Below are 57,671 nucleotides of genomic sequence, written 5' to 3'. Positions count from 1 at the left end.
CTGCTGAAAAATATTTATTTTCTCTAACAATGCTTTGGATTTTCTTTTTATATCTAATTAATATACAAGATTCAGATAATATAGTGATTAGCAAAACCTTAGACCAAATTGAACTTTTCATTAGCTTTATATTCATTTGAGCTTTTCTAGTTATTATATCTAGCAATGATTTTGGCCCCTTTTCAATTATCAATAAAAGAGTACCACCTAAATGTGTAGGGTTGTCATTTGCATATATATCGATTAAACCTAAAATTATAAAAAATAATATAAATATAGTACCAACAATAATTATCTTTTTCAAATCTATTCTTATTTTATATAAATATACTATGTAAATTACGGCTGTAGCAAGTATAGAAATAGTACCTCCTAAATTTGCACCCATCTTAGGATTAGATACTATAAAGATTGTAATTGGTAATATGGATAAAAATATTTTACAACCTTTTGATTTTTCCATATAAATTGCCGTCATTAAAACCATAACTCCTAGTATAACGCCTGCATATTCATTTCCAATTCCAAAATATCTAGCTCCAATAATTGGGTCATAGCTTAATATGGAATATTTTAAGAGCTTTCCTCCTAATAATAAATCTATAACTAAGCTAGAATAAATAATGGAAAATAACACTAGAAGCCGATGTTTAGAATTAATAAAACATATAATTGCCATTATAATCATTAATAGTATAAATGTAAATATAAAATAAATAAAATAATCTTTTATGTAAATAAAAGCAGATAATAAAAAAACTAATGGTAAAGACATAATTAATAATAGAGAAAATTTTATAATCATTTTCATTCTATTGCTATGAATCCCTTTTGTATATACGGTAATTGTCCCTAATATAATAATGAGTATGATTAATATACTATATAATTTCAAATATGGAGACCTAAGCTTTGAGGTAATATTAGTTCTGTTATTAAGTTCATTTATAAAGCTAAAATTATCCTTCTCATTTATTGCTTTGATTACATGACCTATAAAATTATTTTTTTCTGCTTTTAAAAAATTTGTAATAGTTGGAGCCACATCTAAATTGGTGACTATTCCTTGTCTTCTTGTTGTGTCTGATGTCAAAATGCCTTTGTATTCTTTACCGCCCCATATTATCAACGGAGAAAGTAAACTCGTATCTAATCTTTCCTCAGGTGAATTTGGACTAATGATAATTAGCATAGAATTTTTATTTTTTATTTCTTGAAATAGTTCACCTATAAATCCGTCGATATTTTTTAATATTTGCCCTCTAAGCTCTAAAAACATATTATCAGAAAGCTCATTATTGTACATATTGAGCCTATTTAAATCACCAGTTTCAATTACAAATAATGCTGCTTCTGATTGAACATCCTTTATTTCTGCTAAAATTTTATTAAAGTCTGTCCTTAAACCAAAGGGATAGCTACTATCATTTATTAGAATATTATCAACATTTCCAAAATCAATTAAACCTTTGCTATCTATAGGAATAAGACAATTGGTTCTAACAAAACTATCAGCAGTATCTGAATTCCCAAATACTGCTGTTTTTTGACCACTATTATGTAAGTTATCTCCTAAAGCACCTATTATAGGATTATAAGCGTTATTGATATTTAAGCTTTTAAGTCTATTCAGTTCAATATTTGCAATATTATATTTACCTTGAATTTTTCCTACTCTTCTTTCGTAAATAGGTAGGGTATCTTTGTCCAAATTAAAAGAGTTTGCAGTATCATAAGTTGAATAGGCCTTTGCTGAAGTGTTTACAGTTATATATCCTTCCGCACCCCTATAGCCCGTAACTCCTCTTGTATTCATTAAACCAATGCTTCCATTATCTATTATAGATTTAAGATTATGCATGCTTTCAATATCATAAAAAGATAGTCTATTCGCTATAACTAAATAGACTTTATTCTGTTCATCCATTTCTTCAGCATATACTAACAATGATGATAATGGCAAACATACTAATATTGCTAAAATAATGCTTATCTTTTGTAAATTGCTTCTCAATTAGAACTCTCCTAATTTATTTATCTAAATATTTCATTAGTAATTCTTCTAAAAGTTCATCTCTCTCCAGTTTTCTTATTAGTGTTCTAGCATTATTATGACTAGTTATGTAGGTTGGATCTCCAGATAATATGTAGCCTATTATTTGATTTATTGGATTATAGCCTTTCTCTTCTAATGCTTCATAAACGGAAAACAATATTTCTTCAGCCTGACTTTTGTTATCCTTTGTAACACTGAATTTCATTGTTTGATTAATGTTGTTCATGAAAACACCCCCTTAATATATTTATATCATATATTTTCATTTGTATACACCTATTTATTATTATTCTACCTAGTAGATCGTATAAATCTACTAGGTAGAATATGTTCAGTAATTTACTTAATCTGTGATATGATAATATCCTTTACTATACTTAAGGCTTCGTCTACTTTTGATGGGTCCTTACCTCCAGCTTGAGCCATATCAGGTCTTCCACCGCCTCCACCACCTGCTATTTTAGCTACTTCTTTTATAATATTACCCGCGTGTATGCCTTTATTAACTAAATCTTTAGTAGCCATAGATACGAATGAAACTTTTTCATCTGCAACAGAGGCGAAGACAACTACAACTGAATTCATTGAATCTCTTATCCTGTCTCCTAATTGTCTAAGACTATTCATATCCATTCCATCTATTCTTTTATAGACTACACTTACTCCATTTATATCCACACTTTCCTTAATTATATCATCTAATTTTGATATAGCCAAATCAGACTTCATTTTTTCAACTTCTTTTTCTAAATGCCTTGTCTCTTCTGTTACTTGCTGTACTCTAATTACTATGTCTCTTTTATTTGTTTTAAGAATATCTGCCATTTTAGATATTTGTGTATCCATATCAACAAGGTATTCATAGGCTTTTTTACCAGTAATAGCTTCTATCCTTCTAACTCCTGAAGCAATTCCTGATTCACTGATTATCTTGAACATACCTATCTGACTAGAATTTGAAACATGAGTACCACCACATAACTCCTTGCTATAATCACCTATTTTAATTAATCTGACTACATCTCCATATTTTTCATCAAATAATGCAGCTGCACCCTGTTTTCTAGCATCCTCTAGTGTTGTCTCTATTGCTTCTATTTCTAAACCTTCAAATATCTTGTCATTTACTATTTCTTCAATTCTATCTAATTCTTCTTTCTTCACAGCTTCAAAATGAGTAAAGTCAAATCTTAATCTATCTGACATCACTAGTGAACCTGCTTGGTTTACATGCTCTCCTAGTACTTCCCTTAGGGCTTTATGAAGCAAATGAGTTACTGAATGGTTTCTAGCTGTAGATAATCTTAAGTTTTTATCAACCTCTGCGCAAACTTCTGCTCCAGCAACTACAGTACCTTCAATTACTTCTGCAAAGTGTAAAATTTGTTCATGACTATTTTTTTGTGTATCATTTATTCTTAAAACAAAATTTTTCCCCCTCAAGAAGCCCGTATCTCCAACCTGTCCTCCGCCTTCAGGATAGAATGGAGTTTTATCTAAAAGCACTATGCCTTTCTCATTTAAATCTAGTTGTTCTACTTGTATTCCATCTTTTAAAACTCCAATAATATTCCCTTTAAAATCAATATTAGTATATCCAACAAACTCAGTTTTTAATGTACTATCTATTTCTAATGTGCTGTCTTTACTCCACGCTTGATTGTCTCCTTCTTCTCTTGCTTTTCTAGCTCTCTCTCTTTGCTTTTCCATTTCATTATTAAACGCTATTTCATCTACTCTTAGGTTATTTTCTTCTAATATTTCTTTAGTCAAATCAAGGGGAAAACCGTAAGTGTCATATAGCTTAAATGCTATTTCACCACTTAGTATATTTCCTTTTTCTTCAATGATTTTTTGAATATATTCGTTTAATATTGTAATCCCTTGATCTATTGTTTCTTGAAATTTATCTTCTTCAACTTTTATTACCTTTTGAATCTGAGATAACCTTTCAATAATTTCAGGGTATGCTTCTCCCCATAGTTCAGAAACTGTAAGGGCTAAAGTATTTAAGAAATCATTCTCTATACCTAAAAGCTTTCCATGTCTAGATGCTCTTCTAATTAGTCTTCTTAATACATATCCTCTGCCTTCATTGCTTGGCAGCACTCCATCTGCAACTAAAAAAGTTACTGCTCTAATGTGGTCAGTTACTACTCTTATAGACATATCTTTCTTTTCATTTTCACCATAAGTAATGCCACTTTTTTCTTCAACTTTTTTCAATAGTCTTCCTATTACATCAGTATCAAATATACTATCTGCATTTTGCATTACTGCAGCAATTCTTTCGAGGCCCATTCCAGTATCTATATTAGGATGTGGCACAGGATTATAGTTACCCTTTTCATCTTTATCGAATTGAGAAAATACTAGATTCCAAACTTCAACATATCTATCACAATCACAGCCTGGCTTACAGCTTTCACTTCCACAGCCATATTTTTCGCCTCTATCTACATAGATTTCAGAGCAGGGCCCACAAGGTCCTACCTCAAGCTCCCAAAAATTATCTTCTTTTCCTAATCTAACAATCTTATCATGGCTAATTCCAATATGCTTGTTCCATATGTCGTATGCTTCATCATCTTCTTCATATACCGAAACCCAAAGTTCTTTCTCAGATATTCCCATTCTTTCAGTCATGAATTCCCATGCCCACTCGATAGCTTCTCTCTTAAAGTAATCTCCAAAAGAAAAATTGCCTAACATTTCAAAAAACGTAGCATGCCTTGCAGTTTTTCCTACATTTTCTATATCGCCCGTTCTAACGCATTTTTGACATGTTGCCATTCTCCTGTTCGGAGGTTCTTGGGCTCCTGTAAAATACGGTTTTAATGGGGCCATTCCTGCATTTATTAACAATAAGCTTTTGTCGTTTTTAGGTAATAGAGAAAAGCTTGGAACTACTAAATGTTCTTTTTCTTTAAAAAAATCTAGAAATTCTTTTCTAATCTCATTTAACCCAGTTTTTTTCATAGTTTCATCTCCCCTTTAAGTCTTTTTTAAATATAAAAAAACCCGCCCCAATATTATATAACTTAGGGACGAGTTTACCCGCGGTACCACCCTATTTACTAAAAATAGTCTCTTTAAAGAAGATAACGGTTAAACCGAAAGCCTCTACTATTGTTTCAAGGCTTCAACTCAGGGGCTGCTTCAATATACTTTCCTAAATGCCTTCCAGCCTTGGGCATTCTCTCTTTAAGGTTAGAGATATTTACTATTCCCCATCAAAGTTATTAAAATTATTAAGTTAACTATTAGGATTTATAAAATAAAATATGTTTATCTTTATAGATAGGATTATAATTAAAAAGCCGTATTTTGTCAATATTAGTTATAGTCCAGATTTTCTATCTATTATAAAGCTAGATACTATTTTGATTATTAATGTAGCAGGTATAGCAAACAACATTCCTATAATTCCAAAATAACTACCACTTATTATTAAGGAAAAAATTATTACCACAGGATGAAGTCCAACGCTATTGCCAATTATTTTAGGCTCTATAACATTACATTCTAACTGCTGAATAAAAACAAATGATACTATAACCCATAATGCTTTTACAGGACTTTCTAATAATGCAAATGTTACTGCAGGTAATATTCCTATGATTGGTCCAAAATATGGTATTATATCTGCTATTCCTGCAATCAATCCAATAATAATTGCAAAATCAATACCAATAATCAGCAGTACCACAGATGTGGCTGCTCCAACGTAAGCAGCAACCAAAAGTTGTCCTTTAATAAATTTGCCTAACACATTATCTATTTCTCTGCTAATCTTTAAAGCATCATGCCTATAATCTTTTGGGATAAACAAAATTATTTTTTTCCTAAAAAAGTCTTTATCCTTTAAAAAATAAAAAGTTAAAATTGGAACAATAAAAAAACTAATAAGTTTTGAAAATTTTCTGATAGATGAGTTAATTAGGCTTTTAATCCAATTTATAATGTGTAGTTGAAAGGAGTTTAGGTTTTCTAAAAACACTTCCTTAATTGCTTGAAACTCTGGTGGTAAGTTGTCTATATGTTTAAAATATTTTATATGCAAATAATCAAAATAGTCATATATTTTGTTAAAATAACTAGGAAGTACTATTATAAGGTTTTCAAATTCATTCATTAATTTAGGAACAATAGATACAGCCACTATAATTAAGAATCCTATTAAAAGTAAAAATACTAATAATATACTCAGAGTTCTTTTTATACCCAGCTTTTCAATTAAACTAACTAAAGGATTTAATAAATATGCTAGAACAGCAGAATAGAAAACTAATAATAACACTTGGCCAATTTTGCTAGAGCCTTTAAAAATATAGTATATAGCTATTATAAAAACAATAATTAAAAACATAAAACTTATTTTTTTCTTTGAAAGTTTAATTTTTTTATCTGATTGCACATAATTATTCCCAATATTTATTAAAAAATAAATACATAGCCCCCAAAATGCTGTTAAAAACAATGTCTTCAAATAACTACTTATTTTTAGGATGCTTTCCATAATGTGGCTCCCCCAAACTGAATTAAAGGCAGCTAAGCTGCCTTACTAAAATAAACTTATGTTATCAATAATGTTGGACATAACTTTCTTACTAACTCTCATCATTCTTCTTCTTTGTCTTGGACTCATTCTTGTTATTGCATACATTCCTGCTGTTGCTCCAACTAGGCTACCAGCCACAATACCAGATACAAATCTACTCTTCACATCCTCACCTCTTTTTATAGATTCTTTATTATTAGTTTGATACAAATCTTTAAAGTAATTCTAGTAATTTTTTGTAATCATTCTTATATTTGTAAAACAGCTCTCTGTCTTTGTTGCTTATGATAATTGAGCTTTCACCAAAGAAAATTTCTCTACTATAAAGCAGCACATTTCTTCCTTCTTTTAAATCTTGAAATAAGCCATCAGTGAGTATAAAACCTATTATTTTCCCTTTATGTCTATCTATTAATATGTCCTTAACATGACCTATGCTTTCTCCACTCTCTGTTAAAACTTCTTCTTCGGTCAGCTTCTTATCTTTAAGTAACTCTTTTATTTCAGGCAACGAGTTAGCCTTTTCAATTACAGCCTCATTTTTTATTATTACTGCATCTTTCCCAATTGAATCTATATTTTGAAATTGTATGATTTTTATATCTTTAAATATTCTTCCTTCCTTTATTATAAAGCCTAACACTCTATATTTTTTTCTTGAATATATTATTTCTTTAATAGTCCCTAGTTTACTTCCGTTTTTTTTGCACACAACAGGAAGTCCTATTAGTTCGCTTTCCTTCTTCAATTTTATTACCTCTTTTCAAAAATTATATGATTAGTATTCCATATCTTTATAACTAATATTTTTAATAAATTTCCCATAGTCTCGCTACACAAATTTATTTACTTGCTGTCTCTCACATAAATTTGGTTCTCATTGCGTTTGACCTACCATCGATTTCCTGATAAAAGCATTCAGGAAATCGGGTTAGGTCATTTCCCGCAGTTTCGAAATACAAATTTGTTCACTCCCTTCGGTCGTGCAAATTTGGTTCTCATTGCGTTTGACCTACCATCGATTTCCTGATAAAAGCATTCAGGAAATCGGGTTAGGTCATAAAAAAAGCTACTGAATTAACAGTAGCTTTAGTTTTAATGCTCTTCTGCATGATCATGGTCATGCGCATCATCATCTGGATTGAAATCTTCTAATCCTTCTATAGTCTTATTATATTTTTTTGAATAATCATATAAAGCTGCTTTAATAGCTTGTTCGGCTAATACTGAACAATGCATTTTAACTGGAGGCAAACCATCTAAAGCTTGTGCTACTGCTTTGTTAGAAAGATTCATAGCTTCACTAATGGTTTTCCCTTTTATCATTTCTGTAGCCATGCTTGAAGAAGCTATAGCAGAACCGCAGCCAAAAGTTTTAAACTTTACATCTACAATAGTTTCATCTTCTATTTTAAGATACATTTTCATAATATCTCCACATTTGGCATTACCTACTTGACCTACGCCATCAGCATTTTCAATTTCTCCTACATTTCTTGGATTCATAAAGTGTTCCATTACTTTATCTGAATACATAATTTATTTACCCCCTTACTTTTTCTTAACGTTTTCGTATAATGGTGACATCTGTCTTAATCTATCTACAACTTTTATTAAACTCTCTACTACATAGTCTACATCTTCTTCAGTGTTAAAGTCTCCTAAAGTCAATCTTAAAGAGCCGTGGGCAATTTCATGTGGAAGCCCTATTGCAAGTAGCACATGGGATGGATCTAGAGAGCCTGAAGTACATGCAGATCCACTTGATGCACATATACCTAGCATATCTAAGCTAAGTAATAATGATTCGCCTTCAATAAACTCAAATGAAAAATTAACGTTTCCTGGTAGTCTCTTATCTGGATGTCCATTTAATCTAACATACTCAATATTTTCTTTTATATCTCTTATTAATTTATCCCTTAATTTCGTTAATCTTTCATTATGTTCATCCAGTGTTTCATAAGCCAACTCTATAGCTTTGCCAAAGCCTATAATACCTGGTATATTTTCTGTTCCAGCTCTTCTATTTCTCTCTTGAGCACCTCCGTGCATATATGGGTGAATTTTTACTCCTTGTTTAATATAAAGCGCTCCTACACCCTTTGGACCGTATAGTTTATGTGCAGACATAGATAATAAGTCTATATTTAGCTTCTCAACATCAATATTAATATTACCTATTGCCTGTACAGCATCTGTGTGAAAATAAACCTTATTATCACGAGCTATTTTACCTATTTCTTCTATTGGTTGTATTGTTCCAATCTCATTATTTGCGAACATTATAGAAATCAATATTGTTTTGTCTGTTATTGAATCCTTTAATTGCTCCATATTTACTATCCCATTTTCGTCAACATCTAAGTAGGTAACTTCAAAACCATTTTTTTCTAAATATTCACATGTATGTAAAACTCCATGGTGTTCTATTTTAGAAGTAATAATATGATTTCCTTTATCTTTATTTGCAAAGGCAATACCCTTTATTGCCCAGTTATCAGCTTCAGAGCCACCAGCTGTAAAATAAATTTCTCTTGGCTTAGCATTTATTACATTTGCTACCTTTTCTCTAACCTCATCAATAGCATTTCTAGTTTCTTGTCCAAGTCTATATATGCTTGATGGATTCCCGTATTTTTCCTTAAAAAATGGTAGCATCTCATCAAGAACCTGTTTTTTTACAGGAGTAGTAGCTGCATTATCTAAATACACTTGTCTAATCATTTTTCACCCTCCTAAGGACTGCATATCAAAAATTTTATTAGATATAGTACATATATTCTTTTTCTTCGTTTATTTTTTCAAAATCATCAACCATATCTTTTAGAGTGATTGAATCAATTACGTCATTGATGCTATCTCTAATCTTAATCCATACATTTTTGGTAACACAGAACTCTTCTTTAAAACATTTATTTAAATTTTCATCTAGTACACAATCTGAGGGTGCAATATCTCCTTCTAATGCTCTAATAATATCACCAACAGTTATGTTATTAGGACTTTCGTTGAGCATATATCCTCCTTGAGCCCCTCTTACACTAGTAGCTAAACCATTTCTTCTTAACACTGCTATCAATTGCTCTAAATAATTCTCAGAAATATCTTGGCTCTCGGCAATATTTTTTAAAGGTATAGGACCTTCTCCATAATGGAGAGCTAATTCAAACATAGCCTTTAGCCCATATCTTCCTTTAGTTGAAAGTTTCATTTAACCACCTCTTTTTAATTCCAAGTATACTACTAGGTATTCTTTATTAAGTATATTATACCCTACCATTTCTGTCAACATTCATTTGTTTGTATTATTTTTTTGTTATATCCAAAAATTACATACAAACTTTTTGTCGTTTTTTGTAAAACCTTGTGTTAAAATGTTTAACAAGGAGTTAAGCATAGACTAAAAAATTACAAGGGAGTTGATATTTTATGAAGCACAATAAAAAAATCTTAGGAATGGTGGTTGGAACTCTAGTATTTTTAGGCTCTAGTTCAACAGTAAAGGCTGATGTGTTAATTGATAACCTTAATGCTAATAACTCCTATGGCTATAGTATTAAAAATTGTAAAACATACACAGATAATCAGTCTACCAACTGCAGTATTATAAAAGGAACTGGAATATCAAATAAATATTCTAATATTGTATTTAGATATTACGGTAGTAAAGGAAATTCAAACCTAGTTACTATCCCTAATAGCCAAAGCAATACTGGAAATGATAACACTGGTTCTAATACACCAAGTAGTAATGGCAACACTAACACTGAGTCTAATACACCAAGTAATAATAGTGGTGCTAAAGACGAAACTACCACACCAAGCAACAATGGGAACACTAGCACTGAATCTACACAACAAGAATATAAAGGAATTAGTGCTGAGGAAAGAAAATTATTTGATTTAATAAATCAAGAGAGAAAGAAAGCAGGAGTAAGCCCTCTTCAAATAGACGAAAAGACCTTTAAGGCAGCAAAAATAAAATCTCAAGACATGAATGACAACTCATATTTCTCTCATACTTCTCCTACCTTTGGTAGTTCCACAACCCTTTTGAAAAACGAAGGTGTTTCCTATAGATATTTCGGTGAAAATATAGCTAAAAATTATAGTGTTGAAAATGCTCACAATAGCTTAATGAACTCTGAAGGTCATAGAAAAAACATCCTAAATCCTAATTATACTCATGTGGGAATTGGAATTGTAAATGGATACTATACAGAAATTTTCATTGGAAAATAAATAAAAAAAAGCTACTAACTTAGTTAGCAGCCCAAGAGGAGCAAATGCTCCTCTTTTTTATGCATCTGGGAACAAATCTTCAAATTGTGGAGGGAAAAAATCAGGGAATGGCTCATAATCGAAATTGTCGCAAATATCTGTCGGGCTAAACTCTACGCACTCTGGTGGCTCAGGGCAGAAACCGAATGCTGGAATAAGTAACTGTACTCTACCCACAACTTTTACGATTATGAAAACTCCAACAGCAAATGAAAGCACACATCCACTTAGAGTAGGTTCCCCTAGTACTCTTGATGCTGTTTCAACTACTATTCTAAAATCAAATTCATCCCTTGCATTTGGAATAAATAGTATTATGTCCTTAAAAATATCTGGAAGAAATCCTTTGATAATACTACCGTCATTAGCTACTACTTCAAATGGTACTCTTAATGTGAATCTTACTCTTCTAAAGTTTGGTCTGTTTTGTATGTCTGTTACAATTAATGTGTTCTCAACAATAAAACCTGGTCTGAATCTAATACTTGAAAATGTCTTCTCTCCTAAATCAACATCTACTCTTGGGAAACATTCTCTTTGCTGACAATGAGCATATACCTTATCAGTAATTATACATACTGTTTCAGTAATATAACTTAGATCATCTGGCATGAATTCTTCACCAGGACTTGGATCGAATCCGTTTACCATAGCTTTTCACTCCTTTACCAAATATTATTTAATAAATTCATCTTTACTTTCATATTATGAATTATAGGTAGAATTGTGATTGATTTTTAATTAATTTAAAGGAGCGATGCTCGATGAATGGTTATTGCACTAGCAATTATATTGTTATGAATTCCACAAATGAAGCTTTTAGGTTTTATATGGATAAAGATAAAAAAATTAAGTATGAATTTTATGATAGTAACCAATTTTTAACTGATGAGTACTTAGTATCTGATGATAAAATCATTAGTTTTTCAGTAGATATTGATAGCAACGACAGAATCCATTTAATTTATTTAAATAATGAAGGAAAAATTAACTATTATCTTTACTCAAGTAATAAATGGGCAAAAAAAACACTAACTCAACTAGATATTAAATCAAACTATTATAATTATTTGACGTTAAAGCTCAATAAAGAAAGTGTACATATATTCTTCTCCTTTTCTAATCTTGTAAATAAAAAAGTATGGACTATTCAGCATTTAATCGGAACAAAAGGAAATTGGGAAAAAATAAATGCTATTAGCTTCACATCGAGTAAAATGATGCCTTTATATTCATTTGATTTTGATAGATTTGATAACATTCATATGTTATATACTTCAAACTTAGAAGGTTCTCAGGCAATTCAATATGTTTATTTCAACTCATCTTCAAAAAAATGGTGCCAAGTCCCTCAATTAATTGCAAAAACAGAATTAATAAATACAAACCCACAAATTTTAGTTGACTTAAAGGATAATATCCATGCCCTTTGGTTAGTTCATGATGGCAATCTTTTTAAAGCAAAATATAAGCATTATTCTGGACTAGGCATTAACAAAAACACATGGAGAGAAGAAACTCTCTATGAGCTTTATAGCGACAGTCTACATCCTGTTATTTTTCAATACAAGGATTCTTTAAATATATTATCCATATTCAAAAACGAAATTACATGTTTAACTTCTAATGACTATGGATTTCATTGGAGCCAAAATGACACCTATTATATAAATAAAGAGTCCAAAATCTGTTCTGCAAAATATATAATAAGCAGCACTTCAGATAGAAATATGCAAAAGTTTAATCATGTTTATCTACTATTAGATAGTATCCCTTGTTTACTTAAATCTGGTCCCATAAAGCATTTACAAGACTATTCTTCACAGAATTATGACTACAATTTAAACAGTAATATATCCAATAAAGATATAATTGATGAAGAAGATAGTATTGAACAAAAAAGCTTTCAAAATGAAAATGAAGAAAAAGCAGTAGATCAAACTAGTAAATTCATAGACATCAAACATGAGATAGAATCCGTTTATCAATTAATATCCACTGTTTCAAACGAAATTATTGAACTAAAAAAAATGATGACTCTTTTGACATCTCAATTTGAAACCATAGAAGATACTCTCCAAATTTTCAACGAGTCTATTGATTTAAATAATCAATGCTTTTTGGATATAGATAAAAAATTATATGACTTAACTATTAAAAGATCAAAAAGAGGATTTTGGTCAAGACTTTTTAATAGATATTAGATGTTGCTTATTATTTTATAAACTTTTGCTCCATCTTTTTTTTCTGCATAATAAATTCCTGATATGTCTTCATCAAAATCAGTAGAATACTTTTTAAGATAATTTACATCGCTAAGCTTATAGAATTTAATTGAGTAACTGCATCCTCCTTTTAATTGACAGGGTGTAGATACTAATTGAAATATGCCATAACCAGCTTTTTCTAATTTGTAATAAAGTTGAACAGCATAGTTTTTTGATTTAAACACAGCTAGGTAATAACCCCCACTACTAGCTAACTTTATATCCATACTTTCACTTCCTTTAAGTTTATATAATATCAATATGTAATTAATGTTTATTGTTGTTACAAAAACTTTTATTTTGGAGAGCATAATTATGAAAAACGAACAGGTTTCTAAAGTCCATACCGTGAATTACAATATCTCTGTCATTACATGTACAAACAGGCCTAGATATATGCAAAATGTTTTTGAAAACTACAATCAACAATCCTTTAAGGATAAAGAACTAATTCTAGTTCTCAACAATAATAAAATGAACATGCAGGAATGGACTAGAGAAGCAAAAAAACATGATAATATATCTGTTTTTCAAGTTGATGAGAAAAAAACTTTAGGTTACTGTTTAAACTTTGGTATTGAAAAAGCAAAATATAATATCATTGCAAAATTTGACGATGATGACTATTATGGACCTGAATATCTATCGCAATCAATTAAAGGGTTTAAATATGCAGATGTCATTGGCAAATATACTACATTTGTATATTTTCAAAACACTCAAACTTTAGCCATAAGAAATCCGAAAAGAGATAATAGATATGTTTATCGAATTGAAGGCCCTACCCTCATGTTTAAAAGGGAAATTTTTAATAAAATAAGGTTTGTTGAAAAATCCTTAGGTGAGGATATTCAATTTTGCAAGGATTGTACTAAAAATGGAATCAAAATGTATGCCATTGACAAGTATAACTATGTTTATGTAAGACATGGTCTAATAGATAAGCATGCTTGGAATATTAAAGATGAGCTTTTTATGAAATTGTGTTTGATAATTGGTAAGGTAGATGACTATAAAAAATATATAAATAAAAAGTAATTTTTTATTGCCTTTGTTCAAATTTCACAAGTATGCATATACTGCATAAGATAAATTAGACTCACATATATACAATTATGCTAGGGGGTAAAAAATTGAATAATAAACCTGTAAATAAAATAATAACTAAATTCATAAAAATCAAAACAAAGTTTGCAGGGAAAAAAAATAAGGATATATTTAAAGTAAAATCAAAAGATGATTATCCCGCTATATCAGTTATAGTATGCACAATGAGAGAAAATTCCTTAGATAATGTATTTGAAAATTATAATAGGCAAATACACAAAAATAAAGAAATGATAATAATTCTAAATAATAATAATATAAATAAAAGTATATGGGATGAACAAGTAAAATCTTATAAAAATATAAGTGTATTTCAGCTTGATGAGAATGTAACTTTAGGAAGTTGCCTTAATTTTGGTGTATCTAAAGCGAGGGCTAATATTATAGCTAAATTTGATGATGACGATTATTATGGACCAAAATACCTGTCAAATTCTATTGAAGCTTTAAAATATGCTGATATAATCGGTAAAGCCTCTTCTTTTGTTTATTTTAAAAAAAGTAAAATTCTTGCAATTCGTTCTCCTAAAAATGAAAATAAGTATGTAAAGCACATGGATGGACCTACATTAATAATAAAAAAACACGTTTTCAACAGTGTTAAATTTGCCGATATACCAAGAGGCGTTGATACCAGATTTTCTAAAGACTGCGTTGAAAAGGGCTTTAAAATATATTCTACAAATAGATTCCATCATGTTTATATTAGAAGTGAATTCCCTGACTCTCATACTTGGAAAATTTCTGAGAATGATTTATTGAGAATGTGTAAAAAAGTAAAACAGGATATAGTGGATTTTACTCCTTATGTCGATATATAAAACAGCCAAAAACCGCTAAAAGAATATAATTTATTTTTTAGCGGTTTTTTTATAACCATTCTTATGGATATTAATTTAATCTCCCTATAGAATAGTACTCTATTTCACTTTCTTTAACCTTTTCTAAATCCAAAATATTTCTCCCATCGATTATCATAGGATAGTTCATCCTTTCTTTTACTATGCTTAAATCCATAGAATATATTTCATCCCATTCAGTACATATAATGGCACAATCGCTTTTATCTACAGCATCATATAAATTTTTATAACATAAAATATCCCATTGCATATTTTTCACCTTATCTGTTGCTATAGGATCATAGCATTTTATCCTGGCTTTATTTTTTATCAATTCCTCTATAATAGTTAAAGATGGTGCATTTCTAATGTCATCTGTTTTTGGCTTAAATGCTAATCCTAAAATAGTTATAGTTTTATTTTCAAGCTTTCCGTATTTATTTAATAATATTTTAATTGGAATTAATCTTTGTTTTTCATTTACTCTAATTGCACTTCTAATTATTTTTAAATCGATTCCATGATTTTCACCAATTTTAACTAATGCTTTAGTATCTTTAGGAAAGCAAGATCCTCCAAACCCTATACCTGCTCTTAGAAATTCTGGAGCTATTCTTTTATCTAGTCCCATAGCATAGGCTACAGTTTCTATATTTGCTCCCACCTTAGTACACAAATTCGCTATCTCATTAATAAAGGAAATCTTTGTAGCTAAAAAAGCATTTGATGCATATTTAATAATTTCAGCAGTTTCAGGTAAAGTATAAATAATTTCGCTATTAAAATGCTCATATACTTTTCTCATTATAATTTTACCTTTAGATGAATCACAACCTATTACTATTCTATCACCATTTAAGAAATCATTTAAGGCTCTTCCTTCACTTAAAAATTCAGGATTAGAAACAATATCAAAGTTTTCTTCTGGAACACCTTTCTCACGTAAATGCTTCTTGGTTTCTCTTTGAGTTCCAACAGGAACTGTACTCTTGATTACAATGATTTTATAGCTGGATATTATATTTGAAATTTGATTTACTACTTCATGGACTTGTGTCATATCAATGTTCCAATCGTCTTTTTCAGGTGTGCCTACAGCTATAAAAATTATTTCAGAGTTATTTATACCTTCCGATAAGTCATTAGTAAAAGCAATTCTTTTTTTTTCTAAGCACTCCCTTAGGATCTCTTCTATCCCTTCTTCGTATATACTAGGTATTCCCTTATTTAAATTACCTATTTTATCATCGTCTTTATCTACACATATTACTCTATTACCTAGCTTTGCAAATCCCAATGCAGTTACTAGCCCTACATATCCTGTACCAACAACACATATGTTCATCTATTCACCTTCTCATTTCATATATTAATAACTAATATTTAGTAGTGCGCTAGTTTTAATATATTCTATGAAATAGCTAAGTTTTGTGATAACTTTTGTACACCATAAATCACAAATCCACTTATTATTCATATATTAAAGTAGGATTAAGTAGACGTTTTCATATTCAGCTATTAGAAAATAAATTATTATCCATTTATGTGAAATGTGCAATTTTTTTGTATGTGAGTCTCTTTAATATCTTGTTATTTAGGGGTGTAAAAATGAAAGATAAAAAAAATCCTGTTAATTATATCAAAAAATTAAAGGCTGTTAACAAAGAATATAGTTGTGAGAAAACAATATCTAATAAGAAGAAAAGTAGTCTCAACTTAAATACAAAAAATAAAAAAAAGAAACATATTCCGGGTTCTAAAGTCATTATTATTTGGAGTGATTTTAATACCTTACCTTTTAGCAATAAAAGGCTTACTAAGAGTTGGATAGAAAAAAGAATAGATATTTTTATGAAATTCACTTTGCAAAGTTTAAAAGCTCAAACAAATCAAAATTTTCTAGCTCTAATAAAATATGAAGATAAAACTAATGACATCATCGCAAATATCTTAGATAAGTATCCAAAGCTTCCAGACAATATTAAGTTTATCTCAAAAAGTGAATATGAAAATAAGGTACTCCAAACTATAAAAGGATTTAAATATTTATATCTAGTAAGACTTGATTCAGATGATATGTATCATAAAAGCTTTATACAGCAACTATATGATTTTAATCATCATATATCAACTGAAGCAATTGTTAACCAAAATGGCTATATATATGATTCTATAAAGAAGCTTCTTGCAAAATTCCCTCAAAAATCTCCGAATTACTATACTTTAGTTTATAAAGTAGTTGACTATATAGATGGTAAAAGATACAAAATACCAGGAGGCCATCCAAATGTTATTAAGCTGTTAAAATATGAAACCATCAAAAAACCTAATTATATTAGGCTTGTTCATTCTGTAAACGATTCGTCTACTTTTAGGCTTGCTAATAGAAAAAATATTATAGCTGATAATAAAAAAGCAAAAAAAATACTAAAGGATTTTATGTAGTGCTTAAACATTAAGTAGATATAACTATTAGGCTTTGAAAGGATGTCAAGTATGAAAATTAAGAAAAAAACTAGCTTTACAAAACCAGTAAATAAAAAGATAGCCTCCAAAAACGTCTCTATAATAATAAAAAAAGAGACAAAAAAAGACTTGGAGAAAACTATAAAATCGACTTCTAGTTTAAGTATTTCAATTATAGCCTCTACAAACAAGCCAAAATATATGAATAACATATTTAAAAATTATCAAAGACAAGATTATAACAATAAAGAATTAATAATTATTTTAAATAATAATATAATGGATATAAAACTCTGGAGAAAGGAAGCCGAACAACATGAAAATGTAAAAGTCTTTCAAGTTGATGAAAAAAAGGATCTGTCTGATTGTATAAATTTTGGAGTATCTCAATCATCTGCAGATTTAATAGCAAAATTTGACGATGATGACTATTATGGTCCAAATTATTTAAATGAAGCTATAGAAGCTATTACCTCTACAAAAGCGAGTGTTGTGGGCAAGTCTAAATACTATGCATATTTTGAAGATATTAAAAAGACAGGCCTAAGAAAGAGTGGTGCCGAAAATAAATACACAAATTATATTCATGGTCCAACTCTTGTTATGAAACGAAGTATAATTAAAAAATATAAATTTAAAAACATGAGTCATGGAGCAGATCAGCATTTTTTGAAAGATTGTTTAAAGAATGGCATAAAAATTTACTCAACTAGCAAAAAAAATTTCGTTTATATTAGACATTTATCACTAGAAAACCATACTTGGAAAATTGATAATACCAAATTTATGAAGGGGTTCACACTTCTATCATCAGCTAAAGGATACAAATCATATGCAGACATTTAAATTTTTATCTATATAGTCAATACATTGGAGGAATATAAATGAAATGGATAATTAAAAATCCTTCTCCTACAGATTATAGACAAAATAAATGGGGTGACTATCATATAGGTAGGTGTCTCACAAAATATTTAACTAGACTTGGAGAAAAAGTAGAAACTGATTATTACACTGATTGGTATAATAAAAAAAAGTCTGATGTAGTGCTGGTTCTTAGGGGTAAATACCCTTATAAGCCGAATAAGAACTCTAGTATCAATATAATGTGGAACTTTGGCCATCCTGAGGACGTAACAAAAAAAGAATATGAAGCATACGATATAATTTTAATTGCATCAAAACATTATTCTAGTATTTTAAAAAAACAGTTAAACAAGCCAGTATTTCCATTCTTGCTTTGCACTGATCATGAGGAATTTTATAATAAAAATACAGACTTAGAAAGAAAGGGTTTTATCTTTGTAGGTAATACTCGTGGAGTAAAAAGAGACTGTGTCCTTTGGGCAATAGAGTACAAATTACCACTTAAGGTATGGGGAAGAGGTTGGGAAAAGTTCATAGATAAAAAATATATCGTGGATGAATATATAGCTAATGAAAAGCTTGTAAATTTATATTCTAAAGCTAAAGTCACTCTAAATAATCACTGGCCCGATATGTTAGAGTATGGATTTATTAATAATAGAGTTTTTGATGCTCTAGCTTGTGGATTGCCAGTAATATCTGATTATAGTGAAGAACTGTATAACTTATTTCCAAAAGAGATTTTGTATTATAACAACAAAAAGGAATTTAAAAAATGTATTGATGAAATAAATCTTAATTATCCATCTGTAATAGAAAAAGTCAATAGGGCATCTGAGATAATTATAAATGAATACACCTACGAAAAAAGAGCTACAAAATTAATCCAATTAGTAAAGAATTTTAAAATAAATAATTAAAGACTTTAGAAGTGTGGGGAGAGGATTATATGGTAGCTGGAGCATCTAGCATATTAAGTATTTTGTTCATAATAACCGTAGGTTTTATACTTTCAAAAATTGGGTGGCTAGACAATAAAATTGGAGAAGCTTTTTCTAAAATTGTCATTAATATCTCCCTACCATCACTTATGATAATAAATATTTCTAAAGAGTTTAGCATTAACACTTTTTCACAATATAAATTTGGAATTATAATCGCCTTTACTTGTATAATTATTTCTTACTTTATTAGCTATATTATTGGAAAAATCACTAAAATCAATAAAACTAAGCTAGGAATTTTTTGTGCTTTATTTACCTTCTCAAATACTATCTTCATAGGTTTACCTGTTAATATAGCCATACTTGGAGAGGAAAGTATACCTTTTGTACTACTATATTACTTTGCTAACACAACCTTATTTTGGACACTAGGCTTGTATAATATCAAAAAAGCAACAAACAACCATATTTCTGAGGTTAGAGAATTTCATATTATAAAAAAGGTGTTTTCTCCTCCTTTACTTGGTTTCTTAATTGGTATAGGAATAGTACTATTAAATATAAAATTACCTATTTTTCTTGCCGACGGATTAAAATATATAGGTAATTTAACTACACCTATGTCAATGCTTTTTATAGGAATGATAATTAGCTCGTTAAATCTTAAAAACATTAAATTTGATTTATACAGCTATCTTATAGTAATAGGAAAGTTTTTTATTAATCCACTTATGATTTTTTTGCTCTTGAAAATTTATGATTTCCCAGCTTTAATGCAGAATGTTTTCATCCTTGAATCTGCTATGCCTATTATGGCACAAATAGCTGTTGTGGCTAAGCATTATGATAATGAGTCTGAATATGCTTCATGGCTTATTACCTTTACCACTATAGCTAGTATTATTATTATTCCTTTTTACACCTTAATGCTTATTTAGTAAAGCACATTACTTTCTAATATGCTTTTAGAAGGTAATGTGCTTTTATTTATAAAATCTCCCCATTCCTTAAAATCTGTTTTGTTTTAAGGTTCCAATTAATCAGAGTATCATACCAATTTACTGTTCTTGTAGTTGGATCATCCCAATCCAATGATTTTTCTTCTAATTTTTCCCATATTTCTTTTGCAGCATCTTCAACATTATATTTAGTCTTGAATCCTAAAGCTTTATTAATTTTATCAAAATTTACTCTATAGGACCTTTTGTCAGTATCTCCATACCAGATAAATTTAAATGGCTTTTCAATACCCTTACAAATTCTTTCTCCTAACTCCAATATTTGAATATTTAAATCGTTTGAGCCAATATTGAATATCTCCTTGTTAACTTTAGCCTTATCTCCTTCCATTACTGCAATGAATGCTCTGGCTGTGTCCTTTACATATATATGAGGTCTCCACTGTGTTCCATCTCTTAGAAGATTAAAATGACCATACTTATAATAAGCACCTACCATCCCATTTACAACTAAATCAAACCTCATTCTGTGGGAATATCCAAAAACCGTAGCCTGCCTTAAGGCTGTAACACAGAAGTTTTCATCACCTAATGGTAAAATTCCCTTCTCAGCTAAATAATTAGCTTCTGCATATGTTGTCAAAGGATTTACATTAGAACTTTCTGTCAGTATTCCATCTTGAAATCCATATACACTACAGGAACTAGCTAATATATATCTTTTGACTCCTGATAATTTTGCTAAATGTGCCACTCTACATCTACCAAGATAGTTTATATCTAAAGTCTTTTGCTTATCTAGCTCACCTGAAGGATCATTAGATATTGCTGCTAAATCCATTACAGTATCCACATCCTCAAAAATTTCTTTTCTTACGTCTCTAATATCTTCTTTAATAAGTTCTATTTTATTCTCAATTTCTGAAAGTGGTTTCTCACCAAAAAATAATCTATCTACAACCTTAACCTCATATCCTTTTTCTAGTAATAATCTAACTAAGGTAGAGCCTATATACCCTGCCCCTCCTGTTACAAGCACCTTGCTCAAAATCATCACTCCCTTTGGACTCTCAATACAGTATTAGGTTGCTATCCATACCTAAAACAAAGCTGTTTGCCTTTTTCTGAGAATTGTTGGAAGTAATAGTACTATTACTTCCAACAATACTAGAATCAACTACATGGCTAACTTTTGATATTAGGCATTTATCTAAAATAATACTACTCTCAATTTGAGAATCTATAATCTTTACACTATTCATAATAGAAGTGTAGGGGCCAATATAGGAATTTTCGATAATTGTGTTATTTCCAATGATTGCAGGACCTCTTACTATACTATTATAAATTTTTGAATTTTCTCCTACAAAAATATTGCCCCAGGTTTTGCTTTTTTCATCAATTAGTCCATTAATATTAGATTTTATTTTGCTTAATTTATAATTATTAGCATAAAGTATATCTCCTGGAGTACCAAGGTCTATCCATAAGGATTTTAAAATTTTATAAGTCACTTTATAGCCATTGTATAAAAGCCAATTTATGCTATCGGTAATCTCAAATTCTCCTCTCCAAGAAGGACCTATTTCTTTGCAGCCTTTAAAAATATTGCTATCAAAAATATAAATTCCCGTAATAGCTAAATTTGTTTTGGGATTCTTAGGTTTCTCCTCAAGGTTTAAAACCTGATCTTCCTTTACTTCTGCAACTCCATATTTATGAGGTTCTTCTACCTCATAAAGAAGAATACTACAGCTACTGGATGTATGGTAAAAGTCTTTTATTAGACTTGTTAAATTAACCTCATAGAAATTATCTCCTAAGATTACAATGAAGTCATCATCCTTAACAAACCTTTCAGATGCAAGGACTGCATCTGCCAATCCTAATGGCTCATTTTGATAGATAAACTCATAGCTTATATCCTTATTCTCATATTCCTTAAGGACATTCTTAAATATATCTTCCTTGCCGTTAATAACTATACCTATTTCTGTTATGTTTGCCTTTACTAAAGAATCTATAATATGAAAAATAATAGGTCTATTTGCAATTGGTATAAGCTGTTTAGGCATGGAATAGGTTATAGGCCTTAGTCTAGTTCCTAATCCTCCACACAATATAACACCCTTCATTTACATCCCTCCAAAATCAATTTTAAATCATATTATTGTACTGCTGTCTAAGTTCCCATAAAATAGTTGTAGTATCAATTTCTATATCATTAAAAGAAATAGGTGTATCCATTTTAACTGGCTTTACAATTTTAGCTCCTTTAGCTAAACCTATAGGAAGAATATTTTCTCTCTTTATTATGTCAGCCTTGTCAATGAGTCCATAATAGCTATATCCTCCTATGCTATCCAGAGTATCTCCTGGAAATAAATCTTTTTTAGCTACAGTTATTACATCAGCTACTGGTTTTCCTATAGGCTTTATGGTAGAATCTCCGTCTATGACAGCTCTTATTATTCCTATTGCCATTTCAAAGGAACATAAATGATAAGGTCGATAAAATAAATAATTAGGTCCCTCTCCCATTTTATAATATTGTAAATCTTTTATTATTCTAGGGTGTGAGGTAGTAGCAACAATATAAACTCCTCCGCTAGGCTCTACATCAAAAACAATATCTACGATTCCCTTGGATGACAGTATGCCTCCTGTTTCTTTTGTTGTCAAGACATTAGCCGCTGTATTCAAAGTAGAACTTGGCAAGTGCATCCCTCTAACATCGGGTACTAAGCCCGTTGCATTTGAAACTATTGCCATCTCTATGCTCATTTTGCTACCATCAGTAAAAGAGCTTATCTTATAGGGACTCTGCTCTGCCTTATCAGCCCATTTTTTAACTGTTGTAGGATTAGCATGCCTATCATAAAATTTCTTGAATTTTCCTGCAGCAATAACATCTAATCCAAGGAGTTTAACATAACGATAAAGTCCCATTATTACTCCAGGTTCATCCCCTTCTTGATCACTATATATTACCCCTTTAGTTTCTGCGATTTTATTAAGAACCGGACCTATTGTCACATCCATTTCGGGATTTGATATAAAATGCTTATTATTGTTTAGTGTTGCAAAGCCTAAGCTCGCTCCAGTCATTACATCTCCTGTGCAATCAACTATTATATCTGCTTCTGTTTCAGCTAGGAGTAAGGGATTAGACACTATACCAATTTTCCCTTCTTTTACTGAGTTATTCAATTCCAAGCTATGGTTACAAATCTTACCTGTTATATTTATTCCTATTTGATTAACTACTTCTTCAGCTTTTCTTACATTTCTATTACCGATAGCAATTACTTTGATTCCTTTCATTAAGCTAATTTGATTTATTAACCCTCTTCCAATGAATCCTGTTCCTGCTATTGCAACTTTTATAGGATTCTTTTCCTTATCTCTTTCATTAAGCTTATCTATAATATGTTGAGATACCATTGATTTAACCTCCCATTATAGGTTCAAATTTAAAAATTATCTATATGCATTAAAAGCTAAATACATTTTTGAAAGTCTTTGACTGTTCCCCATTTTTTATCTTGCTCCGATAATATAATATCTGTTGATGTGTCTATGGGCCATTCTATTCCTAGTTCAGAATCGTTCCAAATTATTCCCTGTTGATCTGATGGAACATAATAATCAGTACATTTATATTCAAAAATAGCAAAATCAGAAAGAACATAAAATCCATGTGCAAATCCTTCTGGTATATATAGCATTTTTTTATTATTTTCTGATAATACTATTCCATACCATTTCCCATAAGTCTTTGAACCTACCCTTAAGTCTACTGCAACATCGTAGACTTGACCATTTACTACTCTAGTCAACTTTCCTTGAGGCCTTTTGTGTTGGAAGTGCAATCCTCTTAGTACTCCCTTCTTAGAATAAGATATGTTGTCTTGAAGAAAACTTTTATAGATACCAATATTCTTAAACTCAGCTTCATTATATATTTCAGAAAAATAACCTCTATTATCAATAAATACTTTTGGTTCAATAATATAAAGTCCCTCTATATCAGTATTTATTATATTGAACTTAGCCATTCCAAACCTCCTAATTCATTTAAAATACTTCTAACCCTTTTGTAATTCATTATATGAATTAGCCTATTATCTGATACTTTTAATTGCTCTATTGCCTGGGTAATAGTCAAATAGCGACATACGCTCTTTTTGTTCTTACTTTTTTTGATTTTTTGTATTAATATGTAAATAGATATGCAGAATCTTGTAGTTATTAGGCTTTTCTAGACAATCATATTGCCGAAATATTTGATTTTCTGCAAGTAGCTTATGTGGTGGCTCAATAAAAAAACCTTAACTCTTAGTGAGTCAAGGTTTCATTAACTTCTTATATAATCTTTTATTCTATTTCCCTAATTTAATCTTTAATTTTTCTAGCATATCAACAGTCATTGATGATAAGTTATATTTTGGATTCCAGCCCCACTCTTCACGTGCCGCACTATCATCTAATGAATTTGGCCATGAATCTGCAATGCTTTGTCTTATTGGGTCAACATCATAATCCATTACAAAGTTTGGAATATGCTTTTGAATTTCAGCACATACATGCTCTGGAGCAAAACTCATAGCAGAAACATTGAAAGCATTTCTATGAACCAGCTTAGATGGATCTGCTTCTGCAAGCTGAACAATAGCATCTATAGCATCTGGCATATACATCATGTCCATATATGTCCCTTCTGCTATAAAGCTAGTATATTTTCCTTTTTCAATTGCATCATAATATATATGTACAGCATAATCTGTAGTTCCTCCACCTGGAAGAGCTTCATAAGAGATAAGTCCGGGAAATCTAACTCCCCTAGTATCAACACCATATTTTTGGAAATAATAATCACACAATAATTCTCCTGATACCTTTGTAACTCCATACATAGTAGTTGGTCTTTGTATTGTATCTTGTGGTGTGTTATCTGCAGGCGTAGATGGTCCAAATGCTGCAATAGAGCTAGGTGTGAATACTGATATACCTGTTTCTCTTGCAACTTCTAAAATATTGAACAATCCACCCATGTTTATTTCCCAAGTAAGAGTTGGATTTTTCTCTCCAACTGCAGAAAGTACAGCTGCAAGGTTAATTACTGTGTCGACATTATGTTTTTTTACTACATCTGCGATTTGCTGTGCATTAGTTACATCAACAAGCTCAAATTTACCAGATTCAATAAGCTTTTCAGCTCCAGCTTTTCTACTTCTGCTACTAGCAATTACATTATCCTCTCCATAATGCTTTCTTAAATACATAACTAATTCCGTACCTATTTGACCTAAAGCACCAGTAACTAAAATTTTTTTCATGCTTGCACCTCCGTTATTTGGCTAACAATCATTATTATTACATGTTTTACTCATAATATTTGGTTTAATTAATGGAAATAGTGATAATACCTAATAATTATGAGCTCTTCGATAATTATATCACAAAAGTATTTAAACTTTAATATTATTAATTATTACACTTTTTTTATATTATAGTAATTTCACATAGATAATAGTTAATACATGTATATAAATAAAATATGAGCAGAAAAATTTCTGCTCGTATTTTATTTATTATATATTTACTTAATTAAATCTTTTATTCTATTGAGTACTGCAGCCATTTGTGCCCTAGACATTTTCTCACTTGGTCTAAAGGTTTTATCCTCAAATCCCTTAAAAATACCTAAGCTATTCATCTCAATTATTGAATTGTATGACCATCCGTTTTTAACATCAATAAATGGATTTTTATTATCTATAATAGTGTTTTCATCTTTCTCGATGATTCTGCTTAATAAAGTTGCCATTTGCTCTCTGGTTATATGTTGCTCAGGATCAAATTTATTACCACCCATACCTTTAAAAATATCCTTATTTGCAGCTATTTGAACTTCTCTATATGCCCAATGATTTTTAGAAACATCATCAAACTTTATTTCCTCAGGCACATTTATTTCTTCCAATTCTAATGCTCTAACTAAAGTAACTGCCGCTTGTGCTCTTGTTATAATTGAATTAGGAGAAAAATTTACATTTGATGTTCCTTTCATCCATCCTATACCAACTATTGAAATTATATCATCCTTTGCCCAGCTCTCTTGTATATCTGAAAAATACTTACTATTAAGCCATAATTTATAATAATCCCATGTGCTAGGCAGCTCCTGGCCTAAGGACCAGCTACCTGTGCCTTTTAAATTATATTTATGAACTAATTGCAGCTTGTCCTTAATAGAATCCTCATTTTCATACCATATAGTATAACTTCCAGCAGACAATATTTTCCCATTAACAAGTATTTTCTCATCATTTTCATTAATTGTAAAAGTTGCATATGGTGACATAGTTGTTTTATCAAAATATTTCTTCCCATTGTAAGCTTTAATTACCGAATCAACTCTTGCTAAACTTATACCTGTACCGCCTATGGCTTCACTTTCGGACCAATATCTACCAAAAAAAGGTATGCCTAACACTATCTTTTCAGGACTCACTTGGCCTAGTGCATATTTTATTGAGTTTTCCACAAAGGCTTTGCTTGCCACAGGACCAGGTTTACTTCCATAGTAGCTTTCATCATAGGCCATTATCATTAGATAATCACAATGTTTTGCCAGTGATTTATAGTCATATGAACCGTGCCAGCCAGTAGTAAATCCTCTAGGATTCGCAGCTACTGCCACAGAAACCTCTTTTCCTAGAGGTAGCTTACTTTTAATAAGCCTAACAAAGTCAGTATAATTCTCCTTATCAGCTTCAGTTACGTTTTCAATATCTATGTTGACCCCATCTAGATTATATTTTTTTACTGCCTCAACTACTTCCTGGGCTAGTTTTTCTCTATTTAATAATGCAATTCTACCTAATTCTCTATTCCAATGGTTGCTTATAAAGGGAACTACCTTAATATTTTGATTATGCATGCTTTTTATAAATTTAGTATCTATTAAACTAGTAATCTTTAAACTCCCATCCTGGTTTATATCAAAATAACTAGGAGAGACTACATTTAATGAACTATTAGTATTTTCAACAAGTTTTATTTGGCTATTTACATCTCCAAAATATAAATAACTCATATTAAATCTATTAATTTCGGCTTGTCCCTCTTCTGGTTTAATAAAAATAACAGATACAATCATTATTATAACTAATGATACAATTGCGAACAATAATTTTTTTCCTTTCATATAACCCCTCCTTACTATACCTTAAAGGAACAGCTAGAGGAATTCAATGAACAAATTATGTCAACTAAATTCGCATGTATATTATCAACTTTTTGCAATAAATCAAAAAACTCATCCTTGAAGCAATAGATGAGTTTTTATATTATAGGAAGTGAACATATATGGTTAATCTCAATAAATATTAGTAAAAGTCTTTACTACATTTGTTTCAATATACGTTGTAAAAACTCCTTGGTACGTTCTTGGGTTGGATTATTAAAAATTTGCTCTGGAGTTCCTTCTTCTGCAATAACTCCATTATCCATAAATACAACACGGTCAGACACTTCCTTAGCAAATCCCATTTCATGAGTAACTATTAACATAGTAAGTCCTGTTTCAGCAAGTTCTTTCATGACCTTAAGAACTTCACCTACCATCTCTGGATCAAGAGCTGACGTAGGTTCATCAAATAGCATAACATCCGGTTCCATTGCAAGTGCTCTAGCAATAGCAACACGCTGTTTTTGACCACCAGATAACTGCTTTGGATTTGCATTTATAAATCCTTCCATTCCAACAGTTTTTAAATACTTCATGGCTATCTGCTCTGCTTCTTCTTTTGAACGTTTAAGCACCTTCATCTGACCAACTATACAGTTATTTAAAACATTGTGATTATTGAACAGATTAAACTGCTGAAATACCATACCTAATTTTGTCCTATATCCATATATATCGTGCTTATCATCTAATATATTTTCACCATTATATATTATTTCCCCACTACTTGGCTTTTCTAATAGATTGATACAACGAAGTAATGTTGATTTGCCAGAACCAGATGAACCAATAATGCAAACCACTTCTCCTTTATTTACTGAAAAATTAATATCCTTTAACACTTCATGGGTTCCGAAGGATTTGCTTAAATGTTGTATGTTAATTACCTTTTCCATATTTACCCTCCTGTCCCTAATATTTAGTCCTGTCTTTATTTTGTACCTTGCGAACTATGTCCTCGGGTCTTTCTACTTGCATTTGATTTCCTGCCATGATGTAATTAGCTGGACCATCCATTTTTTTCTCAATCAAACGTAATATTCTAGTGACGGTAAAGGTCATTACTAAATATATAATACTTGCCACAAAGAAGGGTTCGAAAAACTTAAAGGTACTACCTGCAATTGATTTTGTTTGGAAAAATAACTCTGTTACAGTTATTACATTTAGTACTGAGGTATCTTTAATATTGATTACAAACTCGTTACCGGTTGCTGGTAAAATGTTTCGGATTACTTGTGGCAATACTACATTAGTCATTGTTTGAACATGATTCATGCCTAGAGCATGAGCAGCTTCAAACTGTCCTCTATCTATTGAAATAATGCCTCCTCGAACTATTTCTGACATATAGGCACCTGTATTAATAGATACGATGAATATTGCTGCAGCTATTGGGTCCATACGTATCCCAAATGCTTGAGCAGAACCATAATATATTACCATTGCCTGCACTATCATAGGTGTACCTCTGAAAAATTCTATATAAATAGATAGAACAGTATTTATAACTTTAAGATATCTTCTTTTTATTCCTTTCTCGGGTATTGGTATAGTTCTTATAATACCAACTAATAATCCTATAATAAGACCTGCAATAGTACCTATAATAGAAATTAGAAGCGTCATACCAGCTCCACGAACAAACATTGGCCAATTGTTTACAGCGATTTTTACTACGGATTCAAAGCTCATATTTTTACCTCCTCAAATAAAATTATGAAACTGACTATCTTATAGTGAAGTCAGTTTCAAAACATGATTATTGAGCTGCTGGTTGATTTTTTATAGCATTATCCATAATGCTCTGACGTTCTTCCTCTGATATACCTGCTAATATCTCATTTATCTTTTCAGTTAATTCACTACCTTTTACAAGGCCTACAGCAATTGCTGTATCTTCATCTGATGTAACAAAACCATCACTAAATTCTACGAATGTAAAGTTTTCGTTTGCAGATGAAGCGCTAACCCCCTCTGGGCGCTCTGAAACATATCCATCTATAATGCCAGATTCAAGAGCGACTCTCATTGCTGGAAAATTGTCCATTGCAGTTTCTTTTATTACTCCTTGAATTTGATCTATTACTGTATAATGGAAAGTATTTAATTGAGCTGTTATTCTTGCACCATTAAAATCTTGAATAGAAGTAGCTCCTTCATAGCTTCCACCTTTTTTAACAACCATAACTAAATCTGATTTATAATAATTATCTGAAAAATCTATAGACTCTGCTCTTTCTGCTGTTGGAGACATTCCAGCTATTATTGCATCTATTGTACCAGAAGTTAATGCTGGTAAAAGTCCATCCCATTCGGTTTTAACAATAACTAATTCTTTGCCCAATCCTTCAGCAATTCTTTTAGCTATTTCCACATCATATCCACCTGCATATTCTGGATTACCTTCAATTTTAACACCACCATTTGAATCATCCATTTGAGTCCAGTTAAATGGTGCATATCCTGCTTCAAGACCTACCTTAAATGTTCCTGCATCAGTTGTTGATGGATTTTTACTATTTGATCCACATCCTGTCAATAGCACTACAGCTAATAAAGCTAATGCCATTAATATTGAAACTTTTTTCCTAATAACTACACCATAATTAAAACTAAATCCTTTCATAATATCTCCTCCTGTTTTAAGTTAAATTAAGTGAAGTGGTAAAAGAGAAGAGTTCATCAAAATAAAAAAGACTCTGGGCCTTCACTCAGAGTCTTACACACAAAAATAAAAAATAATATGTGTACTAATTTGAATGATAGCTCTCCACAAATAACTTTGTGACAGTTCCGCACATATTCTATGCAAAACCAACTATACAACCTTAAAGCATCAGTTGTATGTTTCGGCAATATTTCCTTTCATATAGCTTCACAGTGCTTACCTCCACTATATTACTATTAAACATTGCACCTCTACCTACAAAATATTCACTTTTTTACTATTATGGACTATATCTATATATATGTCAAGCTGTTTTTGCAATAATTATTATGTTTTAGACATTTTTCTACAAAACAAATGACAACTTGCAGCAATTTTGTTTCTTATAATTAATACAGCTTGCTTAGTTCAACAGATAATTTTGCTGCTAGTCTAGCATTGTTGTATACTAACTGAATGTTTGAATCTAAGCTTTTTCCAGCAGTTATTTCTTTTACCTTAGAAAGTAGGAAAGGCGTAGCTTCTTTGCCTTTTATTCCATTGTTATCTGCTTCCATTAAGGCATTCTCTATAGCTTTGTTTATCTCTTCATAGCTCATTTCATATTCATATGGTATTGGATTTCCTATTACTAAACCACCCTTTAGCTGTAAGTCCCATTTTGCTTTTATTGCCTTTGCCAGCTCTATTTCAGAGTCTACTTTATAATCTACCTTATAACCGCTCTTTCTAGTATAAAAAGCAGGAAATTCATCTGTTCCAAAGCCAACTACTGGAACGCCTTGGGTTTCAAGATACTCTAATGTAAGACCAATGTCTAATATGGACTTTGCTCCTGCACACACTACAGCCACATTTGTATTTGATAGCTCTTGCAAATCGGCAGAAATATCAAAGGTTTCTTGTGCCTGCCTATGAACACCACCAATACCTCCAGTAGCAAATACCTTTATACCAGCCATAGCTGCTATTATCATAGTTGCAGCTACAGTAGTAGCGCCATTCATTTCTTTAGCTATAATAAAAGGTAAATCTCTCCTACTAGCTTTTACTATATTTTTTCCTTTTCCTAAAAGCTCTAGCTCATCTTCATCTAGCCCAACTACTAGCTTCCCATTTATTATTGCTATAGTTGCTGGAATTGCTCCATTATCCCTTACTATCCTTTCAACTTCTCTAGCAGTTTTTATATTTTCCGGATAAGGCATTCCATGAGATATAATTGTTGATTCTAAAGCTACTACAGGGTCACCATTTTTTAATGCAGATTCTATTTCTGGTTTTATGGATAAATATTTATTTAACATTTCTATCACTCCTCACTTTTTCTAATAATTTTTCAGCAGATATATTAGGGTTAATTGTATTTTCATGACTTAAGGCCATTTCAGCTGCTGACATGGAAAAAACTATTGTTTCATCAATATCCATATTGTTAATATAGCAATATAATAGGCCTGCCATAAAAGCATCTCCTGCTCCTGTAGCATTTACTACTTTAATAGCTGTAGCATCTACATGTTTTTCTATATGCTGGTCTTTGTAGAATACGCCCTTACTTCCTAAGCTAATAAATACTCGCTTTACTCCTTTATTTATCAACACTTCAGCAGCTTTTCTTAATTCATTGTCTCCACTAATTTTAATACCTGTCAATTCCTCTGTTTCATAAATATTAGGCTTAATAGTGTGAAAGTAACCAATTAACTCACTTACTTTTCTTGCCTTGGTTATAGACACAGTATCCATAAAAAAAGTCTTATGTCTAAAATTGTTTAAAAGATATTCAATCACACCTTGGGATAAATTTGTATCTATAACTATAGCAGATGAGTTCTCAATAATATGAGATTTTGATTTAATAAAGTCAATATTTAACTCGTTAATAATATCCATATCTGAAATGGCCACTTTCATATCACCATTTCCGTCTAATATTGATAAATAAGATGAAGAAGGAGAATTTTTTAAAACTAAGCAGTTTTCAATGTCTACCCCAGCAGTTCTACATTCAATTGTTATTTTTTCACCATATAAATCGTCTCCAAATGCTGATATCAATTTAGTTTGAATTCCTAGTCTAGATAGGTTTTCTGCAATATTTCTCCCTACTCCCCCAGCAGATACCTTGACTTTCCCAGGATTAGAATCCTTAAATCTAAGCTCCTCAAATGAAAATCCTTGGATGTCTACATTAGCCCCACCAATCACTGTTACATATTTATTGTCACCTAGTACATATCCCTTGCCTTTTATATAGCCTTTTTTAACCAAATTAGCAATATGCACTGCAACTGATGATCTTGCAATTCCTAATGTATCAGCAATCTCCTGCTGAGATATCATTGAATTTTGCTTTATCATTGAAAGAATTTCTTTTTCCCTTGAGGTCATCACGTCACCAACCTTTGTTTATATACTAAACTTTTGTTTATTATATGTTATCAGAACACAATAAAAAAAGCAACAAAAAAAATAGTAGTAAATACTTAAATCTAGTATTTACTACTATTTTTATAATAATATATAAAAATCACAAAATTTATGATAGCTATGAAAGTTTTGCTTGATCATAAAACTAAGCTTAAATAGTTTTAGGATATTGATTCCATGAAATTATTGTCCACAGCATTTCTTATACTTTTTACCGCTGCCACATGGACAAGGTTCATTCCTTCCTATCTTCTTTTCTTTTACGATTACTTTAGATGCTCTATATTCCTTTGTTATTTCCTTCCTCTTTTCCTTGCTTAAGATTTCTTCCCACTCTGGAAGCTCGTAAAGCCAAGGTGCCTTAGCATTTAGCATATTGAAATATAGTTTTTCAAAATCTATCTCTAATTTAACATCACTATTTTCTTCAAGTTTTTCTATTTCAACGGGGTTTATTAAGCTTGTATTTATTCCATCTATAAAGCCTACAAATGTAGTAGAATCCAGATTGTATTTGTCTGAAAGCTCTTCAATGCTACCAGTTAAAATATTTTCTTTACTTTCTAGTATGCTCTTATATACATTTTTTTCTTTATCTAAATAAATGCTCCAAAATTCATTATATTCTTTTTGGTCTCTTTCTTCATATGCTATATTTGTCCATTCTTTATATAAACTCATGTTTTAGTCCTCCTCTATTTAGCTGCTTACTAAGCTAATTAGTATCAACTCTAAGATTAAATCAAATCAACCTTAAACAGCCTTAGTTTAATTAGCCTAGTAAGCTTATGTTATTATATTTAATTAGAATTCAGCTGAATTTACTGTTCTAGGAAAAGGAATAACATCTCTAATATTACTCATTCCTGTTAGATACATAATAGCCCTTTCAAAGCCTAAGCCAAAACCTGCATGCTTAGTTCCACCATATTTTCTTAATTCTAAATACCACCAGTATTCTCTTTTATCAAGATCCATTTCTTCCATTCTTTTTTCTAGAATTTCCAATCTCTCTTCTCTTTGGCTTCCACCAATTATTTCGCCTATTCCTGGTACTAATAAATCCATTGCTGCAACTGTTTTGTTATCATCATTTAATCTCATATAAAAAGCCTTTATATCCTTTGGATAATTAATTACAAATACAGGCTTTTTAAATACTTCTTCAGTCAAATATCTTTCATGCTCTGTTTGAAGATCGCATCCCCATTCTACAGGATACTCGAATCTATCTTTAACTTTTTCTAGCAACTCAATTGCCTCAGTATAGGTAATGCTGCCAAAATCTGAATTTACTATATTAGTTAATCTTTCAATTAAGCCTTTATCAATAAAGGAGTTGAAAAACTCCATTTCTTCAGGAGCATTTTCTAAAACATATTCAATTATATATTTTAGCATATCCTCAGCTAATTCCATATCATCCTTTAAATCTGCAAAAGCTATTTCTGGCTCTATCATCCAAAACTCTGCAGCATGTCTTGCAGTATTTGAGTTCTCTGCTCTAAATGTAGGACCAAAAGTATAAACATTTCTAAAAGCTAATGCATAGCTTTCTGCTTCTAGCTGACCGCTTACAGTTAAATTTGTTTCTTTTCCAAAAAAATCCTCAGTGAAATCCACTTTTCCACCTTCAGTTTTAGGCACATTTAAAAGATCAAGAGTAGATACTCTAAACATTTCTCCTGCACCTTCTGCATCACTTCCTGTTATTATAGGTGTGTGTACATAAACAAATCCTCTTTCTTGGAAAAATTTATGAATAGCATATGCTGCCAATGATCTAACCCTAAATACAGCTGAAAATGTATTGCTTCTAGGTCTTAAATGAGCAATAGTCCTCAAGTATTCCATACTATGTCTTTTCTTTTGTAATGGATAATCTTGGCTAGAGACACCTTCTAGTTCAATTTTTTCAGCTTTAATCTCGAAAGGTTGCTTGGCATTAGGAGTTTCTACTAATGTTCCCTCTATTGATAAAGCTGAGCTAATCGGATATTTTGATACTTCCTCAAAATTTGATAAGCTTTCGTCAAATACGATTTGAATGTTCTTGAAAAAGCTTCCGTCATTAATTTCTATAAACCCAAATGATTTAGAACTTCTGATAGTTCTTACCCACCCAGATATTTTAACAGTTTTATCTAGGTAATCATGTTGCTGTCTGTAAATGTCTTTTAATAAAGTATAATCCATACTACTTCCTCCTTTTCATTAACTCATAAGAATTTATATTTATAGTTTTGAAGCAATAAAAAAAGCCTATTCTCCCATAAAGGGACGAAAGGCTATATTTCGCGGTACCACCCTAATTGTCACATAACATGACCAACTCTTTAACAGTACTTATTTAAATACTGCTCGCTAATAACGGTTCGATTCCGTCTAAGCCTACTCTTTTACAATTTCGGTTAGAAACTCTGAGATGTTCTTCAATATAGATTTCGTGTCGAACTCCCACCATCGTCGACTCTCTTTGACTACCTTCTATATCTACTCTTCTCTTCATTGCTTTTGATTTGTTTTATTTACCAGTATTATAATATTTATGCCCTATTTTGTCAAATATTATTTTGGAAAATATTTATTAGTAGTGTCCTATTATAATACTTCTGAATAAAATTTAATAAGTATTTATTTTTTAAACTTTTCTATGTAACTCAGTATTATTCAAATTCTAATTGATAAAGGAGATATTTAAATGGAAGTATCGAAGAATAATAAATTGCTACACAAAAATAAGATAGCTTTAAGCCTAAAGGATTATGATGGTAGATCATGCAATCCAGTAAACAAAAAAATTAGAGATAAGTATTACAAATCCGAAAATATAAAAAGAAGAAACAAAAAATCCATAGCCTCAAAAAATAATGAGAGGGAGAATAATGCTATTTCAATAATTATTGTAATAGATAGCGATAATATGTTAGATAAAGTATTTGAATATTATTATCATCAACTGTATAAATATAAAGAAATGATCCTAGCATTAATAAGTACTTCTTGTAATGCTGATAAGTGGCTTGATAAATCAAGACAACACTCTATGATAAGAATTTATATACTTAATTATTTGAACTCTGACGAATGCATTGATTATTGCATTGAACGTGCAATATATAAAAATAAACAAATACTACAAGAAGGTATCAATTTTATCTAATATATTTCTATCAACTTCTTCTTCAAATTTCCTTGCAAATAAATGCCTTGATTTAATTAATAAATTATAATCTGAGGCAGTAAGGATCTTGGGATGTGGGGGATTGTCTATCCAATGTAATGTTTTTTTGTTTATATTTGACCAATCAATATATCTTAAGTTATTGTTAATTACATTCTTAGAAAAGCCAGAGTTCATTATAACAGTCTGAAATATCTGCTCATCTGAAAATCTTGTGTATCTATAGAAATTAATTATCTCTTTATTATTATCTATATAATCCAAAACATATTCTAAGCATTGTCTAGTTAATGACCACCACTGAGAACCATGATACGGTTTTAAACCTTTTATGAACTTTCTTTTTACTCCCATTGCTTTCATTTCAAGTTCATATTTGTCTTTCCTCATAATATTATTATCATAATCGTAATAGTATTCAATCCTATCCATACCTCCATCTTGTAGTTCTTTAGTAGGGAACGGATCAAAGTGAATAAACTCTTTTCCCCTTCTTTTTTTAAAGTAATCTGCAATATATCTGTTGCTTTTAATTGGATAATCTAGCCCGCTCAGCAATGATATATATTCAATATCTTTATGATTTTTTAACATTTCTCTAAGTCCAATCAGAGTAGCTTCTACAAGGCTAAAACCTCCCCAATTAGCTACAATATTATTCTTAATGAACTTTACATCTTTTTTATCTGCTAAAGCTTCATAAAAATCCAATTCTTTAGTCTTTTTATCTAAGTGTATATATATGACAGAGTCACTTACATATAGCCTATTAACAAGTCTTTTTAGCTGATTAGGGCTTTTATGTGCCAATATTAAATAGCCAATCTTCATCAGATCACCTCGATTGTTTATTTTGGTTTCTTTTAATATTGTATGCAACTACTCATTTTATTCTATTAGACTTAGATGATTTTTTTAACATACTTAATATTAAGTACGTATTATGTTAATACGAATACATTGTTTTAATAAATATTACTAGGCGAGGTGAAAGTTTGAAAAATACTAGTAAAATATTGTCTAAGTCCATAAAATATAAACTAGCGAATGCAAAAAAAAACAATCCTGTAAACAAAAAAATTAATGCTTCTAAAACCGACAAAAATATTGGAGATAATAAACTCTCTCCTAAAAATGCTAATACTACTGGTAATAATGGTGTATCAGTTATAACTTGTACTCACATGTACTGCTATATGAACAATATAATAAACAATTTTTTAAGACAAAACTACAAAAAAAAAGAACTAATTATTATTCTAAACAATAACAGTCTAAATCTTAAGGAATGGAAACTGAAAGTAAAAGCTTATAAAAATATAAAAATTTTTAAAATTGATGAAAAAATAACTGTAGGCTCTTGTATGAACTTTGCTGTAAAGAAAAGTAAATATAATTTTATAGCAAATTTTGACCACGATGACTATTATGGGCAAAATTATTTGAACGATTTTATGAAGGTTGTAAAGAATGTAGATGCAGGCTTGTTCGGTAAAAAAACACAATTTGTTTTTTTTGAAAAGTCAAATACTCTTGCCATCAGAAATCCAAATAGCGAAAACAAATATGTTGACTTTATTGACGGTCCTACAGTATTTTTTAAAAAGAGTATATTCAAAAAGGTAAAATATATAGACTCAGATATGGCAGATTTACAGCTATCATATGATTGTACTAAGGCTAATATAAAAATTTACTCCATAAATAAAGAAAATTTTTGCTATATTAGAAAAGCATCCAAGGATATGCATACATGGAAAATAGAAGATGAAAATTTTCTATCTCTACCTTTTTTTGTCTTAGGTAAAACAAAGAACTTTATAAAGCATGTCGATATTAACCAACAAACAAGTCACTATCTTTAAAGAGTGACTTGTTTACTTCTATACCTTCCAGTCTAATAAAGCTTCTACTGCATTTATATCAAAGGTTGGTATGTTAAGCTCTTTATTTACTTTGTATCTTTCATCAAATGAATCATCAATAAATATTGATGCAGAAGTTTTAATATAGTTTAACTTTTCTTTACTTTTTTCAATCTGAATAATACCATCAAATAATTCACGTATTCTAAACAATTTAAGGTGCTCTAATAAGTCGCCACTATGTTTTGTTAATAGAAATATTTTTTTACCATTATTTATGCACTGAAACAGGAATCCTATTATTAATGGATTAACTTTACCATTTTGTATTAGACAATCATCTAAATCCACATATATATTTTCATAATAATAGTTTATATTAAACTTACAGCTTAATGCTCTATCCATCTCTATATGAAATGAATTAGGTATAAGTTTTGTATTAACCTCAAGTCTGTCATAAAGACTTAATAAAGGAAGATTAACTCCAAGACTTCTGTATAAGCCCATAGAACCAGCAACTCTAGGGCCTATTTCTAATAAAACAAATTCTCCATCCTTATTTTCTTTAACTTGAAAAAACCATACACCTCTCATATCTAGAGTATTATTTATCTTTTCTGCCATTTCTTTGAACCGACTATCTTCAATTGGACAGGTATCTACACTAATGCCATTATATATTCTTTTTCTTTCCCTTCCTCCAAAAAATACTAGCTTTGAAAATCTATCTGTAAAGCAATCTACTGTATATTCTCTACCTGGTAAATATTCTAAAATTAAAAGAGTATTATCTAGCTTTCGATAAAACTCTATTTCTTCTATTGATTTAGCTAAGTAAGTTCCTTTAGACCCCTGACCTACATTTGGCTTTAAAAAAACAGGAAATTCTATACTAGCATGAATATTTCTATATATGATTGGAGTTTTGACTATATTTTTAAATAACTCATAGGTCCTACTTTTTTCTCTGCAGACTCTGCATGTTTCGTAAGATGGGCATATGACTGTAGCTTCTATCTTATTTCTGCATTCAGAAAGCTTCAGTACTACACTGTCATGAGCAGGGAAAATAAAATCTATTTTATATTTATTTACAAGCCAGTTTAGCTCTTCAATAAAATTCACATCATCTATATAAGATTTTATTTTTATATAATTCTTATATACATATCTTCCATGATTTGAATCCTGACTTGAAGCACCAACTAACTCAAAATCCTTAGAATATGCAAGAGCTCTATTAATTTCTAAGCCAGTTTCTGATCCACAGGGAAGTACTAAAATTCTTTTTTTCATATTCAACCTCCATAAATTTTAACACTACCGATTTTACAAAATAGTCTTTTGTTTTTTCTTTATTTTAAAGAGCTAAGGATTATTTTACATATATTTTCTATATCTCCATCTTCTAAGCTATAAAATAAGGGTAAACATAAGATTCTTTTTGAAATACTTTCTGCTACAGGCAATCTTTCTATGTCTACACCAAACATTTTAAGCTTATTTAAGGATGGATAAAAATATCTTCTTGGAAATATATTATTTTTGTTAAGATTCTCTAAAGCCCGTAAAAGAGTTTTTTCACATTGAAAAAGCACTGGCATATAGCTGTAATTATATTGTTCTGAATCTATTTTTTGAAAATTAATTTTCTCATGTTCTGAAAGTATTTTTTTATATAGATCATGCTTTTCTTTTCTATATATTTTAATTTTATCTATATATTTTAATGATGCTAATCCCATTGCTGCATGTAACTCAGACATTTTGGCATTGATGCCTATATCTGATATGTTTCCAGTTTTGTCAAAACCAAAATTCCTTAATTGTTTAATCCTTTCTTCTAACTCCTTTGATTTAGTTATACATCCACCTCCTTCAACAGTATTAAAAAGCTTAACTGCATGAAAGCTAGTTACAGAAATATGTCCATATTCTAATATGGATTTCCCTTTATAGTTAACAAACAATGAATGTGCAGCGTCATATATAACCTTAAGATTGTATTTTTTTGATATTGCTTCTATAGATTCTACATCACAGGGATTACTAAAAACATGTACTCCTAAAATAGCAGAGGTTTTTTCTGTAATTTTAGCTTCTATTTTTTTCGAATCTATATTTAAGGTTTCTGAATCTATGTCTACAAATACTGGAGTGCAGTTCTGCCAATCTATAGCTCTAAGAGTTGCAATAAAAGTAAATGGTGTAGTAATTATTTCTCCTGTTAAATCCAATGCTTTTATTGCAATTTGAAGTCCTAGTGTTCCGTTGGCTACAGCTATTAAATTTTCTATCCCTAGAGCATTTGATAGCTCTTTTTCTAGCCTTTTTACCATTTCACCATCGTTAGTTAATATTCCACTTTCCCATATTTGTTCTATGTACGGAATATACTCTTCTAGAGGTGGAAGAAAAGGACGTGTTACATATATTTTTTTATTCATTGCACCACCTGCTTTTTAGTGTTTTCATTTTCCAAATAATACATCTTTATTTATAATATTTTTATCAAAGGTTTATGTTACAAAATCCTGTTTTTCTACTTTCAATATGCACACTATTTTTTCTTACGCATATGATAGTATTGAAAATCTTTTTACTAAGATGCTTATATAATTAAACATCTGGGTAAAAACCCAGATGTTTAATTCTCAAGCTTATTGTTTTTGTTTTTATTGGTTTAGCATCCGCCAATAGCAACCTGACGTTTTTGAAGTATCTTTAATGTGATGAAAACAACCATTTTTTCTTCAATGTTTTTAAATACTCTTTCTTCAAATGGTACTGTAGTTTTATGAGGTTTAGTTGGATTTAGATACTCATCAAATTCTACAATTCTACTGCTAATTAGTTCACAGAAAGGTAGTTCATTGAAGTATTCAGTTGTTGTTTGATTAAACTCTGATAGGTCGCCAGACAGAAGCTTATCTTTATCTGCAAACTCTGGTCCAAATAGCTCTCTTTCTCTAAAGTATTGGAATTCTGATTCGGTTCTATTTACTATTGGGGCTGGTTCTATTCCGTTAAACTCAACTGGTGTAGTAAACTTAAATGGTACATCTATAGTGCAATGCTTGATATCTCCACATATACCTTTAGAATTTGAGCATCCAAGTGTACTATAATCAATGTTCTTTCTTACAAAGCCTTTTACAAATAGCATGTTGGTGTTTTGTAATAATAAGCATTGAGTAATCTTTAGATGCTTTCTAATGTTTTTGATTTCAATAGCTGGCTCAGGTAGCTCAATAATTGAATCAACATTTACTTGCACTGTAAGCTCTGCTAATACAACTGGTACCTTTGCTACTACTCCAGTTACAATAGGTGCTAAGTCCACAGGATAATTTTCAGCACTTATTAAGGTTGAGGATGTGACATCAGTACATATAGATTTTCCAGGTTTGCAGATACTATTAGCTTCTGTTTTAACAACAGAGTTTGTCGCAGCCTTTCCATAGCTTATTTTTGAACCATATTGGTAATTGTCTGTATAAGACATTAGTTTTCCCTCCTTAAGACTATTTCTGGATATGAAACTTTCCTAGTCCCATATCCTAGTATATAGTATTCAGGCCTTCTATATTAGTTACACTTGTTTTAAAGTTAAATTTTTAACAATCCTTTCCTTAATTTAATGGGATAAAAGCTTTTCTCATAATTTTGGTAATATAGTGAGTTCTTGACCTGAGGATATGGCAGGAATAGTAATCAGTCTGTTTTGTAAAATTCTTATTGTAATATATAAAATACCATCACACTTTATTCCGTGAATTCTTTGTTCTTGATTGATTACTTCTGTATTTACTATTAAGCTTTCATTTTCTATAATCTTACTACTAACAATTTCACAATATATTGGTTCATTATAATATTCATTCGTATCTTGATTTATAGAGACAAGGTCCTCATAAACTATTTTTACACTTTCGGATATATCCTCATCTAGAATATTTTTATCCTTAATACACACAAATTCCTTGATTGTGCTTTTCACAGTTTTATCTGGCTCCATAATATTGTACTTAACAAGAGTTGTACATTTAAAAGGAATATTGATGGTTAATGTTTGTACTTCTCCAAATGCTCCAGTATAGCCAGAGTTAACCTTTGTGTAATATGATATATCTTTTCTTATAAAACCTCTAATAAATAGTACTTCTGTGTCCTGCATTAATATACATTGAGAAATATTTACTTTTTTCTTTATCTCTTTTATATGAAATATAGGCTCCGAAAGCTCAATTAAAGATTCTAAATTTATTTGAACTTTTAATACTGCAAGTAAAGCTGGAATTTTTACTACTGCACCTGAAGCTAGTGCTACTATTTCAACCTGTTTATTTGGGCAGCTTTCCATAAAAATCTCTTCACTTTCCAATTTTTCTTCTGGATATTCTTTATTTTCCTTCTTTTCCTGTGACATTATATGTATAATATTTGGATCTATGTATATTTCTTTATAATCTTCCGGGTATTCTGCCCTTACGTTTACCATCATATTTCACCTCTCTTTACAATTAAATTAAATCATTAAAAATACTTTCTATTATTTATATTATTCAATTAGTTGTATTAGGTTCCATTTGGTGTCATAAAAACAACGTACCAAGTAGGGCTTTTTCATGGGGATTGAATACAAACTTGGAAAAGCAGCCTTAAGAGGTAGCAAGAAAGACCACATTAGAGAATGAGAATTCTTTAGTGTGGTTTTTTCTTAAAAATATATTAAATGCTAATTTTAAGCATAGCATCATAATTTCTTATTTCTACGCTATCTTCAGTAAAAGGAATGTTTAATTTTTTTAATTTATCACCTAAACATTTTTTTGCAAAAAATGGTGAATTAGTTGTATTTTTAGCTTCTAGGAATATAACCTGATTATTTTTACGATTTAGATATATAATCATCCCATCGAATTCGCATAATTTTTTTCCTTGTCTGTCTTTTTCAATTACTAAAATACTTGATGGAACTGTAATACTTATATCATTTTTATCATCATCAACTAAACGACTAATAAGAAATTCTACTTCATGCCGCTCATCATCAGTACCTAAATCTTGTTCAAGAATATTTTTTAATTCGTTTATACGATTGCTTTTCCAACGTGTACAAAAAACACAGACCTTTTCATCAACAGAGGCTTTAAGTACAACACTATTTTCAGGAAACAAATAATATAAGAAGAATTTAGTAACCAATAAGAAACGAGGGTCACTAGAAGAGTAATTTTCTAATATTCTCATATACTTTATTACTATTTTTAAGACTCTTAAAGCTATTTCTATTTTATTAAAAGTATTCTTTTTGATTAAAACTAAAATAGTTTTTTCTCCAGAATATCTATCGTAGTACCCTACTCTGACATTATTTGTTCTCTCAAGATTATCTAAGAGTTCTTGTGCAATATGTTTATCGTTTGAATCAAAAGTTAATTTTAAAATTGAATGATTTGAATAGTCTTTTCTTTAGCTATATTTACAATTTAATACACTGTTTTTATCAATCCATAAATCCGTATAATAATCGCAACATTGCTCATTATCTAGATTTCTGACTATTCTTCTTGAGATTTGATAATAGCATATTGCATTTGAATTTTCATTATATATGGTATCATCTAAAAGTTTGCCTATAGATTTAAATAAGTCTTCTGTAGGCTGCTGGTTATTATAAAAGGATAATAATTTTTTTAAAATTAAAACTAAAGATTCTTTATTGCAAAGATCTATAGTGAATGGGGTATTTGAAATTTGTAAATCATATGCAATATAAGAAACATCTCGTACTTTCTTATAAATATTAAATATGTAATACATTTTACTTTCTATATTTAGATTTTCTTTATTCATATAATTATATAAGATTTTTTGTGCAATTTTAACTGAATTTAGTTCCTGGTTTCATTTTTCTAATATCAGTATAGAATTTAGTAAATGAAGTCTGTGATAGCTTTACCCTTAATATATTTTTGCGCTATTTCTTATAATCTCTCATCTTGAGAGCTCTTATTCAATTTATCTGCAAATTTTTTATTTTCATTTGCACAAATTATAACAGCTCTAGAAGATATGAAAGTATTATAAAAATGTCCAATATTATATATTATGGTTAATTGCTGTAGTAAATCCCCAATAGTAGGTCTGTTATCTTTGTCTATTTTGATCTTGTCTTGCATAAATTCTACAGGATTAATTTTATTATTATAAGTTCTTTCAAGTTCGCCTTGCAAATTCTGTCTAATCAATTTGTGGAGGTAAAGTTGTAAAACAATATAATTATATCTAGATTTTGATAGATTTCTTTTAACTCTGATAAGTCCAAGTTGTGGTATTTCTTTCACTCGACCTATTATGTTTAGAGAGGTGAGCTCATTAAACAATTCATTTGTATAATGATATAAATCAATTCTCACATTTAGATTTCTTTTTGTGGTTTTTGCTTTGGAAGCAAATCATGTTCTATTGGATTCACTACGCCTTACCCCTTAATTCCATACTAAATTTATATACATAAATCATCTAATCCATCGCTTTTATTTTACCTTCAATATACTCAATTTCTTCTTGGTTCAATCCATACTTTGCATAAAGCTGCTGATCAATTTCTGCAATACTTTTACTCCAATCAACATCAGAGCTAGTAGTAAAGTTTTGCAATGGCACAAAACAATATGTTTTTGCTGTAGCATGTTGACTACTTTTTGCTAAGCTAAGTAAATATCTAGCAAATTTAGTTCTTAAATAATTGGATAAATATTCAGACGATACCTTGTTCAATTTCAAGTCTGAACCCGCAACCAAGAAAGTTTCAGTGCATATTGAATATGGCTCTCCAACAAAAGTATTTTGATTATCATCGTTTAATTCCGTACCAATATTATTAGCATATGGCAAATATACCTTCCATAAATTTATCCATTCAGAGCGTGTCTTTATTATATCTCTTTCAACATAACCAATAGTTTTTGCCCTTCCATAACATTTTATTGGATCCTTAAGCCCATCAATTGTTTCATGAAAATCAGTTGAATTAATAAAATTACCTTCTAATCCAAATGGCTTACGAACAGAAATATGGTCTGACATTACAGGCATTTCACTGTTGAAAAATACTTTTCTGAGTATATTAACAGCTTTCCCATCTCTAATAAAAATATCTGTGCCATCTATCTTCATGGGTCTAATAACATCAGCAATTATTTTTTTATTTTCATAAGTAACAACACGTGTAAAATCCTTACTATTATCATAATTTTTATCCCACAAGAAATAGCAAACTCCTCCACGAATATTTGTATTAGGAAAGATATCTTCTGGGGTTAAGCAGTCGTACAATTCTTTTAAATGAACATCATTTAGCATTTCATCACGAAAAGAATCTAGCCCCTTACCTCCTACATACCATCTTGTTGGCATGATAAACGAAAAGAATTTTGGATTTAGACTCTTAGCAGTCATTACAAAATGATGATATAGCGGACTTGCACTAGCTTGAGCTCCGCCATCCATTTCTTGATATGGAGGATTACCCACCACAGCATCAAATTTCATCTTTCCACTTCCTTTCTTTTTCCAGTAGTTTGGTCTTGTTATTCTATTTATGAATTGCTTTGACTTATTTTTCATCATATTGTTTAAGTCATCAAAGTAAGTAGCATTAGGTGAGATATCTTTAAGTCCTACTAATGTTCTTTTTGTGATAGATTTTGCCATTGGTGTTTTACAAATTATAAATATATTTTCCTTAATTGTTTCTTCCCAAAGTTTATCCTCTAATTCTTTTGTTAAATCTGATTCTGAATATTTTTCACATCTTTTTCTAAATATACTATAGGTTACATATAAAGGGTAAAGACCTGTCTTAGAATTAATCTCTAGTATTTTAGAATTCTTATTACTTAAAGTATCTTCTGTCACTTGTCCTTGGCCAATATATCTAGGTTCTTCTAAAATCTCATTATAATTTTCATCATAAAAGTTATACCCTCCTAAGCAATCCCCCAGGTGCATATTCACAACTCTCCATGGTGTAAGAACAGTTTCTTTATCTGGATTTTTGAAATTTAAAAACAACTCTGCAATTTGCTTTACTCTTTCTGTCGGAGGCAATTCATCTGCCCCTTTAGCAATGTCACGAATTTTACGACCAGCAACCACAAATATTTCAGGGTCATAGTATTTTATAAACTGTTTAAATATTTCCTTTGTAACACCTGCTGGCATGAATTCTTCCCAAGAGGAGTCATCAACTATTTCTACTAGTTTCTCCATAGTAATATCTTCATTAATATCAATGTCTGCACCATATATTAAAAGAGGCATTCTAATAGATATTCCTCGCAGAATTGAACGGGCATCTCTAGCTTGTTTTCTCTTTTCATTCGCTTCTTTTAATTTAGCTTCCTCCTCAGGAGTACGCTCTTTTTTAGACTTCTTCTTTAATCTTTCTATTTCTTCATATTCTTCATATGTAAAACCTTGTCTATTAATATCTATTTCATTAGATTTGTGTGAGGACTTGGAGCTACCTATAATTCCTTTTAGTTTTTTAAAGTTTTCTAAATCTATATTGTCTAATTTTAATAATTCATCATTATATAGGTTGTTATCATCAAATCCATTCTTTACTGCTCGTTCAGCATAAGCACGTTTTAACTGTTGTAAAAGCCTGTTAGTATCGTATTCTTTCATTCTAGTGCCTTCGACAGCTATAACAGGACAGTAATTTAAAAACTCACCTAGAATTAGTCTATCAGAGCTATCTGTTTTTCCTGCTTTTGTTGAAATGGCCACTGATTCTGCAACCATTTTTAAAGTTCTATCAGGAGCAAAATCAAAGACATAGGCTGTTGTTTTTATCTTACCATCTTTATTACAAGGAGATTGTACTCTAAATATTGTTTGTAGATAGTTAGCTGCAGATGTGGAAAAAGAACCTGCCAAATAGAATACAGCAGTCCATTCTGGCACAGTGACTCCAGTGGTGAGTTTACCACAAGAAAGAGTTATAGTGTAGCCTTCATTACCAGCACTTTTTATAGCATTTTTCACTTTCTCTAATGCATCTTCTGATTTTTCTTCCTCATCGCCATCACCAGCTACATTAACTATATTAAAGGCACCATTGCCAAATATGGGGTGCGTCTTCATCATTTGACTTAATGCTTTTGCTTCATTAACACCCGGCACCATCCATAATGAATGTCTAAATAACGAGCGATATTCCTCTGTGGAGTATGGATATTGGCTCTCCTCATCTTTTTTTGTTATTAAATTTAAAAAACTCCAAACATCATTTTTATGAAAAAACTCTCCAGCTTTTACTCCAGTGAACATGCCCCTGTCAAGTGGACAGTGGAAATAATAAAAAAATTGGTACGCCAATCATTGAATTATGATTGGCGTAGTTTTATTCTACGTGGCTAACTCTGAAAGATAATACCTGTATTCTATTGGTAAGATTTTAGAAGAATGTTTTATAAAGATGTCTAGGGATTATGAAAAAGAGCAAAAGCTACTAATGGGCAAAGTATCTTCTCTAAAAGAAAAATTAAGCAAAGCCAAAGAAGAAGCATTAAATACTGATAGATTTTTGAAATTGGTAAAAAGGTATAGTGAAATAAAAGAGTTAGATGCTGAAATTATTAGAGAATTTGGAACAAAATAATCGTCTTTAAAGCCGAGAAAGCAAATGACAAAAGACAGCAGAAAATTCGTATCTATTATAACTGTATTGGAGCAGTTGATATTCCAAAAAGGGATGAAAAACGGCATCGCCGTGAATCCGACTATGCCAATTTTTTTAGACTATTAAATCCCTATGGAAAGGGGCAAATGTTTCATTTATTATTTTTCAATATGTATGCTATAATTATGTAGCATAGCATTTTTAGAGATGAGCATAATTAATAAAATTTGACTAGAGAAACTTTAAAATTAAATATCAAATATATATTCATCTGGAACAGACATAAAATATAAGGGTTCGTATCAAGGAAACTAAGTAATTCAGTAACCTTAGCTAGCTTTTCAGTTTTCATAACGATAAAGGATCTTAAAAGAGCATGAAGACAATAACCAGTAGGTCCACTTTAGATGGATGATATTTTGGGAAGCTAGACAAATAAATAACATCGAAGATCTTTTCATAAAATTTTGTTTTGCTATTAGATGTAAATAAATCAATGTTATTAAAGATTAATTGACGTTCAAACAAGGGCTTCGCCTCCTTAATATAATATTTGGTGGTACTTATATTATTTGACATAAAGAGGCGAAAAGCCTTTTTGAAAATAGAAATATTTTTGAGTGATAAGAAAAAATTACTGTATAGAACACAGTGATTTCAAGCGTTGCAAGTTATGAAAAACGCTATAGTATTTTTGAAAAGAAGGTGATTAAGTGAAACCCCTTGCTGATTTAGTAAGACCAGCAAAAATAGATGATGTAATAGGTCAAGATCATATTTTAGGAAAAGAAAGATTGTTAAGAAAATTAATAGAGTCGAAGCATATACCAAATATGATTTTTTATGGTCCACCAGGTACTGGTAAAACAACTGTCGCTAATATAATTGCAAATGAAACAGATAAAAGAATATATAAGCTTAATGCTACAGAGGCTTCTACCAAGGATATTAAGGATATCATTAACGATTTGGATAGCCTTTTTGCCCATAAAGGAGTGCTTCTATATCTTGATGAAATCCAAAACTTTAATAAAAAGCAACAGCAATCCTTGCTTAAATATATTGAAAGTGGAGAAATTACCCTTATTTCAAGCACAACAGAAAATCCTTACTTTACTATTTTCAATGCTATCATAAGCCGCTCTACAATCTTTGAGTTTAAGAAATTAAATGAAGAAGACATTTTAGATGGAATAAAAAGAGCTTTGAAAATAGCAGAAGAGCAAATATTTAATGTACATATTAATTATGATGAAGAAGCATTGCTTTACATTGCACAGGTTTCAGGTGGTGATCTTAGGAGGGCTATTACAAATTTAGAATTAGCTTTATACTCTAGCAGTTCTATTCTAGGTTCAGATAACTTTAAAATAGACATATCCATAGCTAAGGAGTGTACACAGACATCTGGTTTTGCTTATGATAAATTTGGTGATAATCACTATGACATTTTGAGTGCATTTCAAAAATCCATTAGAGGTAGTGACCCTGATGCTTCAATTCATTATTTAGCTAAGCTAATAAAAGCTGGTGACTTGTTGAGTATATGTAGAAGACTACTGGTTATTGCATCTGAGGATATTGGTTTAGCTTACCCAAATGCAATAAGTATAGTTAATAGTTGTGTAGATGCGGCTTTAAAGCTTGGTTTTCCAGAAGCAAGGATACCTTTAGCTCAAGCAGTTATTCTATTAGCCACCTCTCCTAAATCAAATTCGGCTATATCTGCAATAGATAGTGCGTTAAAAGATTTAGACAGTAAAAACATAGGAGATATACCTTTTTATCTAAAAGATGGACATTACAAGAATTCTAGTAACTTAGGAAGAGGAATTGGATACAAATATCCTCACAATTATCCAAACAATTATGTTAAACAAGACTATTTGCCTGAAAACTTAAAAGATACAGTCTATTATAAGTCTTCAAGTAACAAAGTAGAGACTAAAATAAAAGAATATCTTGAAAAACTAAAAAGTGGTGATTAGATAAAAAGTGTGTCTAGTTTTTTGAATAAGACACACTTTTCATCTCTTTATTTTATTATTTAAAAATTTATTTTTAAACTCGATTAACTAAAATGTTTTCTTACAATAGGTCCTGAAATAGGATAAGAATAATCCCTTCCATCTACCACTTTTATGAATGCAATAATAGGTATAACTACAGTTGCTATTCCAATCATTATTAAAAGTGGTATTCCGATAATCACAAAAATTAGTATTGCTGATATGATACTAGCTATAATTAGCATTATTTGAAAGCCTAATGCTTCTTTTGCCTGCATCTTAACAAAATTATCTCCTGAAACTAAAAGAGCTATTATAGGAGCTAATATAGGTATTCCAACAAAGGTGCCAAGATGTGCTAGTGCACATAAAAGTTTTTGTTCAGTAGTAAGCATAATCTCCCTCCCTTTTATTAATATAATTATAATATAATACTATTCAAAATAAAAGGGATTGTTATTGAAACCATGCTTGTGTGATTAAAATTTAAATCCTCTACTTATTCAACAATTACCTTTTTAACATATTCAGAGGTTGATGTACTTAGTATGCCTCCATAGGTTAGTTTAAAGCTAACTTTGTCTCCTACCTTATAGCTATTTAGGCTATTAGTCACATCTATTATTAGATGGTCACTGCTTCCACCTAGAATAATTATTTTATCGTCCTCTGGAACTATGTCCCCTATACTTACATCCTGTTTGCCTATGGCACATATTGCTCTTCTTCTGATTCCCCTATCTTCAAAAACAGGCACATTACCAAATGCATCCATACCTATTTCGCCAATAGGCAAAGAAGGCTTTTCTTTTAGCTCTATGATTTCAGCTATTAGCTTAAAGCAATCATCATAGGTATCCTTAATTCTATTACCATATGCTGTTTCTCTCCCTAGAACTATGGATTCTCCTAGTCTAAAATAATTAATTCCCTTGGGGATGCCTTCACCCTCAAGAAGGTATAAGCTACTAGAATTGCCTCCAGAAATAATATCTAGCTTAATAGAAAATTTGTTTTCTAAAGCTTCTTTTATGTGTACCAATCTGCTTAGATTCTCCTGATTTGGTATAACTCCTCCATAGCAAGTAAGATTAGTGCCTATTCCTATTAATTCAATCCCTTTTAGATTTAGTATTTCTTCTACTGTTTCAAATACTTCTGCTTCTTCTATGATACCTTCTCTTAAATCGCCTAAATCTACCATTAATATAATTTTATGAACCTTACCTTTTTCAAGAGCTTTAGTAGATAATTCTCTTATAGTGGCTAGTTCTGAATTCAATGATATATCGGTAGCTTCAACAACCTCTTCTGCTTGACTTATCATAGGAAGTCTTAACAATATCTTAGGTACCTTTATATCCTTCATATCTTTTATATTTTCTATTCTAGAATCTGCAATCATTGTGGCTCCTGATTCTACTAAGACCTTCGCAATTTCAGGTATACCACAAAATACCTTTGTCACAGCAGCTACATTGATGTCTTCTTTGTTGCAAAGTGATATTATATTTTCCGCATTATGTCTTATTTTACCTAATGATATCTCTACTCTTGGATACATGCTCTTCTCCTTTCTTTAGATATTTAGACTTTGTTTCAAAAGCTTTATTGCAGCCTCTGGATATTCTTTAGATAACACTCCTAGAGAAGCCATTATATAATTGCTGTCTACTAATATCTGTGCTTCTTTATTTGGTAACAGCTCATTACCTTTATTTGAAAGAGCTATTTTCTTCATAACATCTATACTATTAGGCAATCTAGTTAGTGCCCCCCCAGTACCAACTATATGCCTAATATTAGTTAAGTCCTTACCTTCTGCTATTGTTTTTTTACCGCTAGGTCCGTACATATGTCTATATTTGCCAGCATGTCTTTTTACAGCTGCTATTACGGCTTCAAGAGTCAGCTCTTCAACAAATCTCTTTTCTATATTAGAATCTGGAATAGGCTTGTGATTTTTAACTAATAAACTTAACTCTTCTATATTGATACTTAGTCTATTAGCTAGATTGTCTAAGCCTATTCTCTCAACTATATTTCCCAAGTTCACATATACGCCTAAGTCTCCTTCTACTGTTCTTTTTGAAACTGGTTCCGGGCTTATTAGTATTCTGTTTACCTCTTCGCTACCGTCTGTAACAGAATGAACATCAGTTGTAGCTCCACCAACATCCAAAACAAGAATATCTCCTATTTCTTCTTTAAGTAGTTGTGCAGCTAGCATTACAGCCCCTGGTGTTGGAATAATGGGACCTCTCACCATTTCTCTTATTTTAGCCATGCCTGGCCCGTGAATAATATGTTCTTCAAACACCCGTTGAATTATTTTCCTAGTTGGTTCTATATTTAATTCATCTATTTTAGGATAAACATTTTCTGTAATATATAGCTTAGCCTTAGTCTCCTTAAATATTTCTCTGATTTCTTCTCCGTTTTCTACATTCCCAGCATATATAACAGGTATATTAAAATCTAGCTTACTGATCAATTCAGCATTATGAATAGCAGTGTCCCGTTCACCATAATCTACACCGCCGGCAATTAGAATGATATTAGGCTTTATGTCTTCTATTTTCAGTAAATCCGTTCTTCTCAGCTTTCCTGCTGTAATCATATGAAGATTGGCACCTGCGCCTAGGGCTGCTTCCTTTGCCGCTCTTACTGTCATATCATATACAAGACCATGGACAGTCATTCTCAGCCCTCCTGCAGCGCTGCTAGTGGCCATTAAATCATCATATTCTAAGCTGTCTATATTAAGGCTTTTTTTAAAATCTTCTATGGCTGCCTTAAGCCCTATATTTACATCCCCCTCTAAAACAGTTGTAGGAGCCTGACCTTGCCCTATAAAAGTAGGACAAGGTTCATTTACTCCATTAAAGGCATTTATTACTGTTGTAGTGCTGCCTATTTCAGCTACTAAAACATTAATTTTCATTTAACAATTCCCTTCTTCGCTTTACAAGGAAAGTAGCTACATGTATTCCTTTGGTCCCCCTACCAAAACCTGCATCTACTCCTTGCTCTACTGCTAGCTCATTAGATACCTGCGTTCCACCACAGGCAATAATTATCCTATCTCTTACTCCCTTTTCTATACATAATTGATGTAAACGCTTCATGCTCTTGTAATGAATATCGTCATGGCTAATTATGGTTGAGGCAAGTATTGCATCTGCATTTAGTTCTATAGCTGCATCTACAAGCTTTTCTACTGGCACTGAAGTGCCTAGATAATAGCATTCTATACCATAGCCTTCAATACCACCATGTTTAATATCTATTATTTCTCTCAAGCCCACAGAGTGCTCATCTTCCCCAACTGTACCAGCTACTATTTTCATTGGATGATTATTTATTTCTTTTCTTATTTCATCCTCTGACATTATTTCTGGCTTTGGTGGAATTATAAGTGTACTAGTATCAATTGTAAATGGTACTCTACCCTTTAGTTCAATTCTAGTACCTTCTGCTGCTTGCATTATTTCCTTGTGTATTACCTCTACATCTTCTAGTCCAAGCTTTTTACCTATTTCTATTGCAGCAAATTCAGCAGTTCTTTCCTCTGTCGGAATGAAAAGTGTTATTTGAACTATGCCGTCACCCTGCCATTCCATTTCAGGTTTGATTTGAGTTGTTTCTCTTAGCTCTTTTGTTTCTTCTAATCTCACATTTACATTATCTGTTTCATCTAGTTCATCAATATACACTATTTTTTCTGGAGCTTCAAATGTACATCCTTGTATTAAAATAGATGGATTATCTATTGCATTTTCATCATATTGTTGAATGTTATTATAGCCAAAATGAGCAGTTACAGGAGCCATATAATCATTTTCTCTTTCATATACAGTTCCTACGCCTATACCTCCGTCTATTTTTCTAACTATACCGTCTCCATTTCTCTCAGGGTAGTATCCAGAATCCACAAAAAAGCCTTCTTCTACTGCCTTAAAATATCCCCCTACTTGAAGCATTTCTTCCATAAATAATATTGCTCTTTCTTTTAATTCTCTTACTTTGTTTGCTAGCTCACCTTTATCTCTTTTAATTTCCACCATTTCTGTAAGTCCGTCCATACCTATTAGTGCTTGTTTTGCAGTGTTGGTTCCTTCAATATTATATATATGCCAAGGTACATTTCTTCCCTCATCAGGAGTTATGGTAGATTGTATATCTGCCCTAGTAAGCTTAGAAATTAGCAGGTTTAAGGTATGTGTTACAGTAGCTTCTCTTGTAGATGATCCCATATATTTTGTATTTTGTTGAGCTCTCATTCTATAATCCTTAAACAGCTCCCTCAATGCAACTGCATAAGGTAAGTCAATTCTCATACAAGGTGCTGGTGGTGCTGTTGGAGGTACTGTTGAAAGACATATGTTTTCTTTCTTCATTCCTATCTTTACAGAATACATAGAGTTAATAGCATGCTGCACCATAAGCTCAGGCATTACCTTCCATGCTTCTCTAGCAGTAGCATTTGCATTATGAGCTCCGTCTATTTGAGCCATATCTGCCCAAGTCATTACCTTCTTTGCTACTGCAGCATCTACAAAGGATCTTATCATGTTAATATTTCTGTATAGAACATTATATTGAGGGTCTTGATGAGCACCATTTACTCCTTCTTCAGCAAACATTACAGCTATTTCTGGGCCTGCAACTCCACTTACATAGGAATGATAATTAATGGGCCTGCCTACTTCATCTTCTATTAAATCTAGTGCCTTTCTTTGTGCTCTAACTTGTTTTCTAGTTATAGGAATGCCACCAATACCCTGAGGCGTTCCCTCTATTAAGCCATCAAAATGGCTTTGACCTGCAGTTCTAATTACCATTAAATGATCAGCTCCATGCCAAGCAGCCATTCTCATTCTTCTTATGTCGTCTTCAAATCTTCCTGATGCTATTTCAGTAGTTATTACTGAGTCTGGCTGAGGATCTATATTATCAAAATAGTGAGCTGATGGAAGTGGCTGGCTTTGCTCTAGGGATTGGGAACTGTCATAATAGGTGAATTTCCCTATATTCCTTTTTTCTCCTACTCCTTCTCTCCAGTGCCAGCCTCTTCTTCTAGGTCTATAATCCTGAAGATTTTCCAGTATATTTTTAACATCTAGCTTTTCATTAGGTCTTAGCTTCATTATTTTTCACCTCCTGCAAATATATTCATAACCTCATCCCACATTTGTCCTTGGACTAATTTTAATCCTGCTCCCCTTATACTTAAATTATAGTCCTTGGATAATCTATATACTAAATGTCCTGCACCTTTTCCTAATAATCCTCTTGTTATAGCCCCATCTACAATAGCAGCTGCTTCAAGACTTGAAAATCCCATTCTCAACAAAACTGACCTTTCTGTAGATGGACTTGTATGATTATGTGCTAGCTCTACCATTGGCTCAACTATTTTTTCAGCTAACTCCCAGAACCTTGCTTCTAGTTGTTCTTCAGTCAAATCCTTTAAATGCTGTCTTCTAGTTTCAAAATCATCTTTCCTTTTCATTTTACACCTCCAAATTATAAATTAAACCCTAGCTCTTTTAATGCATCTCGAACAAAATCAGCATTGGATTTTGTATCTGCAGATAAAAATTCTATGTCTTCATCAGTTAATGAAGTTACATTCATAATATCTATGCAGTTTTTGATATAGGATTTTTTAAGGCTATTTAAGTCTATATCCCTAGCTTTTATTAAACCTGGATTCTCTGGTAAAATAATGTTTTCTCCTGGAATCTCATGGTCTGGATCTCCTATCATTATTTTTACTCCATTTTCTCTAGCAAAGGTAAGCTGAGGTTGGATATGTTTACCTGCTCCTGTATATTCTGTTTCCTGTACTAATATTATTTTATCTTGATCTAATTCCTGAGAAATAGCAAAAGCAGCTGCTAAGGATGTATTGCCTGCTGGTCCTCTCTCTATTCCTTCTATTTGTGCTAAAGCCTCAGTTATATAAAAAACCTCTCCTTGATTTACTGTAACATACCTATCCATATATCTAAGAGGTCTACCTGCTGATCTAGGAACATCAGAACGGTCTGGCCAAGTAGTAAAAGGTATTCCAAATCCTGTATGTCCTGTAGTAAAGGATTTTCTATTAAACTGTTTATCACTTGCCATGTGTAATCCTTTTAGATTTACACTTGCTCCTACTATTTCAGTATTTAAAGCACCTGCCTTTATTAATCCTCTAGCTGTGCCTGTAAGATTGCCACCACCTGCATTTGTTGCAACTACTACATCAGGATCTCTTCCTTCTCTTTCTCTAAATTGCATAGCAATCTCATAGCCTAAGGTCTCTACACCTGCAATTCCAAAAGGAGTATATAATGAAGCGTTAAAGTAGCCTGTTTCCTCTAGCATCTTTAAAAATGTATAGAATAGCTCAGGTCCTACAGATAGTTGAACTACTTCTGCCCCAAGGGCTTCACATTTCCTAGCCTTTTCGATAATTTCTGGCTGTCCAATGCCCCTAGAATCATAGCATTCCTGCACTATAATACATTTTAACCCCCTCATAGCAGCCTGACTGGCAACACCAGCGCCATAATTACCACTAGTTGCTGCAATTACGCCTTTGTAGCCAAGCTTTTTAGCATGATATACACTTATGGCTGCCCTTCTGGCTTTAAAGCTACCAGATGGATTTGATGCTTCATCTTTAATAAATATTCTGGCTCCCTTTCCTTTAGGTGCTAATTTTCTTGCAAGCCCCGTTAGATTTTTAAGCTCTAATATGGGAGTGTTACCTACGCCTGTTTCTCTTTGAATGTCCTGCATTTCTTGAAGAGTATATCCTGTTTCTCTCATCATTCTCTCATAATCAAAGGCTATACCACCGCTTTCATATGCCTCATAATCTATACCTACAGCCTTTTTCATAATGTCCTTTTTTCTTTCTATAACTGCATCATAGCTCATATCCTTATTCAATATCTTCACCTGCCTCAAGAATGGCTTTTAATTGTCTTCCAATAAACAATAGCTCTGGAATGCATTTGCCAAAGTCATGATTAAAATATGGATTGATCTCTATAAGCCTTCCAGTTACTTGTCTCCCAATATATGTCTCTACAGTTACCATATCACCAATATTAGCTCCATCATCTACAAGAAACCCTTTACTCCACATTTCAAGAGGAACCTTTTTAGTATCTTCTGGAACCTGTGGTGCTCTTTCTTTTGGACTTAATATAACATTGTGAATTCGCACCCATGTCCCTTTTTTAGCACATTCCATTAAATCACCCTACCTTTTTATTAAATCTCTCATGTCACCCATTATTGCTCTTGGTACAGGTAGATCTATCATAGTTTTTAAACCTGGATCTGCATTGATAACATGAGGAATCATATTAACACACATAGCTATAGTACCTAATCCACCTTCAACCTCTGGCTTAATAGACATATTAACTTCTGGTGTTCCTTTAATAGTTATGTAATCTCCTGTATATGTTCCTTCCATTTCAGGCTCAATTTGTTGAGGATGTATCATATCTATCTTTATTTCTCCATTCACATACCCTTGTCCAGTCATATTTACTCCTGCTACATCTCCAGCCTTAGCAAATCCAAAAGGTGATTTCCTATCTACACTTGTTATTATAGGCTTCATTTGCTGCTCTATTTTTTCTACCTCCCAGCCTATTGCTTTTGCAATCATTTGAATAGACTCTGGAAAACCAACATGTCCAGCAAGTGTTCCATCTGCTACACCTTTTTCAAAGACCTCTACAGTCAGTCCCACTCCCTGCTCTTCCATTACAGCAGGTCCGAATGGGGAAAGGCTGTTTACTCTCTTAGCTTCTATATGCTCTACATCAATCATACAGCCAGTTAAGCAAACTACTAATAAATCCATAATAAGCCCAGGATTAATACCTGTTCCTAGAATTGTGACATCGTTTTCCTTAGCTATATTATGAAGTTCTTTAGCTAGCTCTGGACTTTGAGCATAAGGATATGACATTTCTTCTGCTGTTGAAATAACATTTACCTTTTTTTCTAAAGCGTATTTTAATTTAGGAAAGGCACTCTTAGTAAAGGAATCTGTTGCACACAAGCAAATATCGCAGCACTTCTCTGTTAAAACCTCTTCTACGTTTTCTTTTATAATTACTTCCGGTCTATTTTCTTTATCAATACCTAATACTTCAAAAATACTTTTCCCTACCTTATTAGGA

56 protein-coding genes, 1 riboswitch and 2 other annotated features (2 of these 59 cut by a window edge) are annotated in these 57,671 nt (G+C 31.1%); of the genes, 13 read left to right on the top strand and 43 right to left on the bottom strand.

Annotated elements, in window-relative coordinates:
* The 9 genes from BLV37_RS00530 to BLV37_RS00495 form a co-directional block, all read right to left on the bottom strand.
* Window positions 1-2,014, bottom strand: partial view of a hypothetical protein gene (locus tag BLV37_RS00530; protein WP_091725753.1) — the 5' portion only. The gene continues 137 nt to the left of window position 1, outside the view; 2,014 of the gene's 2,151 nt are visible here — the first part of the coding sequence; its start codon is at window positions 2,012-2,014; its stop codon lies off the left edge, out of view.
* Window positions 2,015-2,030: 16 nt separating this feature from the next.
* Window positions 2,031-2,282: an IreB family regulatory phosphoprotein gene (locus BLV37_RS00525; RefSeq protein ID WP_091725750.1), complete on the bottom strand. Its 252-nt coding sequence runs from the start codon at window positions 2,280-2,282 to the stop codon at window positions 2,031-2,033.
* Between the two features lie 113 nt (window positions 2,283-2,395).
* Window positions 2,396-5,035 (bottom strand): alanine--tRNA ligase, encoded by a 2,640-nt coding sequence (gene alaS / locus BLV37_RS00520; RefSeq protein ID WP_091725748.1) that lies wholly within the window; start codon window positions 5,033-5,035, stop codon window positions 2,396-2,398.
* A gap of 61 nt (window positions 5,036-5,096) precedes the next feature.
* Window positions 5,097-5,302, bottom strand: a binding site (T-box leader).
* A gap of 94 nt (window positions 5,303-5,396) precedes the next feature.
* On the bottom strand, window positions 5,397-6,575 hold the full coding sequence (locus BLV37_RS00515) for an AI-2E family transporter (RefSeq protein WP_091725745.1): 1,179 nt from the start codon (window positions 6,573-6,575) through the stop codon (window positions 5,397-5,399).
* A gap of 45 nt (window positions 6,576-6,620) precedes the next feature.
* Entirely contained in the window at window positions 6,621-6,782 is a 162-nt protein-coding gene (locus tag BLV37_RS14775; RefSeq protein WP_143031462.1) for a YtxH domain-containing protein, read from the bottom strand.
* A gap of 49 nt (window positions 6,783-6,831) precedes the next feature.
* Window positions 6,832-7,365: a PRC-barrel domain-containing protein gene (locus BLV37_RS00510; RefSeq protein ID WP_091725743.1), complete on the bottom strand. Its 534-nt coding sequence runs from the start codon at window positions 7,363-7,365 to the stop codon at window positions 6,832-6,834.
* Window positions 7,366-7,712: 347 nt separating this feature from the next.
* Window positions 7,713-8,156 carry a Fe-S cluster assembly scaffold protein NifU gene (gene nifU / locus BLV37_RS00505; protein ID WP_342026567.1) on the bottom strand — a complete coding sequence of 148 codons (444 nt, stop codon included), beginning with the start codon at window positions 8,154-8,156 and terminating at the stop codon, window positions 7,713-7,715.
* Between the two features lie 12 nt (window positions 8,157-8,168).
* Window positions 8,169-9,341, bottom strand: coding sequence for a cysteine desulfurase NifS (gene nifS / locus BLV37_RS00500; RefSeq protein ID WP_425287112.1), 1,173 nt, complete (start codon window positions 9,339-9,341; stop codon window positions 8,169-8,171).
* A gap of 40 nt (window positions 9,342-9,381) precedes the next feature.
* Window positions 9,382-9,831, bottom strand: a complete 450-nt coding sequence (locus tag BLV37_RS00495) for an RrF2 family transcriptional regulator (protein WP_091725737.1) — start codon at window positions 9,829-9,831, stop codon at window positions 9,382-9,384.
* 218 nt (window positions 9,832-10,049) lie between these two features.
* Here BLV37_RS00495 and BLV37_RS00490 point away from each other — a divergent pair, with 218 nt between their 5' ends.
* Window positions 10,050-10,862: a CAP domain-containing protein gene (locus tag BLV37_RS00490; RefSeq protein ID WP_091725735.1), complete on the top strand. Its 813-nt coding sequence runs from the start codon at window positions 10,050-10,052 to the stop codon at window positions 10,860-10,862.
* 57 nt (window positions 10,863-10,919) lie between these two features.
* On the opposite strand, the gene BLV37_RS00485 is transcribed toward BLV37_RS00490, so the two are convergent.
* Window positions 10,920-11,552, bottom strand: coding sequence for a hypothetical protein (locus tag BLV37_RS00485; RefSeq protein ID WP_091725733.1), 633 nt, complete (start codon window positions 11,550-11,552; stop codon window positions 10,920-10,922).
* Window positions 11,553-11,665: 113 nt separating this feature from the next.
* On the opposite strand from BLV37_RS00485, the gene BLV37_RS00480 reads away from it, so the two are divergent.
* Complete coding sequence (locus BLV37_RS00480) at window positions 11,666-13,105, top strand: hypothetical protein (protein ID WP_091725730.1); 1,440 nt, start codon at window positions 11,666-11,668, stop codon at window positions 13,103-13,105.
* Here the strand turns inward: BLV37_RS00480 and BLV37_RS00475 are convergent.
* A complete protein-coding gene (locus tag BLV37_RS00475; RefSeq protein WP_176967804.1) occupies window positions 13,102-13,395 on the bottom strand; it encodes a putative Se/S carrier protein in 294 nt (97 codons plus the stop codon). The genes BLV37_RS00480 and BLV37_RS00475 overlap by 4 nt on opposite strands.
* A gap of 88 nt (window positions 13,396-13,483) precedes the next feature.
* On the opposite strand from BLV37_RS00475, the gene BLV37_RS00470 reads away from it, so the two are divergent.
* A complete protein-coding gene (locus BLV37_RS00470; RefSeq protein ID WP_176967803.1) occupies window positions 13,484-14,206 on the top strand; it encodes a glycosyltransferase family 2 protein in 723 nt (240 codons plus the stop codon).
* A gap of 95 nt (window positions 14,207-14,301) precedes the next feature.
* On the top strand, window positions 14,302-15,096 hold the full coding sequence (locus BLV37_RS00465) for a glycosyltransferase family 2 protein (RefSeq protein WP_176967802.1): 795 nt from the start codon (window positions 14,302-14,304) through the stop codon (window positions 15,094-15,096).
* A gap of 70 nt (window positions 15,097-15,166) precedes the next feature.
* On the opposite strand, the gene BLV37_RS00460 is transcribed toward BLV37_RS00465, so the two are convergent.
* The gene (locus tag BLV37_RS00460) at window positions 15,167-16,462 is read right to left on the bottom strand and encodes a UDP-glucose dehydrogenase family protein (protein WP_091725718.1); all 1,296 of its coding nucleotides are present in this window, start codon (window positions 16,460-16,462) and stop codon (window positions 15,167-15,169) included.
* A 263-nt stretch (window positions 16,463-16,725) separates the two neighbouring features.
* Here BLV37_RS00460 and BLV37_RS00455 point away from each other — a divergent pair, with 263 nt between their 5' ends.
* From BLV37_RS00455 to BLV37_RS00440, 4 genes are read left to right on the top strand one after another with little or no spacing between them, the layout of a single operon-like run.
* Entirely contained in the window at window positions 16,726-17,562 is an 837-nt protein-coding gene (locus BLV37_RS00455; RefSeq protein ID WP_091725716.1) for a glycosyltransferase family A protein, read from the top strand.
* 51 nt (window positions 17,563-17,613) lie between these two features.
* Complete coding sequence (locus BLV37_RS00450) at window positions 17,614-18,429, top strand: glycosyltransferase family 2 protein (protein WP_176967801.1); 816 nt, start codon at window positions 17,614-17,616, stop codon at window positions 18,427-18,429.
* A 38-nt stretch (window positions 18,430-18,467) separates the two neighbouring features.
* On the top strand, window positions 18,468-19,370 hold the full coding sequence (locus tag BLV37_RS00445; protein ID WP_091725709.1) for a CgeB family protein: 903 nt from the start codon (window positions 18,468-18,470) through the stop codon (window positions 19,368-19,370).
* A 29-nt stretch (window positions 19,371-19,399) separates the two neighbouring features.
* Window positions 19,400-20,332, top strand: coding sequence for an AEC family transporter (locus tag BLV37_RS00440; protein ID WP_091725707.1), 933 nt, complete (start codon window positions 19,400-19,402; stop codon window positions 20,330-20,332).
* 49 nt (window positions 20,333-20,381) lie between these two features.
* Here the strand turns inward: BLV37_RS00440 and BLV37_RS00435 are convergent, their stop codons facing one another.
* From BLV37_RS00435 to asnS, 13 genes are all read right to left on the bottom strand, one after another.
* Window positions 20,382-21,392 (bottom strand): NAD-dependent epimerase/dehydratase family protein, encoded by a 1,011-nt coding sequence (locus tag BLV37_RS00435; protein ID WP_244270430.1) that lies wholly within the window; start codon window positions 21,390-21,392, stop codon window positions 20,382-20,384.
* 31 nt (window positions 21,393-21,423) lie between these two features.
* Window positions 21,424-22,488 (bottom strand): glucose-1-phosphate thymidylyltransferase, encoded by a 1,065-nt coding sequence (locus BLV37_RS00430; protein ID WP_091725700.1) that lies wholly within the window; start codon window positions 22,486-22,488, stop codon window positions 21,424-21,426.
* Between the two features lie 22 nt (window positions 22,489-22,510).
* Entirely contained in the window at window positions 22,511-23,797 is a 1,287-nt protein-coding gene (locus tag BLV37_RS00425) for an NAD(P)H-dependent oxidoreductase (protein ID WP_091725697.1), read from the bottom strand.
* Window positions 23,798-23,853: 56 nt separating this feature from the next.
* Window positions 23,854-24,411, bottom strand: coding sequence for a dTDP-4-dehydrorhamnose 3,5-epimerase (gene rfbC / locus BLV37_RS00420; protein WP_091725695.1), 558 nt, complete (start codon window positions 24,409-24,411; stop codon window positions 23,854-23,856).
* A gap of 324 nt (window positions 24,412-24,735) precedes the next feature.
* Window positions 24,736-25,692, bottom strand: a complete 957-nt coding sequence (locus BLV37_RS00415; RefSeq protein WP_091725692.1) for an L-threonine 3-dehydrogenase — start codon at window positions 25,690-25,692, stop codon at window positions 24,736-24,738.
* 263 nt (window positions 25,693-25,955) lie between these two features.
* On the bottom strand, window positions 25,956-27,566 hold the full coding sequence (locus BLV37_RS00410) for a glycosyl hydrolase family 18 protein (protein WP_091725689.1): 1,611 nt from the start codon (window positions 27,564-27,566) through the stop codon (window positions 25,956-25,958).
* A 197-nt stretch (window positions 27,567-27,763) separates the two neighbouring features.
* Entirely contained in the window at window positions 27,764-28,504 is a 741-nt protein-coding gene (locus BLV37_RS00405; protein WP_091725687.1) for an amino acid ABC transporter ATP-binding protein, read from the bottom strand.
* A gap of 16 nt (window positions 28,505-28,520) precedes the next feature.
* On the bottom strand, window positions 28,521-29,303 hold the full coding sequence (locus BLV37_RS00400; RefSeq protein WP_091725685.1) for an amino acid ABC transporter permease: 783 nt from the start codon (window positions 29,301-29,303) through the stop codon (window positions 28,521-28,523).
* Window positions 29,304-29,370: 67 nt separating this feature from the next.
* The gene (locus BLV37_RS00395; protein ID WP_425287109.1) at window positions 29,371-30,237 is read right to left on the bottom strand and encodes a transporter substrate-binding domain-containing protein; all 867 of its coding nucleotides are present in this window, start codon (window positions 30,235-30,237) and stop codon (window positions 29,371-29,373) included.
* A gap of 129 nt (window positions 30,238-30,366) precedes the next feature.
* Window positions 30,367-30,541, bottom strand: a riboswitch (Lysine riboswitch).
* Between the two features lie 127 nt (window positions 30,542-30,668).
* Window positions 30,669-31,586, bottom strand: coding sequence for a pseudouridine-5'-phosphate glycosidase (locus BLV37_RS00390; protein ID WP_091725682.1), 918 nt, complete (start codon window positions 31,584-31,586; stop codon window positions 30,669-30,671).
* Window positions 31,576-32,673, bottom strand: coding sequence for a PfkB family carbohydrate kinase (locus BLV37_RS00385; protein ID WP_091725679.1), 1,098 nt, complete (start codon window positions 32,671-32,673; stop codon window positions 31,576-31,578). Before BLV37_RS00385 ends, BLV37_RS00390 begins: the two co-directional genes overlap by 11 nt.
* Before the next feature lie 222 nt (window positions 32,674-32,895).
* Window positions 32,896-33,393 (bottom strand): SEC-C metal-binding domain-containing protein, encoded by a 498-nt coding sequence (locus BLV37_RS00380; protein ID WP_091725677.1) that lies wholly within the window; start codon window positions 33,391-33,393, stop codon window positions 32,896-32,898.
* A gap of 123 nt (window positions 33,394-33,516) precedes the next feature.
* On the bottom strand, window positions 33,517-34,908 hold the full coding sequence (gene asnS, locus BLV37_RS00375) for an asparagine--tRNA ligase (protein WP_091725674.1): 1,392 nt from the start codon (window positions 34,906-34,908) through the stop codon (window positions 33,517-33,519).
* A gap of 77 nt (window positions 34,909-34,985) precedes the next feature.
* Window positions 34,986-35,230: a binding site (T-box leader), on the bottom strand.
* 183 nt (window positions 35,231-35,413) lie between these two features.
* Here asnS and BLV37_RS00370 point away from each other — a divergent pair.
* Window positions 35,414-35,875 (top strand): hypothetical protein, encoded by a 462-nt coding sequence (locus BLV37_RS00370; RefSeq protein ID WP_091725658.1) that lies wholly within the window; start codon window positions 35,414-35,416, stop codon window positions 35,873-35,875.
* On the opposite strand, the gene BLV37_RS00365 is transcribed toward BLV37_RS00370, so the two are convergent.
* Window positions 35,849-36,727: a beta-1,6-N-acetylglucosaminyltransferase gene (locus tag BLV37_RS00365; protein WP_091725656.1), complete on the bottom strand. Its 879-nt coding sequence runs from the start codon at window positions 36,725-36,727 to the stop codon at window positions 35,849-35,851. The two genes, BLV37_RS00370 and BLV37_RS00365, sit on opposite strands and share 27 nt — an antisense overlap.
* Before the next feature lie 164 nt (window positions 36,728-36,891).
* Here BLV37_RS00365 and BLV37_RS00360 point away from each other — a divergent pair, with 164 nt between their 5' ends.
* The gene (locus BLV37_RS00360; RefSeq protein WP_091725653.1) at window positions 36,892-37,761 is read left to right on the top strand and encodes a glycosyltransferase family 2 protein; all 870 of its coding nucleotides are present in this window, start codon (window positions 36,892-36,894) and stop codon (window positions 37,759-37,761) included.
* A gap of 18 nt (window positions 37,762-37,779) precedes the next feature.
* Here the strand turns inward: BLV37_RS00360 and BLV37_RS00355 are convergent, their stop codons facing one another.
* The 8 genes from BLV37_RS00355 to BLV37_RS00330 form a co-directional block, all read right to left on the bottom strand.
* Entirely contained in the window at window positions 37,780-39,060 is a 1,281-nt protein-coding gene (locus BLV37_RS00355; protein WP_091725650.1) for an ATP-grasp domain-containing protein, read from the bottom strand.
* 59 nt (window positions 39,061-39,119) lie between these two features.
* Window positions 39,120-40,211: a DegT/DnrJ/EryC1/StrS family aminotransferase gene (locus BLV37_RS00350; protein WP_091725647.1), complete on the bottom strand. Its 1,092-nt coding sequence runs from the start codon at window positions 40,209-40,211 to the stop codon at window positions 39,120-39,122.
* 236 nt (window positions 40,212-40,447) lie between these two features.
* Window positions 40,448-41,269, bottom strand: coding sequence for a CsxC family protein (locus tag BLV37_RS00345; RefSeq protein WP_244270424.1), 822 nt, complete (start codon window positions 41,267-41,269; stop codon window positions 40,448-40,450).
* 153 nt (window positions 41,270-41,422) lie between these two features.
* Complete coding sequence (locus BLV37_RS00340; protein ID WP_091725645.1) at window positions 41,423-42,268, bottom strand: CsxC family protein; 846 nt, start codon at window positions 42,266-42,268, stop codon at window positions 41,423-41,425.
* 227 nt (window positions 42,269-42,495) lie between these two features.
* Window positions 42,496-42,972 carry a hypothetical protein gene (locus BLV37_RS15235; protein WP_244270423.1) on the bottom strand — a complete coding sequence of 159 codons (477 nt, stop codon included), beginning with the start codon at window positions 42,970-42,972 and terminating at the stop codon, window positions 42,496-42,498.
* A gap of 267 nt (window positions 42,973-43,239) precedes the next feature.
* Window positions 43,240-43,623 carry a hypothetical protein gene (locus BLV37_RS15230; protein WP_244270422.1) on the bottom strand — a complete coding sequence of 128 codons (384 nt, stop codon included), beginning with the start codon at window positions 43,621-43,623 and terminating at the stop codon, window positions 43,240-43,242.
* Between the two features lie 131 nt (window positions 43,624-43,754).
* A complete protein-coding gene (locus tag BLV37_RS15225; RefSeq protein WP_244270421.1) occupies window positions 43,755-44,186 on the bottom strand; it encodes a hypothetical protein in 432 nt (143 codons plus the stop codon).
* A 106-nt stretch (window positions 44,187-44,292) separates the two neighbouring features.
* Entirely contained in the window at window positions 44,293-47,109 is a 2,817-nt protein-coding gene (locus BLV37_RS00330; RefSeq protein ID WP_091725642.1) for an Eco57I restriction-modification methylase domain-containing protein, read from the bottom strand.
* 148 nt (window positions 47,110-47,257) lie between these two features.
* On the opposite strand from BLV37_RS00330, the gene BLV37_RS15380 reads away from it, so the two are divergent.
* Together BLV37_RS15380 and BLV37_RS15375 are read left to right on the top strand one after the other, a co-directional pair.
* Window positions 47,258-47,440, top strand: a complete 183-nt coding sequence (locus BLV37_RS15380) for a DUF4368 domain-containing protein (RefSeq protein WP_280140096.1) — start codon at window positions 47,258-47,260, stop codon at window positions 47,438-47,440.
* The gene (locus tag BLV37_RS15375) at window positions 47,425-47,652 is read left to right on the top strand and encodes a DUF4368 domain-containing protein (RefSeq protein WP_342026565.1); all 228 of its coding nucleotides are present in this window, start codon (window positions 47,425-47,427) and stop codon (window positions 47,650-47,652) included. The genes BLV37_RS15380 and BLV37_RS15375 overlap by 16 nt, the downstream gene beginning before the upstream one ends.
* Window positions 47,653-47,827: 175 nt before the next feature.
* On the opposite strand, the gene BLV37_RS14905 is transcribed toward BLV37_RS15375, so the two are convergent.
* Window positions 47,828-47,989: a hypothetical protein gene (locus BLV37_RS14905; RefSeq protein WP_176967800.1), complete on the bottom strand. Its 162-nt coding sequence runs from the start codon at window positions 47,987-47,989 to the stop codon at window positions 47,828-47,830.
* Between the two features lie 185 nt (window positions 47,990-48,174).
* Here BLV37_RS14905 and BLV37_RS00320 point away from each other — a divergent pair, with 185 nt between their 5' ends.
* Window positions 48,175-49,449, top strand: coding sequence for a replication-associated recombination protein A (locus BLV37_RS00320; protein WP_091725640.1), 1,275 nt, complete (start codon window positions 48,175-48,177; stop codon window positions 49,447-49,449).
* 83 nt (window positions 49,450-49,532) lie between these two features.
* On the opposite strand, the gene BLV37_RS00315 is transcribed toward BLV37_RS00320, so the two are convergent.
* The 8 genes from BLV37_RS00315 to ord form a co-directional block, all read right to left on the bottom strand.
* Window positions 49,533-49,865, bottom strand: coding sequence for a DUF4870 domain-containing protein (locus BLV37_RS00315; protein ID WP_091725637.1), 333 nt, complete (start codon window positions 49,863-49,865; stop codon window positions 49,533-49,535).
* Window positions 49,866-49,969: 104 nt separating this feature from the next.
* Complete coding sequence (gene orr / locus BLV37_RS00310; protein WP_091725635.1) at window positions 49,970-51,034, bottom strand: ornithine racemase Orr; 1,065 nt, start codon at window positions 51,032-51,034, stop codon at window positions 49,970-49,972.
* Window positions 51,035-51,049: 15 nt separating this feature from the next.
* Window positions 51,050-52,414 carry a GlmL-related ornithine degradation protein gene (locus BLV37_RS00305; protein WP_091725632.1) on the bottom strand — a complete coding sequence of 455 codons (1,365 nt, stop codon included), beginning with the start codon at window positions 52,412-52,414 and terminating at the stop codon, window positions 51,050-51,052.
* A complete protein-coding gene (gene oraE / locus BLV37_RS00300; RefSeq protein ID WP_091725630.1) occupies window positions 52,404-54,620 on the bottom strand; it encodes a D-ornithine 4,5-aminomutase subunit OraE in 2,217 nt (738 codons plus the stop codon). Before oraE ends, BLV37_RS00305 begins: the two co-directional genes overlap by 11 nt.
* Window positions 54,620-54,985: an ornithine aminomutase subunit alpha gene (locus BLV37_RS00295; RefSeq protein WP_091725628.1), complete on the bottom strand. Its 366-nt coding sequence runs from the start codon at window positions 54,983-54,985 to the stop codon at window positions 54,620-54,622. The genes oraE and BLV37_RS00295 overlap by 1 nt, the downstream gene beginning before the upstream one ends.
* Window positions 54,986-54,999: 14 nt before the next feature.
* Window positions 55,000-56,418, bottom strand: coding sequence for a 2-amino-4-oxopentanoate thiolase subunit OrtB (ortB, locus tag BLV37_RS00290; RefSeq protein ID WP_091725626.1), 1,419 nt, complete (start codon window positions 56,416-56,418; stop codon window positions 55,000-55,002).
* Complete coding sequence (gene ortA / locus BLV37_RS00285; protein ID WP_091725623.1) at window positions 56,411-56,725, bottom strand: 2-amino-4-oxopentanoate thiolase subunit OrtA; 315 nt, start codon at window positions 56,723-56,725, stop codon at window positions 56,411-56,413. The genes ortB and ortA overlap by 8 nt, the downstream gene beginning before the upstream one ends.
* A 9-nt stretch (window positions 56,726-56,734) precedes the next feature.
* On the bottom strand, window positions 56,735-57,671 hold the 3' portion of the coding sequence (ord, locus tag BLV37_RS00280; RefSeq protein ID WP_091725619.1) for a 2,4-diaminopentanoate dehydrogenase. 110 nt of this gene lie beyond the right edge of the window; 937 of the gene's 1,047 nt are visible here — the last part of the coding sequence; its start codon lies off the right edge, out of view; the stop codon is at window positions 56,735-56,737.

The organism is Proteiniborus ethanoligenes (genome assembly GCF_900107485.1).
Taxonomy (GTDB): domain Bacteria; phylum Bacillota; class Clostridia; order Tissierellales; family Proteiniboraceae; genus Proteiniborus; species Proteiniborus ethanoligenes.
The sequence above is the reverse complement of the archived record's forward strand: the minus strand, read 5'-3'. Positions and strand labels throughout refer to the sequence as shown.

Excerpts from the sequence above, each read along its gene's own strand:
- BLV37_RS00430 (WP_091725700.1), bottom strand. The coding sequence starts at position 22,488 with ATGAAGGGTGTTATATTGTGTGGAGGATTAGGAACTAGACTAAGGCCT.
- BLV37_RS00495 (WP_091725737.1), bottom strand. The coding sequence starts at position 9,831 with ATGAAACTTTCAACTAAAGGAAGATATGGGCTAAAGGCTATGTTTGAA.
- asnS (WP_091725674.1), bottom strand. The coding sequence starts at position 34,908 with ATGGATTATACTTTATTAAAAGACATTTACAGACAGCAACATGATTAC.
- BLV37_RS00400 (WP_091725685.1), bottom strand. The coding sequence starts at position 29,303 with ATGAGCTTTGAATCCGTAGTAAAAATCGCTGTAAACAATTGGCCAATG.
- BLV37_RS00445 (WP_091725709.1), top strand. The coding sequence starts at position 18,468 with ATGAAATGGATAATTAAAAATCCTTCTCCTACAGATTATAGACAAAAT.
- BLV37_RS00490 (WP_091725735.1), top strand. The coding sequence starts at position 10,050 with ATGAAGCACAATAAAAAAATCTTAGGAATGGTGGTTGGAACTCTAGTA.
- BLV37_RS00525 (WP_091725750.1), bottom strand. The coding sequence starts at position 2,282 with ATGAACAACATTAATCAAACAATGAAATTCAGTGTTACAAAGGATAAC.
- ortA (WP_091725623.1), bottom strand. The coding sequence starts at position 56,725 with ATGGAATGTGCTAAAAAAGGGACATGGGTGCGAATTCACAATGTTATA.
- BLV37_RS00330 (WP_091725642.1), bottom strand. The coding sequence starts at position 47,109 with ATGTTCACTGGAGTAAAAGCTGGAGAGTTTTTTCATAAAAATGATGTT.
- BLV37_RS00450 (WP_176967801.1), top strand. The coding sequence starts at position 17,614 with ATGAAAATTAAGAAAAAAACTAGCTTTACAAAACCAGTAAATAAAAAG.
- BLV37_RS00350 (WP_091725647.1), bottom strand. The coding sequence starts at position 40,211 with ATGAATAAAAAAATATATGTAACACGTCCTTTTCTTCCACCTCTAGAA.
- BLV37_RS00340 (WP_091725645.1), bottom strand. The coding sequence starts at position 42,268 with ATGATGGTAAACGTAAGGGCAGAATACCCGGAAGATTATAAAGAAATA.
- alaS (WP_091725748.1), bottom strand. The coding sequence starts at position 5,035 with ATGAAAAAAACTGGGTTAAATGAGATTAGAAAAGAATTTCTAGATTTT.
- BLV37_RS00460 (WP_091725718.1), bottom strand. The coding sequence starts at position 16,462 with ATGAACATATGTGTTGTTGGTACAGGATATGTAGGGCTAGTAACTGCA.
- BLV37_RS00475 (WP_176967804.1), bottom strand. The coding sequence starts at position 13,395 with ATGGATATAAAGTTAGCTAGTAGTGGGGGTTATTACCTAGCTGTGTTT.
- BLV37_RS00410 (WP_091725689.1), bottom strand. The coding sequence starts at position 27,566 with ATGAAAGGAAAAAAATTATTGTTCGCAATTGTATCATTAGTTATAATA.
- BLV37_RS00470 (WP_176967803.1), top strand. The coding sequence starts at position 13,484 with ATGAAAAACGAACAGGTTTCTAAAGTCCATACCGTGAATTACAATATC.
- BLV37_RS00345 (WP_244270424.1), bottom strand. The coding sequence starts at position 41,269 with ATGTCTTATACAGACAATTACCAATATGGTTCAAAAATAAGCTATGGA.
- BLV37_RS00305 (WP_091725632.1), bottom strand. The coding sequence starts at position 52,414 with ATGAAAATTAATGTTTTAGTAGCTGAAATAGGCAGCACTACAACAGTA.
- BLV37_RS00485 (WP_091725733.1), bottom strand. The coding sequence starts at position 11,552 with ATGGTAAACGGATTCGATCCAAGTCCTGGTGAAGAATTCATGCCAGAT.
- BLV37_RS00390 (WP_091725682.1), bottom strand. The coding sequence starts at position 31,586 with ATGTTAAATAAATATTTATCCATAAAACCAGAAATAGAATCTGCATTA.
- BLV37_RS00440 (WP_091725707.1), top strand. The coding sequence starts at position 19,400 with ATGGTAGCTGGAGCATCTAGCATATTAAGTATTTTGTTCATAATAACC.
- BLV37_RS00295 (WP_091725628.1), bottom strand. The coding sequence starts at position 54,985 with ATGAAAAGGAAAGATGATTTTGAAACTAGAAGACAGCATTTAAAGGAT.
- BLV37_RS00480 (WP_091725730.1), top strand. The coding sequence starts at position 11,666 with ATGAATGGTTATTGCACTAGCAATTATATTGTTATGAATTCCACAAAT.
- BLV37_RS00415 (WP_091725692.1), bottom strand. The coding sequence starts at position 25,692 with ATGAAAAAAATTTTAGTTACTGGTGCTTTAGGTCAAATAGGTACGGAA.
- BLV37_RS00365 (WP_091725656.1), bottom strand. The coding sequence starts at position 36,727 with ATGAAGATTGGCTATTTAATATTGGCACATAAAAGCCCTAATCAGCTA.
- BLV37_RS00355 (WP_091725650.1), bottom strand. The coding sequence starts at position 39,060 with ATGAAAAAAAGAATTTTAGTACTTCCCTGTGGATCAGAAACTGGCTTA.
- BLV37_RS00395 (WP_425287109.1), bottom strand. The coding sequence starts at position 30,237 with ATGAAAGGATTTAGTTTTAATTATGGTGTAGTTATTAGGAAAAAAGTT.
- BLV37_RS00315 (WP_091725637.1), bottom strand. The coding sequence starts at position 49,865 with ATGCTTACTACTGAACAAAAACTTTTATGTGCACTAGCACATCTTGGC.
- BLV37_RS00515 (WP_091725745.1), bottom strand. The coding sequence starts at position 6,575 with ATGGAAAGCATCCTAAAAATAAGTAGTTATTTGAAGACATTGTTTTTA.
- BLV37_RS00425 (WP_091725697.1), bottom strand. The coding sequence starts at position 23,797 with ATGGTATCTCAACATATTATAGATAAGCTTAATGAAAGAGATAAGGAA.
- BLV37_RS00405 (WP_091725687.1), bottom strand. The coding sequence starts at position 28,504 with ATGGAAAAGGTAATTAACATACAACATTTAAGCAAATCCTTCGGAACC.
- BLV37_RS15380 (WP_280140096.1), top strand. The coding sequence starts at position 47,258 with ATGTCTAGGGATTATGAAAAAGAGCAAAAGCTACTAATGGGCAAAGTA.
- BLV37_RS00370 (WP_091725658.1), top strand. The coding sequence starts at position 35,414 with ATGGAAGTATCGAAGAATAATAAATTGCTACACAAAAATAAGATAGCT.
- rfbC (WP_091725695.1), bottom strand. The coding sequence starts at position 24,411 with ATGGCTAAGTTCAATATAATAAATACTGATATAGAGGGACTTTATATT.
- BLV37_RS00455 (WP_091725716.1), top strand. The coding sequence starts at position 16,726 with ATGAAAGATAAAAAAAATCCTGTTAATTATATCAAAAAATTAAAGGCT.
- BLV37_RS00385 (WP_091725679.1), bottom strand. The coding sequence starts at position 32,673 with ATGACCTCAAGGGAAAAAGAAATTCTTTCAATGATAAAGCAAAATTCA.
- BLV37_RS00380 (WP_091725677.1), bottom strand. The coding sequence starts at position 33,393 with ATGAGTTTATATAAAGAATGGACAAATATAGCATATGAAGAAAGAGAC.
- oraE (WP_091725630.1), bottom strand. The coding sequence starts at position 54,620 with ATGAAGCTAAGACCTAATGAAAAGCTAGATGTTAAAAATATACTGGAA.
- orr (WP_091725635.1), bottom strand. The coding sequence starts at position 51,034 with ATGTATCCAAGAGTAGAGATATCATTAGGTAAAATAAGACATAATGCG.
- BLV37_RS15230 (WP_244270422.1), bottom strand. The coding sequence starts at position 43,623 with ATGAATAAAGAAAATCTAAATATAGAAAGTAAAATGTATTACATATTT.